This is a genomic window from Exiguobacterium sp. SL-10, from assembly GCF_004337025.1.
Classification (GTDB): domain Bacteria; phylum Bacillota; class Bacilli; order Exiguobacteriales; family Exiguobacteriaceae; genus Exiguobacterium.
The window spans coordinates 1-56079 of sequence record NZ_SJUP01000005.1 but is presented as its reverse complement, the minus strand read 5'-3'; the positions used below and the strand labels follow the sequence as shown (position 1 = coordinate 56079).

62 protein-coding genes (1 of these 62 only partly in view) are annotated in these 56079 nt (G+C 53.4%); 37 read left to right on the top strand and 25 right to left on the bottom strand.

Annotated features, from left to right (window positions below):
- The 4 genes in view from mtnA to EVJ33_RS07350 are tightly spaced (at most 17 nt apart) and all read left to right on the top strand, a layout consistent with a single transcriptional unit that may run on beyond the window.
- Positions 1–587 carry the 3' portion of an S-methyl-5-thioribose-1-phosphate isomerase gene (gene mtnA, locus EVJ33_RS07365; protein WP_131435864.1) on the top strand. 448 nt of this gene lie to the left of the window's left edge, so 587 of the gene's 1035 nt are visible here — the last part of the coding sequence; its start codon lies off the left edge, out of view; the stop codon is at positions 585–587.
- Positions 580–1638: a sugar ABC transporter substrate-binding protein gene (locus tag EVJ33_RS07360; RefSeq protein WP_131435862.1), complete on the top strand. Its 1059-nt coding sequence runs from the start codon at positions 580–582 to the stop codon at positions 1636–1638. Before mtnA ends, EVJ33_RS07360 begins: the two co-directional genes overlap by 8 nt.
- A gap of 17 nt (positions 1639–1655) precedes the next feature.
- Positions 1656–3029: a sugar ABC transporter ATP-binding protein gene (locus tag EVJ33_RS07355; RefSeq protein WP_131435860.1), complete on the top strand. Its 1374-nt coding sequence runs from the start codon at positions 1656–1658 to the stop codon at positions 3027–3029.
- Position 3030: 1 nt separating this feature from the next.
- Positions 3031–4032 carry an ABC transporter permease gene (locus tag EVJ33_RS07350; protein ID WP_131435858.1) on the top strand — a complete coding sequence of 334 codons (1002 nt, stop codon included), beginning with the start codon at positions 3031–3033 and terminating at the stop codon, positions 4030–4032.
- A gap of 9 nt (positions 4033–4041) precedes the next feature.
- Here the strand turns inward: EVJ33_RS07350 and EVJ33_RS07345 are convergent, their stop codons facing one another.
- Positions 4042–4527 carry a GNAT family N-acetyltransferase gene (locus tag EVJ33_RS07345; RefSeq protein WP_131435856.1) on the bottom strand — a complete coding sequence of 162 codons (486 nt, stop codon included), beginning with the start codon at positions 4525–4527 and terminating at the stop codon, positions 4042–4044.
- A 79-nt stretch (positions 4528–4606) separates the two neighbouring features.
- On the opposite strand from EVJ33_RS07345, the gene EVJ33_RS07340 reads away from it, so the two are divergent.
- Positions 4607–4987: a VOC family protein gene (locus EVJ33_RS07340; protein ID WP_131435854.1), complete on the top strand. Its 381-nt coding sequence runs from the start codon at positions 4607–4609 to the stop codon at positions 4985–4987.
- 28 nt (positions 4988–5015) lie between these two features.
- On the opposite strand, the gene EVJ33_RS07335 is transcribed toward EVJ33_RS07340, so the two are convergent.
- Entirely contained in the window at positions 5016–5321 is a 306-nt protein-coding gene (locus EVJ33_RS07335; protein ID WP_131435852.1) for a winged helix-turn-helix transcriptional regulator, read from the bottom strand.
- Positions 5322–5438: 117 nt separating this feature from the next.
- Here EVJ33_RS07335 and EVJ33_RS07330 point away from each other — a divergent pair, with 117 nt between their 5' ends.
- From EVJ33_RS07330 to EVJ33_RS07320, 3 genes are read left to right on the top strand one after another with little or no spacing between them, the layout of a single operon-like run.
- A complete protein-coding gene (locus tag EVJ33_RS07330) occupies positions 5439–5936 on the top strand; it encodes a lactoylglutathione lyase family protein (protein ID WP_131435850.1) in 498 nt (165 codons plus the stop codon).
- Positions 5933–6913: a zinc-binding dehydrogenase gene (locus EVJ33_RS07325; protein ID WP_131435848.1), complete on the top strand. Its 981-nt coding sequence runs from the start codon at positions 5933–5935 to the stop codon at positions 6911–6913. The genes EVJ33_RS07330 and EVJ33_RS07325 overlap by 4 nt, the downstream gene beginning before the upstream one ends.
- Positions 6914–6963: 50 nt before the next feature.
- Entirely contained in the window at positions 6964–8022 is a 1059-nt protein-coding gene (locus EVJ33_RS07320; RefSeq protein WP_131435846.1) for a threonine aldolase family protein, read from the top strand.
- 57 nt (positions 8023–8079) lie between these two features.
- On the opposite strand, the gene EVJ33_RS07315 is transcribed toward EVJ33_RS07320, so the two are convergent.
- Positions 8080–9258 carry a TsoY family (seleno)protein gene (locus EVJ33_RS07315; protein ID WP_131435844.1) on the bottom strand — a complete coding sequence of 393 codons (1179 nt, stop codon included), beginning with the start codon at positions 9256–9258 and terminating at the stop codon, positions 8080–8082.
- 332 nt (positions 9259–9590) lie between these two features.
- On the opposite strand from EVJ33_RS07315, the gene EVJ33_RS07310 reads away from it, so the two are divergent.
- The 5 genes from EVJ33_RS07310 (at position 9591) to EVJ33_RS07290 (ending at position 13514) form a co-directional block, all read left to right on the top strand.
- Positions 9591–10784: an NAD(P)/FAD-dependent oxidoreductase gene (locus tag EVJ33_RS07310; protein ID WP_131435842.1), complete on the top strand. Its 1194-nt coding sequence runs from the start codon at positions 9591–9593 to the stop codon at positions 10782–10784.
- A gap of 17 nt (positions 10785–10801) precedes the next feature.
- Positions 10802–11356, top strand: coding sequence for a hypothetical protein (locus tag EVJ33_RS07305; RefSeq protein ID WP_131435840.1), 555 nt, complete (start codon positions 10802–10804; stop codon positions 11354–11356).
- Between the two features lie 118 nt (positions 11357–11474).
- A complete protein-coding gene (locus EVJ33_RS07300; protein WP_161566910.1) occupies positions 11475–12500 on the top strand; it encodes a sensor histidine kinase in 1026 nt (341 codons plus the stop codon).
- Entirely contained in the window at positions 12487–13128 is a 642-nt protein-coding gene (locus EVJ33_RS07295) for a response regulator (RefSeq protein ID WP_236634564.1), read from the top strand. The genes EVJ33_RS07300 and EVJ33_RS07295 overlap by 14 nt, the downstream gene beginning before the upstream one ends.
- Before the next feature lie 14 nt (positions 13129–13142).
- Positions 13143–13514: a YidH family protein gene (locus EVJ33_RS07290; protein ID WP_131435836.1), complete on the top strand. Its 372-nt coding sequence runs from the start codon at positions 13143–13145 to the stop codon at positions 13512–13514.
- Positions 13515–13559: 45 nt separating this feature from the next.
- Here the strand turns inward: EVJ33_RS07290 and EVJ33_RS07285 are convergent, their stop codons facing one another.
- The 5 genes from EVJ33_RS07285 to EVJ33_RS07265 form a co-directional block, all read right to left on the bottom strand.
- Positions 13560–14060: an SRPBCC family protein gene (locus EVJ33_RS07285; RefSeq protein ID WP_131435834.1), complete on the bottom strand. Its 501-nt coding sequence runs from the start codon at positions 14058–14060 to the stop codon at positions 13560–13562.
- Positions 14061–14138: 78 nt separating this feature from the next.
- Entirely contained in the window at positions 14139–16433 is a 2295-nt protein-coding gene (gshAB, locus tag EVJ33_RS07280) for a bifunctional glutamate--cysteine ligase GshA/glutathione synthetase GshB (protein WP_131435832.1), read from the bottom strand.
- On the bottom strand, positions 16417–17745 hold the full coding sequence (locus tag EVJ33_RS07275; RefSeq protein ID WP_131435830.1) for an MATE family efflux transporter: 1329 nt from the start codon (positions 17743–17745) through the stop codon (positions 16417–16419). The genes gshAB and EVJ33_RS07275 overlap by 17 nt, the downstream gene beginning before the upstream one ends.
- 133 nt (positions 17746–17878) lie before the next feature.
- Entirely contained in the window at positions 17879–18355 is a 477-nt protein-coding gene (locus EVJ33_RS07270; RefSeq protein ID WP_131435828.1) for a hypothetical protein, read from the bottom strand.
- Positions 18352–18561 carry a helix-turn-helix transcriptional regulator gene (locus tag EVJ33_RS07265; protein WP_131435826.1) on the bottom strand — a complete coding sequence of 70 codons (210 nt, stop codon included), beginning with the start codon at positions 18559–18561 and terminating at the stop codon, positions 18352–18354. Before EVJ33_RS07265 ends, EVJ33_RS07270 begins: the two co-directional genes overlap by 4 nt.
- Positions 18562–18680: 119 nt before the next feature.
- Between EVJ33_RS07265 and EVJ33_RS07260 the strand changes: the two genes are divergently transcribed.
- Positions 18681–19613: a ring-cleaving dioxygenase gene (locus EVJ33_RS07260; protein ID WP_131435824.1), complete on the top strand. Its 933-nt coding sequence runs from the start codon at positions 18681–18683 to the stop codon at positions 19611–19613.
- Positions 19614–19634: 21 nt separating this feature from the next.
- Here EVJ33_RS07260 and EVJ33_RS07255 read toward each other — a convergent pair whose 3' ends face one another.
- Positions 19635–20075 carry an RrF2 family transcriptional regulator gene (locus EVJ33_RS07255; protein ID WP_131435822.1) on the bottom strand — a complete coding sequence of 147 codons (441 nt, stop codon included), beginning with the start codon at positions 20073–20075 and terminating at the stop codon, positions 19635–19637.
- 190 nt (positions 20076–20265) lie between these two features.
- Here EVJ33_RS07255 and EVJ33_RS07250 point away from each other — a divergent pair, with 190 nt between their 5' ends.
- Positions 20266–21366, top strand: a complete 1101-nt coding sequence (locus EVJ33_RS07250) for a globin domain-containing protein (RefSeq protein ID WP_131435820.1) — start codon at positions 20266–20268, stop codon at positions 21364–21366.
- A 61-nt stretch (positions 21367–21427) separates the two neighbouring features.
- Here EVJ33_RS07250 and EVJ33_RS07245 read toward each other — a convergent pair whose 3' ends face one another.
- Genes EVJ33_RS07245 through EVJ33_RS07220 form a run of 6 tightly spaced genes read right to left on the bottom strand, consistent with a single transcriptional unit; the run spans position 21428 to position 25021 of the window.
- The gene (locus tag EVJ33_RS07245; protein ID WP_131435819.1) at positions 21428–21976 is read right to left on the bottom strand and encodes a hypothetical protein; all 549 of its coding nucleotides are present in this window, start codon (positions 21974–21976) and stop codon (positions 21428–21430) included.
- 22 nt (positions 21977–21998) lie between these two features.
- Entirely contained in the window at positions 21999–22511 is a 513-nt protein-coding gene (locus EVJ33_RS07240) for a hypothetical protein (RefSeq protein ID WP_131435817.1), read from the bottom strand.
- Between the two features lie 59 nt (positions 22512–22570).
- Entirely contained in the window at positions 22571–22984 is a 414-nt protein-coding gene (locus EVJ33_RS07235; protein ID WP_021066039.1) for a DUF350 domain-containing protein, read from the bottom strand.
- Complete coding sequence (locus tag EVJ33_RS07230; RefSeq protein ID WP_131435815.1) at positions 22981–24204, bottom strand: glutathionylspermidine synthase family protein; 1224 nt, start codon at positions 24202–24204, stop codon at positions 22981–22983. Before EVJ33_RS07230 ends, EVJ33_RS07235 begins: the two co-directional genes overlap by 4 nt.
- Positions 24201–24566 (bottom strand): hypothetical protein, encoded by a 366-nt coding sequence (locus EVJ33_RS07225; protein WP_021066041.1) that lies wholly within the window; start codon positions 24564–24566, stop codon positions 24201–24203. The genes EVJ33_RS07230 and EVJ33_RS07225 overlap by 4 nt, the downstream gene beginning before the upstream one ends.
- On the bottom strand, positions 24563–25021 hold the full coding sequence (locus EVJ33_RS07220; protein ID WP_021066042.1) for a hypothetical protein: 459 nt from the start codon (positions 25019–25021) through the stop codon (positions 24563–24565). Before EVJ33_RS07220 ends, EVJ33_RS07225 begins: the two co-directional genes overlap by 4 nt.
- Positions 25022–25124: 103 nt before the next feature.
- Between EVJ33_RS07220 and EVJ33_RS07215 the strand changes: the two genes are divergently transcribed.
- The 5 genes from EVJ33_RS07215 to amyS all read left to right on the top strand — a co-directional run bounded on the left by EVJ33_RS07215 (position 25125) and on the right by amyS (position 29972).
- Complete coding sequence (locus EVJ33_RS07215; protein ID WP_131435813.1) at positions 25125–26156, top strand: ion channel; 1032 nt, start codon at positions 25125–25127, stop codon at positions 26154–26156.
- Positions 26156–27283: a YfbR-like 5'-deoxynucleotidase gene (locus tag EVJ33_RS07210; protein ID WP_131435811.1), complete on the top strand. Its 1128-nt coding sequence runs from the start codon at positions 26156–26158 to the stop codon at positions 27281–27283. The genes EVJ33_RS07215 and EVJ33_RS07210 overlap by 1 nt, the downstream gene beginning before the upstream one ends.
- A 115-nt stretch (positions 27284–27398) precedes the next feature.
- Positions 27399–27731, top strand: a complete 333-nt coding sequence (locus EVJ33_RS07205) for a PadR family transcriptional regulator (protein ID WP_131435809.1) — start codon at positions 27399–27401, stop codon at positions 27729–27731.
- Positions 27728–28255 carry a DUF2812 domain-containing protein gene (locus EVJ33_RS07200; protein WP_131435807.1) on the top strand — a complete coding sequence of 176 codons (528 nt, stop codon included), beginning with the start codon at positions 27728–27730 and terminating at the stop codon, positions 28253–28255. The genes EVJ33_RS07205 and EVJ33_RS07200 overlap by 4 nt, the downstream gene beginning before the upstream one ends.
- 172 nt (positions 28256–28427) lie before the next feature.
- Positions 28428–29972, top strand: coding sequence for an alpha-amylase (amyS, locus tag EVJ33_RS07195; protein WP_131435805.1), 1545 nt, complete (start codon positions 28428–28430; stop codon positions 29970–29972).
- 56 nt (positions 29973–30028) lie between these two features.
- On the opposite strand, the gene EVJ33_RS07190 is transcribed toward amyS, so the two are convergent.
- Positions 30029–30859: a lipoate--protein ligase family protein gene (locus tag EVJ33_RS07190; RefSeq protein WP_131435803.1), complete on the bottom strand. Its 831-nt coding sequence runs from the start codon at positions 30857–30859 to the stop codon at positions 30029–30031.
- Positions 30860–30877: 18 nt separating this feature from the next.
- Positions 30878–31777, bottom strand: a complete 900-nt coding sequence (lipA, locus tag EVJ33_RS07185; protein WP_330857566.1) for a lipoyl synthase — start codon at positions 31775–31777, stop codon at positions 30878–30880.
- Between the two features lie 326 nt (positions 31778–32103).
- On the opposite strand from lipA, the gene EVJ33_RS07180 reads away from it, so the two are divergent.
- Entirely contained in the window at positions 32104–34053 is a 1950-nt protein-coding gene (locus EVJ33_RS07180; protein ID WP_131435799.1) for a glycoside hydrolase family 3 protein, read from the top strand.
- 146 nt (positions 34054–34199) lie between these two features.
- On the opposite strand, the gene EVJ33_RS07175 is transcribed toward EVJ33_RS07180, so the two are convergent.
- From EVJ33_RS07175 to EVJ33_RS07155, 5 genes are all read right to left on the bottom strand, one after another.
- A complete protein-coding gene (locus EVJ33_RS07175; RefSeq protein WP_131435798.1) occupies positions 34200–35276 on the bottom strand; it encodes an RNA-guided endonuclease InsQ/TnpB family protein in 1077 nt (358 codons plus the stop codon).
- A gap of 4 nt (positions 35277–35280) precedes the next feature.
- Positions 35281–35679: an IS200/IS605 family transposase gene (tnpA, locus tag EVJ33_RS07170; RefSeq protein ID WP_114167358.1), complete on the bottom strand. Its 399-nt coding sequence runs from the start codon at positions 35677–35679 to the stop codon at positions 35281–35283.
- A 198-nt stretch (positions 35680–35877) separates the two neighbouring features.
- Complete coding sequence (locus tag EVJ33_RS07165) at positions 35878–36225, bottom strand: hypothetical protein (protein ID WP_131435796.1); 348 nt, start codon at positions 36223–36225, stop codon at positions 35878–35880.
- Positions 36225–37070, bottom strand: a complete 846-nt coding sequence (locus tag EVJ33_RS07160) for a DegV family protein (RefSeq protein WP_131435794.1) — start codon at positions 37068–37070, stop codon at positions 36225–36227. Before EVJ33_RS07160 ends, EVJ33_RS07165 begins: the two co-directional genes overlap by 1 nt.
- Before the next feature lie 4 nt (positions 37071–37074).
- The gene (locus EVJ33_RS07155) at positions 37075–37923 is read right to left on the bottom strand and encodes a lipoate--protein ligase family protein (RefSeq protein ID WP_131435792.1); all 849 of its coding nucleotides are present in this window, start codon (positions 37921–37923) and stop codon (positions 37075–37077) included.
- Between the two features lie 100 nt (positions 37924–38023).
- Here EVJ33_RS07155 and EVJ33_RS07150 point away from each other — a divergent pair, with 100 nt between their 5' ends.
- Both EVJ33_RS07150 and EVJ33_RS07145 read left to right on the top strand, forming a co-directional pair.
- Positions 38024–39319, top strand: a complete 1296-nt coding sequence (locus EVJ33_RS07150; protein ID WP_131435790.1) for an HD domain-containing protein — start codon at positions 38024–38026, stop codon at positions 39317–39319.
- Between the two features lie 23 nt (positions 39320–39342).
- Positions 39343–40929, top strand: coding sequence for a Na/Pi cotransporter family protein (locus EVJ33_RS07145; RefSeq protein WP_131435788.1), 1587 nt, complete (start codon positions 39343–39345; stop codon positions 40927–40929).
- Positions 40930–40971: 42 nt separating this feature from the next.
- Here EVJ33_RS07145 and EVJ33_RS07140 read toward each other — a convergent pair whose 3' ends face one another.
- Complete coding sequence (locus EVJ33_RS07140; RefSeq protein ID WP_131435786.1) at positions 40972–41160, bottom strand: 2-hydroxymuconate tautomerase; 189 nt, start codon at positions 41158–41160, stop codon at positions 40972–40974.
- Positions 41161–41324: 164 nt separating this feature from the next.
- On the opposite strand from EVJ33_RS07140, the gene ypfJ reads away from it, so the two are divergent.
- The 9 genes from ypfJ to EVJ33_RS07095 all read left to right on the top strand — a co-directional run bounded on the left by ypfJ (position 41325) and on the right by EVJ33_RS07095 (position 49687).
- Entirely contained in the window at positions 41325–42179 is an 855-nt protein-coding gene (ypfJ, locus tag EVJ33_RS07135) for a KPN_02809 family neutral zinc metallopeptidase (RefSeq protein WP_131435784.1), read from the top strand.
- A 108-nt stretch (positions 42180–42287) separates the two neighbouring features.
- Positions 42288–43136 carry a MurR/RpiR family transcriptional regulator gene (locus EVJ33_RS07130; protein ID WP_131435782.1) on the top strand — a complete coding sequence of 283 codons (849 nt, stop codon included), beginning with the start codon at positions 42288–42290 and terminating at the stop codon, positions 43134–43136.
- A gap of 47 nt (positions 43137–43183) precedes the next feature.
- Entirely contained in the window at positions 43184–43588 is a 405-nt protein-coding gene (locus EVJ33_RS07125) for a GNAT family N-acetyltransferase (protein WP_236634563.1), read from the top strand.
- A 138-nt stretch (positions 43589–43726) separates the two neighbouring features.
- Positions 43727–44620, top strand: a complete 894-nt coding sequence (gene murQ, locus EVJ33_RS07120; protein ID WP_131435778.1) for an N-acetylmuramic acid 6-phosphate etherase — start codon at positions 43727–43729, stop codon at positions 44618–44620.
- Between the two features lie 12 nt (positions 44621–44632).
- A complete protein-coding gene (locus EVJ33_RS07115; protein WP_131435776.1) occupies positions 44633–46006 on the top strand; it encodes a PTS transporter subunit EIIC in 1374 nt (457 codons plus the stop codon).
- Positions 46007–46060: 54 nt separating this feature from the next.
- Positions 46061–47113 (top strand): DUF871 domain-containing protein, encoded by a 1053-nt coding sequence (locus EVJ33_RS07110; RefSeq protein WP_131435774.1) that lies wholly within the window; start codon positions 46061–46063, stop codon positions 47111–47113.
- Positions 47114–47170: 57 nt separating this feature from the next.
- On the top strand, positions 47171–47674 hold the full coding sequence (locus EVJ33_RS07105) for a YwhD family protein (protein WP_131435772.1): 504 nt from the start codon (positions 47171–47173) through the stop codon (positions 47672–47674).
- Between the two features lie 157 nt (positions 47675–47831).
- Complete coding sequence (locus EVJ33_RS07100) at positions 47832–49094, top strand: dicarboxylate/amino acid:cation symporter (RefSeq protein WP_131435770.1); 1263 nt, start codon at positions 47832–47834, stop codon at positions 49092–49094.
- Positions 49095–49153: 59 nt separating this feature from the next.
- Positions 49154–49687, top strand: coding sequence for a TVP38/TMEM64 family protein (locus EVJ33_RS07095; protein WP_131435768.1), 534 nt, complete (start codon positions 49154–49156; stop codon positions 49685–49687).
- Here EVJ33_RS07095 and cls read toward each other — a convergent pair.
- Entirely contained in the window at positions 49663–51192 is a 1530-nt protein-coding gene (cls, locus tag EVJ33_RS07090; RefSeq protein WP_131435766.1) for a cardiolipin synthase, read from the bottom strand. The genes EVJ33_RS07095 and cls overlap by 25 nt on opposite strands.
- A gap of 132 nt (positions 51193–51324) precedes the next feature.
- Between cls and EVJ33_RS15425 the strand changes: the two genes are divergently transcribed.
- On the top strand, positions 51325–51468 hold the full coding sequence (locus tag EVJ33_RS15425) for a hypothetical protein (protein ID WP_161566909.1): 144 nt from the start codon (positions 51325–51327) through the stop codon (positions 51466–51468).
- A 38-nt stretch (positions 51469–51506) separates the two neighbouring features.
- On the opposite strand, the gene EVJ33_RS07085 is transcribed toward EVJ33_RS15425, so the two are convergent.
- Positions 51507–52427, bottom strand: coding sequence for an EAL domain-containing protein (locus tag EVJ33_RS07085; protein WP_201739676.1), 921 nt, complete (start codon positions 52425–52427; stop codon positions 51507–51509).
- Between the two features lie 204 nt (positions 52428–52631).
- On the opposite strand from EVJ33_RS07085, the gene speE reads away from it, so the two are divergent.
- The 4 genes from speE (at position 52632) to EVJ33_RS07065 (ending at position 55864) form a co-directional block, all read left to right on the top strand.
- The gene (gene speE, locus EVJ33_RS07080) at positions 52632–53471 is read left to right on the top strand and encodes a polyamine aminopropyltransferase (RefSeq protein WP_131435764.1); all 840 of its coding nucleotides are present in this window, start codon (positions 52632–52634) and stop codon (positions 53469–53471) included.
- A complete protein-coding gene (gene speB, locus EVJ33_RS07075; RefSeq protein ID WP_131435762.1) occupies positions 53468–54349 on the top strand; it encodes an agmatinase in 882 nt (293 codons plus the stop codon). The genes speE and speB overlap by 4 nt, the downstream gene beginning before the upstream one ends.
- Positions 54350–54351: 2 nt before the next feature.
- A complete protein-coding gene (locus tag EVJ33_RS07070; RefSeq protein ID WP_131435761.1) occupies positions 54352–54720 on the top strand; it encodes a Na-translocating system protein MpsC family protein in 369 nt (122 codons plus the stop codon).
- 193 nt (positions 54721–54913) lie between these two features.
- Entirely contained in the window at positions 54914–55864 is a 951-nt protein-coding gene (locus tag EVJ33_RS07065; protein ID WP_131435759.1) for a sodium-dependent bicarbonate transport family permease, read from the top strand.
- Positions 55865–56079 lie beyond the last annotated feature (215 nt).

Below are 56079 nucleotides of genomic sequence, written 5' to 3'. Positions count from 1 at the left end.
TGTTGACGATCTGTAACGCCGGTGCAATCGCGACATCGCGTTACGGCACGGCGCTCGCGCCATTTTATGTCGGGAAAGAACGCGGTGTATCCTTCAACGTCTTCGCCTGTGAGACACGACCGCTCCTTCAAGGGGCACGCCTCACGGTCTGGGAGCTCGATCGTGCTGATATCGACGTGACGCTCATCACCGACAATATGGCGGCTTGGACGATTCAGTCAAAACGAGTCGACGCCATCATCGTCGGAGCTGACCGGATCACACGGACGGGTCACGTCGCCAATAAGATTGGAACGTTGCAGCTCGCCGTTCTCGCCAAGCATTACGGCATTCCGTTCTACGTCGCGGCGCCGCATTCGACGTTCGATTTGACGGCAGACGATACGATTGAAATCGAGGAGCGGAACCCGTTAGAAGTCACCCACATCGGCGGTCAACCGACGGCACCTGTCGGCATCACCGTCTTCAATCCGGCGTTCGACGTCACCACGCCAGACCTCATCACTGGACTCATCACCGAGGCGGGTGTGTTCGAGCCGACAGAGGCCGCCATCACACAACATGTAGGAGGAACGATCCATGTCTAAAAAAATCTTGATTTTATTATTCACATTCGTCTTGGCGCTCGTCGGTTGCACAAACGAGCAAGCGGCCACATCGAAGCCGGCCGAGAAGACGCCGGAGACGAAACCTGTCTCAGCTTCGAACGGGACGTTGCCGAAAGACATCGATGTCGCCCTCATTATGCAGATGTCGATTGGGACGTTCTCGTCACAGTATATCGATGGGGTGACGGAACAAGTCGAATCGTTCGGCGGCAACGTGAAAGTGTACAACGCCGACAACGATCTGTCGAAGATGGCGAGCTACGTCGATACGGCGACAACACAAGGGGTCGATGTCATCTTGATTGACCATGGCCGCGCCGATGCGCTGAAAGAACCGGTCCAACGCGCACTCGACAAAGGGATTAAAGTCGTCGCGTTCGACAACGATTTGACGAACGAAGGGGTGACGGTCATCGACCAAGACGACTATTCGCTCGCTTGGCGTTCGCTCAAGGCACTCGCCGAAGATTTGGACGGTGAAGGAAACATCGTCACGATTTGGGTCGGTGGCTTCACACCGATGGAACGACGCCACACGATTTATGATGCGTTCTTGAAACGTTACCCGGGCATCACGGAAGTCGCCAAGTTCGGTTCGGCGACGAACAATACGGCGCTCGACACACAGAGCCAGATGGAAGCGATTTTGAAGAAGTATCCGGAAGGCGAAATCGATGCCGTGTTCGCCATGTGGGATGAGTTCGCCAAAGGGGCGAGCCGTGCCATCAAACAAGCGGGACGTGATGAAATCGCCGTCTATGGAATCGATTTGAGTGATGAAGACCTTCAGCTCATGCAAGAGGACGGCAGCCCGTGGAAAGTGACGGCGGCGACCGATCCGGCTGAAATTGGACGGATCCAAGTTCGTTACGCGTATCAAAAATTAGCCGGTGAAGAGACGCCGTCGATTCATTCGGTCGACCCGTACCTCGTCGACCGTGACGTCTTGCCGGACGAGAAAGTGACGATGGACGACCTCGGCCAATACGTCCCGAACTGGGGCGCATCCGACGCGGCCTGGTCGGACTGAATGAAAGGGACGGACTGATGTTACGGCTTGAACGCGTCACGAAACGCTACGGTGACGTCACGGTACTCGACGATGTCACCTTCACCCTTCGACGTGGTGAGGTGCACGGTTTGCTCGGGTTGAACGGGGCCGGAAAGAGCACGCTCGTGAAGCTGTTGAGTGGCGCCATCATCCCGACGTCCGGGACGGTCGAGCTCGACGAAGCGGCAATCACACTCACACCGGCCGAGGCGATTCGCCTTGGGGTCATCACGGTGTCACAAGAAGTCGATGACGCCCTTTATCTTGATTTACCTGTCTATGAGAACGTCGTCCCGTGGCAGACGATCGAACGGATTCGTCCTCGCGAACTAAAACGGCGAGCAATCACCTACTTGGAACGCGTCGGACTAGAGATTGACGTGACCGAACCGGTCGGCCGTTTCCCGCTCAGTGTCAAACAACGTATCTTGATTGCCCGGGCGCTCGCGAGTGATGCGACCTACCTCTTGCTCGACGAACCGACGGCCGCCTTGTCGACGGATGATGCGGCGTCACTACTCGCGCTATTGCAGTCGCTCGCAGAGGAAGGCGTCGGTATTCTTCTCATCACCCACCGTTCGGACGAATTGTCACGCGTCACCACGACTTCGACATTCCTCCGAGATGGTCGCATCGCCTACGAAGGTCCGTTTCAGCCGTTGTCTGACGAGGACATCCACGCCTATCTCAGTGGGGCCGGTATGACGACCGCAGTGGCAAAGGCGACACCGGGAACGGACGAACGAATCCGGGCGGAGCTCACACTCCCGACATTCGGGACCGAGTTGTCACTCACCGCATATAAAGGCGAAGTCGTCGGGATCGGCGGCGTCACCGGGAGCGGGAAGACGGAGTTGATCGAGGCGCTGTTCGGTCTCTCCGGTGTCAAGCAACGCATCACATTGGACGGGAAACCGCTCAACATTCGCGAACCGCATCAGGCGGTCCGATCCGGATTCGCCCTCGTACCGGAAGAACGCCGAAAACAGGGACTTTTCCTTGACGATTCGATTGAACGGAACGTCCTCGCGATTGAAGGGAAGGCGAACGCGGTCACGCGCGTCTTGGCCTCGCTGCGAGTGAAATACGACCAGGTCGGGCAACCGGTCCGGGAGCTGAGCGGGGGGAATCAACAAAAAATCGTCCTCAGCAAGTGGCTCCTCGAGGACCGCGATGTTTATTTGCTCGACGAACCGACGAAAGGCGTCGACGTGACGGCGAAACGCGATATTTATGAACTCGTCACCCGTCTTGCCAAAGACGGGAAGACGGTCATCTTCACCTCGAGTGAACCGAATGAATTAGAATTGATCGCCAACCGGACGCTTTGGCTCGACCGCGGCCGTTGGCAACAGAAAGGAGGCGTCTAACATGGCCCAACTCGTCATCAAGCAACGCACGAAACGTTTCAACGGCATCGGTCAATACGGGACATTGTTCGCGATTCTCGCACTCATCGCCGTCTTCGGTGTGACGAACGACCAGTTTTTGACGTATGCGAACTTCAGCGACATCATCAAGTCCGTATCAATCGTCTCGCTGCTCGCCCTCGGGGTGACGTTCTCGCTCATCGTCGGCGGATTCGACTTATCGGTCGGATCGACGGCGAGCCTCGCAACGATTGGGGCGGCGTCGAGTCTCGTGTTACATAGTCAAGAACTGCTCGTCGCCTTGCTCGTCCCACTTGCACTCGGTGTGCTCGTCGGGTTGTTGAACGCGCTCGTGACGATCAAGTTCCGCTTACCGGACTTGCTCGCGACGCTCGCCATCATGTACGTCATCAATGGGGTCCAGTTGACGTACACGAGAGGGTTCTCGATTTACGACAACATGCCGATTGAGGGAGGGACGGCGCCAGGACGTTTTATCCCGTCGTTCCTGTTCATCGGCCAAGGGTCGATCGGACCAATCCCGTTCGTCGCCATCTTGATGATTCTCTTCTTCGCCGGGGCCCATCTGTTTTTGACGTATTCGAAGACGGGTCGCGAGTTTTATTACGTCGGCTCGAACGTCGAGGCGGCCCGCCGTTCCGGCATCGCCGTCACGCGCATCAAGTTGTACGCCTACGTGTTGAGCGGCTTGTTCGCAGCCATCGGCGGCATCATTTTGGCGTCACGCATCGGTACGGGACAAGTATCGGCCGGTGCACCGCTGTTGATGGACGCCGTCGCGGCCGCCTATATTGGCTACGCCGTCTTCGGTACCGGACGACCGAACGTCGTCGGCACGTTGATCGGTGCCATCTTGATTGGCATTTTATTGAACGGACTGACGATGTGGGACGTGCCGTATTACGCACAAGACATCGTCAAAGGCGCGATTTTGATTGCGGCGCTCGGCTTGTCATACATCCAAAAGAAACAGCTCACATAGGAAAAGTCCTCAGAACGGTTGGTTCTGAGGACTTTCTTGACGTTCCATCTGGATAAAGGTGAACGTGCTCCCGTTCGTCGATTGTTGAAACGAACCGGTCTGTTTGAAACCGCACGTCTCATAGACACGGATCGCCCGCACGTTGAAGGCGGCGACGGACAAAGTGATACGACGAGGCGAGTACGTCGCTTTGACGAAGTCGAGAATCGATGTGACGAACGTTCGTCCGCTCCCGTTCCCGGTCAAATCGGGTTTCATGCCGAGGCCAATATCGACCGTTTCAGCATCCGTTTGCACGACGCTCACGAACCCGACGAGTTCACCGTTGGACGTGATGGCGAACACCAACTGTCCGCGCTGTTCGACGTCTAAAAATTCGGCCAAATCGTCCTGATCGGCCTCCATGTCATAAAACGCATACTCGCCTTCGTAATGCCACGTATAGGCGATCGTTTCCGCCTGTAGTTGGGTCAGGACAGCGAATTGATGGGTCATTTGATTTGCCTCGATTCAAGAATAGGATGGAGTGCTACACTCATTATAGTACGACCAATTTTGGAAATGAGGTGACCACATGGGAATCAAGTTAGACATGATTGGAATTGTCGTCGAAGACATGAAACGGGCGCTCGACTTTTACCGTTTGCTCGGCCTGTCGATCCCGGAAGCGATGGATGAGGAAGCGCACGTCGAGGTCGATGACGGCGGTGTCCGGCTCGCCTTCGACACGGTCGAAGTGGCGGAGTCGGTGTATGGGGAATGGAAGCCGGCGACGGGACACCGGGTCGAACTCGCCTTCTTGTGCGACAGTCGGGATGAGTTGGATGCGCGCTATGAAGCGATCGTTGGGCACGGCTATGCCTCACACCGCGAACCATGGGATGCGTTTTGGGGACAACGTTACGCTATCGTCATCGACCCGGACGGAAACCTGATCAGTCTATTCGCAGCATGACAAAACCCGCGCCGGATTCGTCGCGGGTTTATTCGTCGCGTGTCTCGCCCCAAGAGCAGAGCGCCTTCATCGCTGGTTGCAGGCTGAATGCCTCCTCGGTGAGCGAGTATTCGACGTGAAGCTGTTTCTCGGTCGAATAGTCGATGCGGCGGACCATGCCAAGTTGTTCGAGTTCACGGAGTTGGTCGGTCAACACTTTACGGCTGACGTTAGGGATGGCGCGCTGAATCTCCGAGAAGCGGCGCGGGCCGTTCTCGAGCGTACAGTACACTTGAGGCCGCCATTTACCGCCGATGATGTCGAGCGCCTTATTGACGGGGAACGGGGTCGTCATGTTCAATTCGCCTCGCTTTCGGGTAGTTACTTGAATGTGCGTACTTTTTTTATTGCTTCGATGAAGGTATCGTATCGTTATCCAACAAATTGAGCAAACAAAAAGGAGCGGATGACAGTGACTTATCCACGTACATTCTCACATATCGGACTATCGGTCCCGAGTGTGACGGAAGCAGTTAAATTTTATGAGGACGTGATGGGCTGGTATACGATTATGCAACCATCAGACGTCATCGAGGACGACTCGCCGATCGGTGTCATGTGCACCGACGTGTTCGGACCGGGCTGGGGCAACTTCAGAATCGCCCACATGTCGACCGGCGATAAGATTGGGATCGAGCTGTTCGAGTTCCCGAACAATGAGAAGCCGGAGAACAATTTCGAGTTTTGGAAGACGGGCATTTTCCACTATTGTGTCCAAGACCCGGACATCGAAGGACTCGTCGAGAAAATTGTTGCCCATGGCGGCAAACAACGGATGCCGATTCGCGAATATTACCCGGGCGATAAGCCGTACCGGATGGTGTACTGTGAAGACCCGTTCGGAAATCTCGTCGAAATCTACTCACATTCGTATGAACTGACGTATTCGGAAGGAGCGTATGGAGCATGAAAGCTTGGCTACTCGATCAACCTGGATTAGAACATCTACACATCGGTGAGGTGGAGCGACCGACACCGGATGCGGGCGAACTGCTCATCAAAGTCGAAGCGGTCGCCTTGAACCCGGTCGACTATAAAGTCGGCACGAACGGCAACCCGAACTGGTCGTATCCACATATTCTTGGCGTCGACCTCGTCGGGGAAGTCGTCGAAGTCGGTTCGAGCATCGCCAACATCATTACCGGTTCACGTGTCGCCGTCCATACGAGCCTCGGGAACAACGGCGGCTTCGCCGAATATGCGGTCGTCGATGCACGCGCCTGTGCCGTCGTGCCACCGGACGTGAGCGACGAGGCCGCAGCGGCCATCTTGTGTGCCGGGATGACGGCATATGAGGCCATCATGCAGAAATTGAACACGCGCGACAAAGAGACGATTCTCGTCCATGCCGGAGCAGGCGGAGTTGGTGGTTACGCGATTCAGCTCGCGAAGAAACTCGGTCTCAAAGTGTTCACGACGGCATCGCCGGACAACTTTGACTGGGTCACATCGCTCGGTGCCGATGTCGCCATCGACTACAACGTCGAGGACGTGACAGAGAAAATCATGGAACTGACAGACGGTCGTGGGGTCGACTTGATTTTGAACACGGTCGGACGCGACGTGGCGACGGCCGATCTCGACCGGCTCGCATTTAGCGGGCAGCTCGCTTATATCGCTGGTCCACCTGATATGTCGAATATGAAAGGGTTCACGCTGTCTCCCTCGATTCATGAAGTCGCCCTCGGTGCGGCCCATGCGAGTGAGGACGAACGAGCCATCCGCAACTTGTCTTATATGGCAGAAGAATTGATGAAGCTGCTCGAAGCGGGTGAGTTGAACGATCTCGTCACGGACGTGTTGCCGTTCGAACGGTTGAAAGATGGGCTTGAACAGCTCCAAACACGAAAAGTACGCGGGAAATTGATTGTCCGTATGCGCGACTAAAATGACGGCCTCCTGTCTTCGGATAGGGGGCTTCTTGTGGAGGGGATGACATGGATTTACAGACATCGTATCAACAGACGTCACGCCAACTGAGTGGGCACGGAAAACGGAACGTCGGCGTCTTGAAGCAGGCGTTGGAAGCAATCGATGCAAATCAATCGAGCGACCACTACGGAACGGGCGAGGTCATCGAGCGATTCGAGCAAAAACTGAGTAAAGACTTAGGAATGGAAGACGCGATCTTCTTTCCGAGCGGCACGATGGCGCAACAGATCGCCTTACGCATTTGGGCAGACGAGACCGGCAATCGAAGCGTCGCCTATCATCCGCTCTGTCACTTGGAGATTCACGAACAGGACGGGTTGAAGGAATTGCATCACCTTGAACCGATCTTGATTGGAGACGACAAGCGATTGATGACGTTCGACGAAGTGAAGGCGTTACCGGACGTCGCCTGTCTCTTGATCGAGTTGCCGCAACGCGAGCTCGGCGGTTACTTGCCGCCCTTCGCTGAACTTGAAGCGATCAGTCGTCATTGCCGGGAGCGAGGGATTCGCTTGCATCTTGACGGAGCGCGTTTGTTCGAGACGCTCCCGTACTATGAGAAGACGGCCGAAGAAGTGTGTGCTTTGTTCGATAGCGTCTACGTCTCGTTTTATAAAGGAATCGGCGGGATTGCTGGCGCCATCCTGGCCGGACCAAAACCGTTCTGTGCCGAGGCGAGAATATGGAAACGTCGTTACGGTGGCGACTTGATCGGCTTATATCCATACATCATTCCGGCCGACTATTACTATGAGCTCCGGAAGGGGCGGATGGGGATGTATGTTGAGCAGGCGAAGGACCTGGCCCATCGATTCAATGCACTCGACGGGGTATGGACGACGCCCGAGATACCGGTGACAAATATGTTTCATCTTCATATGAACGGCGATATCGAAACCGTCTCGAATCGGATTGAACGCATCCAAGTCGAGACCGGGATTGGCATCACAGGCTATCTCATCCCGCATGATGGTCATTGTTCGACCGAAATCAGTATCGGGGATGCGTATGGAGAGATTGAGCCGTCATGGCTTGACGAACTGTTTCGAATATTTCACCCTTAAATGGAAAAGCGCCCTCTCACGTGACGAATGTCTGGCGAGAGGGCGCTTTTCGATTGGTTACGCGGCTTCGAGTTTTGATTTGCTCGATTGAGACGCCAAATGTTTCATCGATAGTTTGATAAGCCATTGGATGGTCTTCACTTGAATGAAGGCGAGCGGGGACAACACTACATAATGGGCCAGACTATGTGCCGTGAGTAATTCGTTTTGAACGAGCCCCCAGTGGACGAAAAACATCCCGAGAACGACATAGGCGACACCTGGACAGATGAGACCGAAACTTGCCGCGCCATCCGGTTGTTCCGTGAAATAGTCGAGACGACGTAATGCGCTGAACCCGATCAAGCCGACAGCCGTGCTCGCCATGAACAGTACGCCCAACACGACGAAGAGTAAGGGAGCATTGACATCTGTCTCGAGTAAGCGATGGGATATCATCGAATAGATTCGGACGAATGTGATTCCAGTGAGCGTGAAAATCGGGATGAGAAGCCAGACGGTCGGTGCACTTGATTTAGCAAGTCCCTTTGACAATATCGCTCGTAAGCTCATGCCTCCGAAAAAGAAAAGGATTCCTCCGACGAGCGTCAAAAAGAAGAGGGACGTGACTGCCGCGGTGACAGAAACCCATGGTATCGTTGACATGGCGGCAGGACTGGCCAAACCGACGGCAATCATGATGAAAGCGAACGCACCTAAAAATTGACCGAACTGATTGAGGTTGTCGACGGGAAATTTGCCGTTGACCAATATGTGCGAGATATATTGGGTGTAACGGACGAGCGCATACACGCCAATCCCTAAAAATGCAACCAAAGCGAACGGGAACAGAAGTTGCACGTTGGCCCATAGTCCGGGGATGAACAGGGCTCCAAGAATGAACAAGACGTTCACACTCATTGCGTACGTCAGCGGTTCGGCCATGACGGCTACTTCACCGGGAGTCCCTTTAAGTGTTTGGTAAGCGGACGTGCGCTTAAATGCGTTGAACGAACGAACGTTCAAAATGAGCAGACGGAAGTGGTTCGCAGCGAGCGCTAAGATGATGATGGAAACCATAACAACGAGCATTTGTGCCATCCCACCTGCTTCAAACGTGGTTCGCAAATGATCAAAGTGAGGTAGCGGTGAATCAGGATGGGGAATTAAAAACATGAAATACATAAAAAATGAGACGGCCAGCCCGCCGTTTCCTAGGGCAGATAAAAAGTAGAGCGGATGATAGTGTTGTTTCATCGTGAAAGAATCCTCCTAAAAAAATCAGATAACCACTTTATACCCCCTTAGGTATGTGAGGTCAATACATCCTGCATGATATGAGGGGATTCCCCTATCGGTCGGTCCATCGAATGCAGCGACTCGACACAGTGATTAAAGTCACGGATTGCGGCGTTATGACAAGTGTCGAAAAGGAGGGAAAACGTATGAAATAGCAGGGATTCGACTAAAAATGAGGGACTTCCCCTATATCAGTTGTATGCGCTTTCAACTATGCTGAAGACGTGAGGTAGTTCACGAAATTGACATATCCTAGCACATCAATCGGGAGACGAAAGGGGATTTACTTTATGCGTACACATTATCGAGTCATTATCGTTGGAGCCGGTACCGGAGGGATTAGTGTCGCTGCTCGTTTACTACGTGATAAACATCATTTGGCAGATGAAATTTTGCTAATCGACCCTGAGGAGAAGCATTATTATCAACCGCTCTGGACACTTGTCGGGGCGGGTGCCGCAAAAAAAGAAGAATCAGAACGAGAGATGGAAACACTTATCCCGAGTGGTGCAAAATGGCTTCAGGACAAGGTGATTGGCTTTAACCCTGAAGCCAATCAAGTTGAGACGGCGAGTCATGGGATGATGGAATACGACTACTTGATCGTCGCTTCTGGCATTGAAATCGATTGGGGTCGAATCAAGGGGTTAGAAGCGGCGCTCGGCACGAAACAAGTATGTAGCAACTACTCGTATCAGCACGTCGATTACACGTGGGATACCCTTAGGGGTTTTGAAGGCGGAACAGCACTGTTCACACACCCCGCCTCGCCTGTAAAGTGTGGGGGTGCACCGCAAAAAATCATGTATTTGGCAGAAGATTATTTCGTGAAGACCGGCGTTCGCGATAACAGTAAAATCGTCTTTGGGTCGGCCAATCCAGCCATTTTTGATGTCGCCAAGTATCGGTCCGCGCTCGAAAAAGTACTTGAGCGAAAACGGATTGACACACATTTCCGCGTTAATCTAATTGAGATCAAAGCAGATGAAAAGACTGCGGTGTTCGAACATTTAGATAGCGGAGAAACGTTCGATCTCCACTATGATATGATTCACGTCACACCACCGATGCAAGCCCCGGCGGTCATTCGAAACAGTAAGCTCGCCGATGCGGGCGGGTGGGTCGATGTCGACATGTATACGCTTCAGCATAAACAATATAAAAACATCTTCGGACTCGGAGATTGCACGAATTTGCCGACATCGAAGACGGGGGCCGCCATTCGGAAGCAGGCACCAGTCGTCGCTAAAAATGTGAGCGATCTCATGTATGGACAAGTCGCGGTCGCTTCATATGATGGCTATTCGTCTTGCCCGATTGTCACAGGATACAACAAGCTCATTTTGGCTGAATTTGATTATGAAAAGGTCCCACAAGAGTCGATGCCGTTCAATCAGGCGAAAGAGCGCCATAGCATGTATATTTTGAAAAAAGATTTTCTTCCGATTATGTATTGGAACGGGATGTTGAAAGGGACGATGTGAGGAAGGGGGAGAAGACGATGGAACATACAACAATGAACAAATCGTTAGAAACGGCATTGACCCGTCCGGATGTCGAGCAAGCGCTCGTCTCCCTCGTCGAACGGTTGCCAGAGATTGAAAAGTCGCTGCGACGCCTCGAAGACGCCGTCGACTTTGGCAAGGCGACGATGAACGATCAACACGTGAAAGACAAGCTTGATTCCCTTCTCGACTCATCCAATTTGCAAATCGAGACGCTCGAGGCGGCGGTCAAACTGGCTGAGAAACTACCGATGTTGCTCCAGATGACGAACCAACTTGAACAAGTGCTCGCTTTCGCCCAAGACGTCTATAGTGACGAACAGACACGCGAACTGATTGGACAACGAGTCGATGAATATGTGTCGCCCGTAAAAGAAAAGGCGGTTGCGACGCGTACGCTACTCACTGAAATACGAGACCGGGCCGAACGGGACGATCGTCAAATCACCTTGTTCTCGCTCATCCGTTGGTTGAAAGAGCCATCGGTCCAACATGGGCTAAAGTATATGCAAGCGACAGTGGAAGTGTTGTCTGAACAAACGAAAAAATAACAACTTCCTCCGGACGTGACTCGATTACGTCCGGTTTTTGTATTCACATTAGTTGGCATCTTTTACCCATGGGGGTATGATGAGGGGAGATGGTACGATACGGAAAGGAGGAATCGAATTGGCGTTACAAGACTTTGAGGGGCAGATTTTGAACGTCTTAAAAGATGGTGTTATCGTGATGGATCACGAACGGAAAATTATCACGATGAACGATGCGGCCGAACAGTTGACTGGATGGCGGCTAGGCGAACCTGTCCCGTATTGCTCATTCTGTCAACAGCGTAAAGTCGAACGAGGCGAAGAACGATGTTATTTGATTCAACATGAGCGCTCTCCGTACTTCACCTCAGAGATGCCGACTTATTCAGGAAAGATGGTCGATGTCGAGATGAATACGGCACGCATATTGAATGACCCGGTGTCGGGCTCGACGTATTATTTGCTCGTCCTGCGTGACTTTACAGAACGAAAGCGCCGTGAAGCCCATGCGCTTCGTGAACAGATGGTACGCGAACTCATTCAAGCGCGGGAAGAAGAACATGAACGGCTCGCTCAAGAGCTTCATGACGGGGTCGGCCAGTCCCTTTTCAGTATCGCTCTTGCCCTCGGCGCCCTTCAATCCGATGTAAAAGACGTAGAAAAGAAAGAATATATCGAGTCGGTGCTCGCCGAAGTCAGTCGGTTGATCGACAATGTGAAAGGTTATTCGAAACGCTTACGTCCTATCGAGCTCGATCAATTCGGACTCGGTTCAGCATTGAGCGTATTAGTTGATAGTTTTGCCACGCAATATCCGCTCGTCGTGTTTCATACGGATATCCGCTTGTCGTTCCGATATGACCGTGTCATCGAGATCAATATATATCGTATTATCCAGGAAGCTCTCGTCAACAGTATGAAGTATGCTCATCCGAATACAATCGATTTCCGAATCGTTGAACGAAATGGTGGCATTGATTTATCACTGAAAGATGACGGGGGCGGATTCGATCCACAAAAAGTTGTGAAAGGGCTGGGCCTTCGGCACATGGAAGAGCGGGCGAAAACGATCCATGGGACGTTCACACTTCAATCGATTCCGGGACAAGGTACTGACATTTCAGTGTCTGTGCCGCTAGAGCGGGGGCGCTATGACACCGATTAAAGTATTGATTGTCGACGACCACGAACTCGTCCGACGTGGTCTGAAGTTAATGTTTCGCCCCTATGAAGAGATTGATGTCGTCGGTGAGGCAGTCGATGGAACGACTGCCATTCAAGAAGCGATTCGTACGATGCCTGATGTGGTGCTGCTCGATATCACGATGCCGAACGGCCTCGACGGCTTTATGACAACGACAGCGCTAGCGGAAGAAGTGCCGGGCGTCAAAGTCATCTTACTCACGATGCATGATGAGGAGCTATACATCAAACGAGCCCTTGAACTCGATGTCCTCGGCTATCTATCCAAAAATAGTGATCCGGGTCAGCTTGTCGATGGCATCAAGCAAGTGATGGAAGGGAAGCGTTACTATGCGACCTCGCTGTCGGAAGCATTTATCGAGAAAGTAGTGTCGCAAAAGAAAGAGTCGGTCCTGACGCGGCGCGAGTCGGAAATTGTACGTTTGACGACGCTCGGTTACGGCAATATCGAGATTGGAGAGAAACTTGGAATCAGTCCAAAAACGGTCGAGAACCATAAAAGCCGTGTCATGCATAAACTGCAAATCAAACATCGACATGAGCTCGTGCAATTCGCACTGAAAAATAGATTGGTTGACTACGATGGCTAGAAAGAAGGGAAGTTATGAAACTAGATTTAGAGAAGACGGTCGATTCGCAGTACATTCAGCAACACCTCGCCAATGAGCGGACGTTCCTCGCCTGGATTCGGACGGCAATCACGGTCATCGGGATCGGTTTTCTCGTGACGAATTTCCACTATTATCGGAGCGAGAACTTGAGCGGGACCGAGCACCAATTGATCACAGCCATCGGCATCTTGTCGATCATCTTCGGAATCGCGACCATCCTCGTCGGAACCCGGTCGTATTTGAAGAAAGTGCATACGATCAACTCCCAACAGTTCAAATCGGCAAAGATGAGCCTTGTCGCGCTCGCGATCGGGATGGTGTTCATTTTCACGTTGATCTTGATTGTCAGCTACTTCTTATTTTAACGACAAACAAGCACCGTCCCTCTCTCCGAGGCACGGTGCTTGTTGTTAGCGCGAGATGATGGCGTCGAGCCGTTCGAGTTGCGAAGAGAAACCTTCGACGGCGCCCATCTCGACGACGCGCTGGAGCGACTCGTTGTCTGTGAACTCGGAGCGGCTGATGAGCAGCGTGCCGTTCGGGATATCAACGAATTCATTCGTGATCGTCATGACGGGAAGTTCGGGATTGATGTGGCCGTCCGCGTCCGAGAACGCATCTGTGTAGACGATTTTTCGATGTGGGTCGATTTCGAGGAACGTCGATTTTCCCCATGACTCCATGCCGTAGTAATCACCTTGCTCTTTGTCGACACATGTCATTTTATAGTGCCACGTCCCACCCGGTTCGAATTCGAACGTGCGAATTTCCGTTGCCCATCCGGCCGGCCCCCACCACGTTTCAAGATGGGCTGGCGTCGAGAACGCCTCGAATACGAGCTCACGCGGTGCGCTGAAGCTTCGTTCGACGATCAACGAGTTGCCTTCGATCTTAGATTTCACTTTTTCCATTGGAAAGACCCCTTTCTCGAGAAAGAAGATTACGCATATCTAATCAATGTAATCTCTATTCCCGGTTCACGAGGCGTTTCAACCTTTTTCATCAAACAGTAAGTCGAGCACGGTCTCACCGATCGGCCGTTCCTTGCCTTCATACGGGAAGGAGTGGATATGGATGGCCGGATTAAAGTTCAACTCGATGATGCCGTAGTCGATGTCCCCATCCAGCGAGGGGATCATCATATCGACGCCGCAAATCGTCGCGCCGATCGCTTTTGCCGAATCGACCGCAATCTGTTTATAGGAGTCGGCGATCCGGTCCGTATAGTCGATGCTGTCACCGCCCGTGCTGATGTTCGAGTTCTCACGCAAGAAGATGCGCTCACCCTCGGCGAGGACACTGTCTGGCGTCTTGCCTTGCGGGCGTAAGAACGCCACGACGATATCATCGAGGTCGATTTTCTCGAGCGGTGTCTTATAGCCTTTGCCACGGAGCGGGTCCTCGTTTTTCTTAGCGACGAGCTCCCGAATCGTCGACACACCGTCTCCGGTCACGTTCGCCGGGACGCGGTGGAGAATACCGGCGACCTCGTCACCGATGACGAGGAACCGATACTCTTTCCCGGGTAGGAACGTCTCGAGAAGGACGACTTCGTCAAACGTACGAGCGTGACGGAACGCCTCGAGTGCCTCGTCGAACGTCGTCCCGTCCTTGAAGATGTGGATGCCAATCCCGAAGTTCGTCGATTTCGGCTTCAAGACGATCGGTTCGTTCGTGAATGTAGGCCAAGCGTTCTGTAAATCGGCTTCAGTGCGGAGTTCGACCCCGCTCGGTACGCGGATACCATGTTCAGCGAGCACGTGTTTCGTCACCGTCTTATTCTCCATCATGAGGACGGATACGTAGTTGTCTTTCGATGTCTTCGTCGCTTGTTTGACGTACTCGGTCTGGTTACCATTTCGGATGCGGATGAACTGATCATCCCGGTCGATCACGTCGACGGCATAGCCGCGTTTCAAGGCCGCCTTTATCAAAATCTGCGTCGACAGCTCCATATCCGTGTAGCCGTGCATCCGGAATCGGTTGGCGTACGCGTTTTGATAGAACACCTCGGCTTGCCGGAGCGACCAGTCCGTATAGCCGTCTGTCATCATGGCGGAGGTGAGGAGTGACGCATACGTCGCCTCGACACGGTCAATCCGATCTCGGACAGAGGCGAAGACGTCCTCGAATCCGAGTGTGTACTGTTCATTGAACGCTTCGACTTCACTGAGCAAATCGCGTGCATACGTCTGGAGCGCCACCGCCTCGCCGTCCCGCATGAGTGTAAGCGTCGGGGATAACCCTTCTTTCGCCACGCGTTGCTGGTTGTAAAACGCCTCGGCCTGCCAGTCCGCAAATCGTGTCTCGTCTCTCAACGTCAAGTAGAGCAAGAAGACGTGCAGGAACTTCAAATCGGACAGGGCGATACCGGTCTTCTCGAACGGATTAAGGTCAATGTTGCGAATCTCGATATAGTCGATGCCATTCGCCTCGAGACGTTCCAGGTCATTGCCGCCCTGTGACGTCTTCAGCCGAATCGGAGAGTAGAGCTCATTCGGGTTGGCAATATCGCTTTGGGCGATGAAGCGGCGCACGCTAGCGGTGTAGTCCGAGAGCGTTGAATAGTCTGGATAGAGCGGCTCGACGTTCGTATAGCCGCAGTCACTATTCCGGTACGACAACGCCGTCGTATTTGAATACACATCTTCGCTGAGCGCCTGCATTTGACTGACGCAGCGTTCTTCATAGCTCGTATGGACAGCTGGTGTCCCGCCTAACAGATAGACGATGAGCCAACGCGTCCGTAAATAGTTGCGGACGAGTTTTAAATACAGGTCGTTCTTGAAACGATCGTAGCGTTCTGGTGACCCTTCATAGAGGGAGGCGAGCAAATCGTCTGCGAACGAGAAGTTGAAATGGATACCCGAGATGAGCTGTTTCTTCGCCCCGTATTTTTGGAGCAGATGCTCCCGATAGCGACCGGCCTCAAGGCCTGAACTTCCAAAATCGGCGAGCGGGATGACCCCGCCGTCGGGTAGCGCGCACGGCATCGATTGCGGCCAGAGTCGTTCGTCACCAATATTCAGTGCCGTGATGTCGTACAGCGTCTGTAAGAAGTCGTGGGCTGCTTCCACGGTCGGAAACGTCGGCGTGATCAGTTCAATCTGACTTTCTGAGAAGTCAGTCGTGATATATGGATGCGTCGCCTTGTCTCCAAGTGCTGTCGGATGCTTCGTGACGGCGAGCGTTCCTTCAGGGGTCACGCGGAGCATCTCACGCTCGATGGCGAAACGTCCGCTCGTGAGAAGTTGCTTGGATAATTGCTTAAATTGCTTCGGCAAGGGAAGTCACTTCCTTTTTCAATAGTCGGACATAGAGGGCAGAGACGAGCCCTTTGATGATGCTCGAGAGGGCGATACTCCACCAGATGGCATCGATACCGAGATAGGGCTCGAGGGCAAGCGCGAGCGGAATGCGGACGACGGTGAAGACGATTGAAATCGTCGCTGGGATTTTCGGCAGTCCGAGCCCCGAGAAATAACCGTTCCCGATCATCTCGAAGGAGGCGAAGATGAGCGAGATTCCGATGATTCGTAAATAACTCGCGCCGATTTCAATCGTTCTCGGGTCATCGACGAACAGCCCGATCAGGACGTCCGGTACGAATAAAAACACGAGGGTGATCAGCCCGGTATACAAGACACCGAGTCGTGTCGTTACCCGGTACCCTTCATGGACCCGGTCCACTTTGCGGGCACCGAGATTTTGCCCCGTGTAACTCGCGATAGCACCGTTCAATCCACCGATCATCATATAGGCGATCGATTCGATTTGAAGTCCGATCCGTTGTGCCGCGATTGCTTCGGTCCCATATGAACCGATCATGCGGGCGAGGAAAATGCTGATGATCGTGAACAAGACGCGTTGGGTCGCCATCGGGAAGCCGAGGCGAAGAATTTCTCTATAGTCTGTGCGATTCGGTTCGACCGTCTCCTCCCAATCGAACAAGACGCGGGCCCGGTGCCAGAAGAAGCCGAACATGACGACGTTCGCGACGAGCGTAGCGAGACCGGCACCGACGACACCGAGTCCGAGCGGATAGATGAAGAGCGGTGAGAGAATCATATTGAGCGTGACCCCGGTCGCATTAATGCGCATCGCTGTCGTCGTGTTGCCATAGGCGCTGAATAGCCGGGCGAACAGCAAGTTGAAGAACGAGAAGACAAGCATCGGGGCGCTGACGAGCAAGTAGCTGTACGCCAACCGTTCGACGTCAGGGGCGTTCATATTCAAAAAGCTGATCAATGTCTGACCGAACATGATTAGGAGAACGACGAACGACAGTCCGAGGCCGAGGTTCATCCGCCTCCCGGCCCGGACGTAGCGCTGAATCAATGCTTGGTCCCGCCGTCCGACGGCTTGCGACACTTTGATGCCGGCGCCGACGACGATGAGTGATTGAATCGCCTGACCGAGCATGATATAAAAACTGGCTGCGCCGATGCTTGCGACGGCGTCGCTACCGAGCGCGCCGACCCAGAACATATCGACGAGACTATAGGTGAACTGTAAAAGCGAACTACCGACGAGCGGGAGGGCGAGCGCCACAATGACGCGTTGAACCTGTCCAGTCGTCAAATCGATGGTTTTCACGATGAAAGACCCCTTCAACACATTTAGTATATAACCATTTAGTTATATATAAGCACGACGGGATTGAATTGGCAATCGTGGGGAGCGACTCGACGAAAAATCGACACAAAAAAAGGAATTCGAGGTGAATTCCTTACTGGGTGTAGGCACGAATCCATGTCGTCATATAGACGAGTGTCGAGATAATGAGTGTCGAGGCGAGTGCGTAAATCGGATAGGTCGGGAAAGCATCTTGGAACAATGGATAGAACAAAAACGTCATCATCATGATGGGCACAGATATTCCGAAAGAAGTGTAAGCATTTTTTGTTGATTTTTTCGTAATGAATCGTTCACGCTCATCTGTTTCTTCAAATTCGGTCATTCGGATGGACCATTGCCAAAATGACAGACTATGATCAGATCTCGTTTTGTAAGAGTAGATTGACCAGATTACACCGAATACGATAAGAGCAATCCAAGGTAAGGCATTCATTTCGAAAACAAGCGTACCTTCGTTTTGATAACTCGACATGGCTTGGTATACTCCTGCAGTAAACGAGCCAATAGACATGGCCATCAATACATACAAGATGATGCTTGAAAGGGATTGAACTATGACACGCTTCATTCTATTTCCTCCTCAATCTTAAAAATGGATTCGACCGGTTCCTCGAATACGCGCGCGATTTGCATCGCCAGCAGAAGCGATGGGGTGTAACTCCCTTTTTCGAGCGAGATGATCGTCTGTCTCGTCACACCGACTTTGGCCGCCAAGTCACCTTGGGTCAGTTGATGCCGGGCCCGCAACTCTTTGACGCGATTGATTAATGGCATGCCGCCACCTCATTTCTTGTTTCTACTTATAGTGTAAAGTAAACTTTACTTAATGTAAAGAAGACTTTACTTATTTGGAGGTGGTACAATGGAATTAATAGTGAAAGGGGAGAAGTCGGATGAAGGCGATTGTAGGACAGCATCACGTGTCGGCGATGACTGGGGACGCAAAGAAGAACTTGCGATTCTATACGGAAGTACTCGGGATGCGGCTCGTCAAAAAGACGGTCAACCAAGACGATCCATCGATGTATCACTTGTTTTACGCAGATGAATCGGGGACGCCGGGGACGGATTTGACGTTCTTCGAGCTCCCGTTTCTCGGACAGACGTATCGAGGAAGCAGCAGCATCTCACGGACGGCGCTTCAGGTGCCGGAAGGGTCACTCCCGTATTGGCGCGAGCGTTTCGAATCGTTCAACGTGCTGCATGATGAGGTCGAGGAGGTATTAGGTCGTCCGACGCTCTACTTCGAGGATGAGGAAGGACAGCGGCTCTGTCTCGTCGAGGGCGGGTCAGGGACGCCGTGGAAAAACGGACCGGTGCCGGCAGACGTTGCCGTCTTCGGTCTCGGGTTCAGTGAGTGGACGGTACGACGGATCGAAAAGACGGAGCGGGTACTGACGGACGTGCTCGGTTATCGGTTCGCGTCCGAGTTCGAACGGAACGGTCAACCGGTTCGTGTGTTCGAGACGGGAGACGGAGGTGTGTCGACAGAGATTCATCTCGTCGACCGTCACGATTTACCGTCGGAGCGGCCAGGACGAGGCAGTGTCCACCACGTCGCGATCCGCGTCGAGGATGATGACGAGATGAAACATTGGGTCGAGCGGCTCGATTCATTCGGCATCAGTCATTCGGGGCTAATCGACCGTTATTATTTCAAATCGATTTACTTCCGCGAGCCGAGCGGGATCTTAATGGAACTCGCGACGGATGGACCTGGTTTTGCGACCGACGAACCGGTCGAGACGCTCGGGGAACGTTTGGCGTTGCCGCCGTTTCTTGAGCCACGGCGAGCCGAGATTGAGGCCAAATTGAAGCCGCTGTAACAGACAAACCCGACGGACAATTCAGTCCGTCGGGTTTTGTATGCCTAGCAAAAGGGCCAGTTCGTTCGTCCGATTGGCGACAAGGTCGGCAATCGTATAGCGGTCGAGCACGTGCAGGAACGCCAGCATCGCCTCGTTCAAGACAGTTCGCAAATCACACGCGGGGGCAATGACACATCGGCCTTCTCCGAAACACTCGACGAGCTCGAACGGTTCCATCGTCCGGACGACGTCGCCGACGTTAATGTCTTCCATCGGGCGGGCGAGTCGGAAGCCGCCACCACGCCCGCGCACGGACTCGAGATAGCCGTGTTTGCCGAGCTCATAGACGACCTTCATGACGTGATTCTTTGAAATCTGATATTGGTCTGCCACTTCTTGAATCGTCACAAGACGATGCGAGAACGTGGCACTATACATAAGTGTTCGGAGTGCGTAGTCGCACGTTTGCGTGAGCCGCATGTTGTTTCACCTCTTCATTTGTTCATTGTACAAGACATCTCACGAAAGCGCGACGATGGAAGATGTGAAAAAAGCGTGGCGGATTCAAGGCAGAAATTTGAACTTGAAGATAAACAAGTATTTTATATATTGATTTTAAAGTGACTTACCTCACATAATGAACATGAACTTTCAAAAAGGGGGAAATATTATGTTAGATCAACAAACGATGGATATCGTCAAAGCAACCGCACCGGTCTTGAAAGACCACGGTGTCGCCATCACGAGTCACTTCTATAAACGCATGTTCGAGAACAATCCGGAAGTCCGCCACTTCTTCAACCATACGAACCAAAAACGCGGGCGTCAGCCAGAGGCGCTCGCCAACGCTGTCTACGCGGCAGCCGTCCATATTGAACGTCTCGAAGCGATTCTTCCGGCCATCCAACCGGCGCTTCATAAACATAAGAGCTTGAACATCCGTCCGGAACATTATCCAATCGTCGGCGAGAACTTACTCGGCGCGATTCAAGACGTGCTCGGTGAAGCGGCGACGCCAGACATCATTGACGCATGGGCGAAAGCATATGGTGTCATCGCCGACGTCTTCATCTCGCTCGAGAAACAAATGTATGCCGATGCGCCATGGATTGGTTTCAAACCGTTCACGGTCGCTGAAGTGATCGAAGACACGCCGGAAGTGAAACGATTCCATATCAAAGCGAACGATGGCGTCGTCGGGACGGCCATCCCAGGTCAATACATCTCGGTCCAAGCACACATCGCTGGGGAAGACATCTTGCACCACCGTCAATATAGCGTCGTCGAGACGACTGAAGACGGCTACTGGATTGCTCCGAAGGCGGAAGGACTCGTCTCGAACTGGCTCCATGAGCAGACGGTCGGTACGGAAATTCCAGTGAGTGCCCCGGCTGGCGAATTCGTGCTTGAAGACACGGACCGCCCGCTCACACTTGTCGCAGGCGGAATCGGTATCACGCCGCTCTTCAACATGGCGAAGGCGGCACTCGGTCAAGGTCGTTCGGTCACGTTGCTCCATGCTGTCCGCAGCACGAACCTCCGTCCGCTCGGTGAAGAGCTCGATGAACTCGTGAACGTTGGTCTTCACCTCATCACGCACGTCGATGACGTATCAGGTTGCATGAGTGCGACACAACTCGAAGCACTCGATGTCGAGGGACACGACGTCTACACGTGTGGGCCGGCCGCGATGATGGAGACGGTCGTCCAAACGATTCCACAAGCCCGTTACGAGTTCTTTGGTCCATCGGCCGTACTCGCCAAAGCATAAGAAAAGACGACCGCGAAAGCAGTCGTCACACTACCGCAGACCGGTCATCGATTTGCGGTTTTTATAATTGTTCAGAATGAAGCACATTTTTTTCGTGGTCGAGCGTTTCGAGTGTCCAGTCGCCACGTAGCGTTTTCTCTAGAGTGATTAAGTAAGTCCTGACATACCCTTCGTCTTGAGGGTCGTTGACCGTGTAGATTTTGCTCCAACCTGAAGCCTGTAACCGCAAGTAGACGACGTCTTCGGGTTGTTCATTCAACCGAATCCCAATGTATTCGTCTGTTCCGTTGCCGAGATGAGCCCAGTCGAATGGTGTTTCTTCAATTGTGTCACGAGTTGAGCTGCTAAACTCTCCATTCATTTTCATGATCCCTAGACCGAGGATTGTGCCGTCTGCGTTCGTGAAGAGAGTGACGGTTGAATCTTCCAATTTGTGATATTCATAAGCATACCACCCTTGGGTAGTCATCTGGTCGTTCAATTCTTGTTGCGCTTGGTCAGATGCTTGTTTTCGCTGTTCGTCGTTATAAGACCGGACACCGGCCGTGACTGAAATGGCGATGATGATGATCATACCTGTTAGGAATAATGCGAGTCCACGTTTTGACATTTTGCCTCTCCTTGTTCAGTTTTCAGAAATCGATCGAGTCAATGACTTGCTCATTTTGGTCTAACGTTTGAAGGGTCCAGTCGGATGTTGGTCTATTGCGCAACTCGATAATGTGTGTGGCAGCATAGTCATCTTCTTCGGGACGGTTGAGGACGTGTTGTTCTTGTATGCGTTCTCCGATGATACGAAGGTAGGCCACATTCTGAGGCTGTTTGTTCAAGCGAATCCCTATATAGTGATTGGAGTCGTCACTCGAATAGATGTAGTCAAACGGAGACATATCCAGGATCTCGACGGTTCCATAGCCGTAGCCGTCGACACTCATGTCAGCGAGCCCGAGCAACGTCTCGTCTTCGTTTGTGAAGAGGGCGAGTGTCGCATCATCAGTTTTGAGATAGTCGTATGCCTGGAACTCATTGTCTGCTAAGTAGCTTTTTAGTTGGAATCGTTCATAAACATAACTGCCGATTCCGGAAAAGACGACAACGACCGTGATACAAATGAGCAAAGCCCAAGTTAGTCTGCGTGTAGACATTTCGTTCCTCCTCTACAAGTACAGCCCATGCCTCAATCCTGAGCGCATGGGCTGTTTGATTAGTACGTCAAGCTCGCGGCAACGATGATGCCGACGACGAGTGAGGCGGAGAAGAGGCTGATCCCGATGGCGAGGTTGCCGTTCTCGACTTCTTTCTCTAAGTTCACGCCTGGCGTCAGGACGTATTCAAACGTCCAGAAAGCGAGCACTTGAGCGAGAATCCCGACGAGTCCCCAGATGAAGGCGTCGAGTAAGTTGACGCTGTTCGCCCACACCGTGTAGATGACGATGGCGAGACCGATCGCTTTCCCCCAAAGTTTCAAGGCGACGGCGACGTTACCTTCTTTAATCAATTTGCGTTCCGAATACTTCGTCGTGAGGGCAAAGACGACGAGTCCAGCTAAAATGAGGCCAAACCCTGTACCGAGGTGAGCGAGGAAGCTCAAGATGGAATCGAGCGTGATGAACGTCATAAGTTATTCTCCTTTGTTGTGCCAATGGCTAAGTAGTAGGACTGGTTGTTCGTGATCATACTGCCGGCGCGGACGCCGAGGGCGGACGGCTGGCCGTTCAAGCAAAAGCAGCCGACCATGTAGTGTGTCTCGAGTGGGCCGTTGACCGTGTTCGTCAGACGAGTCGGCAGCTCGACGAACTGTTGATACACCGCCGTCTCGTCCGCGTATGTCTGGAGCGTCTCTTTATGGAAGGGGACACCGGCTTGGTCATAGAGGATGACCGAGTCGCCTTCCCGTCCGAAGGCGGGCTTTTGCACGTATGCGCTGTGGCCGATAAACGGCTCGGCCTCGAGATACGTCGGTAAAAAGTACGTCTCGATGATGAATCGCTCCGCTTCGTCGAAATATGTATTGGCCTCATACAGTTCCCAAATGAGCGCTTGGACGCCTTTAGACTGCATGAGAAACGCCGAGAGCGGATTGATTAACGAGACGTGTTTGGCTGCGTTCAAATCGAGCAGGCGGATGCCGATCAAATCACCATTGGGTGCCTGGTCATCGACCAAATGTTCGATCGGGTACGTCTGACGATATAACACGTCGACTTTTTCCCCGGACGGTGTGAAGACGCCGTCCGTATCGACGAGCAATTGGTCGAGCGGGACGAATTCGGACGGTAAATCGAGCGTCTCTTGAAGGAAACGCGTCGTCCATTTGTCCTCGATGTTGTCATCATGGGCCGTAAAGACGATTTTTGGTGTCCCGTCCCGGCCGAGTCGTTGCCACGCCGCGATGACGGCTTTTCGAAGTTCGGTCTTAAGCTCGTCGGTCGACGCCGCGTTCGGGTCATCGAGTCCAAACTCTGTCGTCACATAGCCGTTCACGTCGAACAGTTCTTTGATGAACGTCGGCGTGTCAGCGTTGAATTCCATTAGTTTGATGGTGCCGTCTTTGACGATCCAGTCATAGCGGCCGATAATCGTCTCTTGCGGCAGCGCCTTGTCCCGAAGGAACGGTAGGCTCGCCTCGGGATAGCCGAGCAGGCGGAGCGTATCGTCCGGGAGCGTGCGCAGCAGGCGATTCGTCTTACGGAAAATCGCATCGACGTCACGCGTGGCTTCCCGAATTTGTCTCACCGTGTCATCGGACAGGGCGAGACAGTCGTAAAGGGCGTATTCCTCGTCGTTCAAGTCAGGCCAAAAGAAAGGGATTTGGCCAAACAATGCGTCTCGCTTCATCCCCCGAAGCCGCCTTTTGAGCCGCTACCGAGTCCCGAGTTAGAGCCTGAGTTTGATTTGTTCGGAGTGATGCTGCTGGCGCCACCGTTCGAACGATAATTTTTATAGGCCGAGGAATTCTTCAATGCACTCTTTGAGTTGAACAGGCTGCCGAGTAAGAAAAAGCTCCCGAAGTGAGGGGAGCGATCATCGTCACAGTAATATGACTCCGTCTCATCATCCCAGTCCCAATCGTCGCACTCGTAGCCGGTCGGTTCTTCCGGTAACGTCGCTTGTTCTGTTTCGTCGGTACCACAAGCCGCGAGCGATGCGGTCAAGACAGCAGCCGACAGACCGCTCAAGATTTTTTTGCTTGTCTTCATGTTGATTCCTCCAATGTATAACCTGTAGGGGTGACGTAAATGACATAGACGCCGCGATCTTCGTCCGTCTCGGCTGAGTCGCGCTCATATTCTTTGCCGGCGACGTATAAATACTGACTGCCGAGCATGGCGAGGGCGTCGAGATGGCGGTCGACGTAATACGCCTCGAGCATCGGGTTGTCGAACCGGTCGTCGAGCGTCCGGATCTCCACTTTGATGTCGGTCGTCTCGTGCTTATCGACAGGTCCTTCCGTGTAGCGGTCGACGTAAATCAAGAAGTATTGCTCGCCTTCGAGCGCCGATGAGCGCTGCTTGTAAGTCATGCCGTCCTTAACGAAAAATTCGCATTCGCGGCGGGCGAGTACTTCATCGAGGCCGAGCGATGTATAATGGTAGAGTGGCTCGAATGAAAGTTCATTTTTATAAAGTCGATATTCCAAAACGATTGAGTTCATGACGTCGTCCTTTCTTTTTTCTTTCTATACGGAACCGAACGCAAAGTGGTTTCGTAAATCAAGTAAGTTGTCTCTAGTATATAGGAAAAGGAGGGGTTTTTCTGTGCATATCTTTTTTCGTGTCTGGCGCGGATTATCGAAATTATCGTTTTTGAACGTCGTCTTGGCATCGCTCGTCATCATCTTGACCGGTACCGTCCTCGGTCAACGACTGGAACCCGAGACGTTCCCTTCGATGTTCGACTCGTTTTGGTGGACGATGACGACACTCACGACCGTCGGCTACGGCGACTTTTTCCCGACTTCGGTCGCGGGGCGTTGGCTCGGGATTTTCTTATTCCTATTCGGGATTGGGATTATCGGGGCATTGATTGGAAAACTCGTTGAAGTCGGTGCGACGTTTCAACGGTTAAAACGGGAGGGGAAGTTAGTGTATCGAGGAGAAGGGCATTACGTCTATATCGGCTGGTCGCCAAAGACGAAAAAAGCGATTGATGAGGTGCTCATTTATGAGCCGAAGGCAGAAATCGTCTTAATCGACCAATTGAAAGAAGAACCATACGATCACGACAACGTTCACTACGTCTATGGCGATGCGTCGGACGAGGCGGTCCTGTTACAAGCTAATATTTTGAAGGCACGTCGGATTGCTATTTTCGCCGATGCGCGTATCACGGAGACGCTCCTTGCCGACGGAAAATCATTGCTCATCGCATCCGCGGTCGAGGCACTATCGTCTGAGCGCGGCGTCGATTTGCATACGGTCGTCGAGGTATGCGAGGAACGAAACATCTCGAAATTCAAACATGTCCGGATTGACGACTTCATTCTCGCGAACGACTCCGTGTCGCTCCTCATGGCGAAAGCGACGCTCCAACCGGGAACGACATCGATTTTCCGTCAGCTGCTCAGTAAACAGTCGGGTGGCAACATTCAGGCGCTCGCGCCGAAGCCAGAATGGACGACGGTGCGGGACGCTGCCGAGAGCTTGATGCACCAAGGCGTCACGTTAATTGCCGTCAACGACCGGCTCGATTACGCGACGGCGCTCGACTCACCGCTTGAATCGAACGACATGCTCTATATCGTCTGTCACGACGATTCTTGGGAGCGACTGAACCAAGGAGGAATTTGATGCATAACGGAACGTTTATCCGCAAGATGACACGCATGCAAAACGTGCAACGCTGGGACGAGTATGCGCCGCATTATCATGACAACGCGGCGAGCCACAGTTTCCGTGTCGCCGTCTTCAGCTTGATCGCGGCGTACTACGAAGAGAATAAGGGACAAAACGTCAATTTGCTAGATGTGCTCGGCAAGGCGCTGTTCCATGATATGAACGAAGTGCAAACCGGTCCGATCATGCACCGGACGAAAAAAGAGCCGACGCTCAAAGAACATATCGAACGGATGGAGCGGACGGCGAGTCTTGGGCTCGTCGACTTGTTGTCGCAGTCGCTGCGTCCGCATTTCTATCGATTCCTCGTCGAGGCGGAGGACGACTCGTTCGAAGGGCGGCTCGTCGATGGGATCGACTCGTTCGACGCGATGCTGTTCGTCCGCCGGGAAGTCGGACACGGCTCGCCCCATTTCGTCGCGAAGCTTGAAGAGATGAAAGCGGCCCTGCGCGATCATCCGCTCGAATCGGTCCGCTGGCTCTACGAGCAAGTCGAGGCGGACACGGACGTGGCGACGTTCATCGAGAACGTCATGCGGATGGACAGTGTCAGACGTTGGAAAGGCCGGTTCAATACGATTGACGACAACGATGCCATCCACGGGTTCCGAGCGGCCGGACTCGGGCTGTTTAGCGGCTTGCTCGAACGTGAGAAGTATGACGTCGACGTCGATGTCGCCGAACTGACGGCCCGCCTTCTCTGTCACGACCTCGTCGAAGGGGTGACCGGAGACGTGCTCGGTCCGGTGAAACATTCGACCGCCGAGACCGGTGCGGCCTTCGAGGCATATGAACGGGCTGAGAGCGAAGCGCTCTTGTCGCTCCTCCCGGACTATATGCAACCGGCGTTCCGCCGCTATATGGCCGATTCAAAAGATGATACGTATGAGGGCATGCTCGTCGATATGATGGACAAACTCGATGCGCTCATCAAGATGAACATGGAGCGGAAGATGAACGGGGCCGAGTATGAGGTCACGTATCGGGAGCAACTCCGAAAAGTGCAGATGCGCTACGAGAACCCGAGCATGTTGTTCTTCTTGGCATATATCCTGCACGATTTAGATTATGTCACTAGTTAACGAGGTCGCAGACGAATTGTCTGCGGCTTTTTTTAATATCATTCATTGACATATATCATTCAACGATATATATTTAGGGTAAGATATATCAATGAATGATATAGGAGGTGGCGGGATGCCGCGTAACGACACCATTGAACTCGGAGAATTGACCGACAGCATGTTCTACATTCTCCTCGCCTTGACCGAGGCGCGTCATGGCTACTTGATTATGCAGTTCGTCGAGGAGTTGACGAACGGACGGATCAAGATTGGCCCGGCGTCAATGTACACCATCATCAAAAAGCTCGTGAACGCGGAACTCATCGAACCGCTCGACGGGGACGGGAAGAAGAAGAGTTATGTGATCACGAAACAAGGTCGCGCACTCGTGAACGAGGACTTGAAACGCCGGCAAGCGATTGTTGATGACGCACGCTTCATTTTGGAAGGGGAGGGACACCGATGAAACGAAAATACATGTCGAGTTGGGGATTGGCGTTCGCAGAAGAGCGGGAGATGAAAAAGCTGGAGCAGATGGCAGCTCGCGGCTGGCATTTAGAGAAGTTCGCTCCGCTCGGCTATACGCTCGTCGAAGGAGAGCCGATGGACGTGCGCTATAGTCTCGATTACTGCAAACGGCCGGACGAGGATTACTTCGATCTGTTCGCTGCGAGCGGATGGGAGCACGTGACGTCGACCGGCGATGAGATCCATGTGTTCAAAGGGCGTCCAGAAGCCACACCGATTTATACGGATCGCCAAACGACCGAAGCGAAATACGGGCAAATCGAGCGGACGATGGGTCGGGGGGCGCTCATCTGTCTACTGCTATCGCTCGGATTCGTATTCATGTTGCAGTTAGATTGGCCGCAGACCGCGGAAGCCATCATCTTGGTTCTACAGACGCTGGTCGCCATCGGTCTCGTCTTTACCGGACTCCCTTATCTAGGATACCTCGTAAAACGAAAGCGGCTGGAACGAAATGACTGACTAGGCGGATGGCACAAGCCATCCGTTTTTGTTTTGGTCGACTGAACTATTCAAGAAAAAAATAGTTAGGCGCAGAGAACCGTTTTGTTGAAATCCTCTATTCAAGCAAAAAGGAATCAGGCATGATGATTAATGAAAGCGCTTGCATTCATTTTGAAGAGGAGGAACGGGCATGGGTAAAAGACGGAAAGGGTTGGCGGTGACGGCTAGTGTCACCGCAATTGCACTACTCGCCGGGCAACCGGTCGCACAGGCGGCGACGCCGCAAAATGGCACGATGATGCAGTACTTTGAATGGTACGTTCCGAACGACGGGCTGCATTGGAATCGGTTATCGAACGATTCACAGCACTTGAAAGACATTGGGGTGACGACGGTTTGGATCCCACCAGCGTACAAAGGCACCTCCCAAAACGATGTCGGATACGGGGCGTACGATTTATATGACCTCGGTGAGTTCAATCAAAAAGGCACGACCCGGACGAAGTACGGCACGAAAGCCCAGCTCCAGACCGCCATCTCGAACTTGCGTGGCAAAGGCATCGGCGTATATGGCGACGTCGTCATGAATCATAAGGGCGGGGCCGACTACACGGAAAGCGTCCAAGCGATCGAGGTCAATCCGTCGAACCGGAACCAAGAGACGTCTGGGGAGTACGCCATCTCGGCCTGGACCGGGTTCAACTTCGCGGGGCGCAACAATACATACTCGCCGTTCAAATGGCGGTGGTACCACTTCGATGGGACCGATTGGGATCAGTCACGCAGCTTGAGTCGTATTTATAAATTCAAGAGCACCGGCAAGGCGTGGGACACGGATGTGTCGAACGAGAACGGCAACTATGACTACCTCATGTACGCGGATGTCGATTTCGAGCATCCCGAGGTTCGTCAAGAGATGAAGAACTGGGGTAAATGGTACGCTGACTCGCTCGGGCTAGACGGCTTCCGGTTGGATGCGGTCAAGCATATCAGCCATTCGTATTTGAAGGAGTGGGTGACGAGCGTGCGCCAGACGACCGGGAAAGAGATGTTCACGGTCGCCGAATACTGGAAGAACGACCTCGGTGCCATCAACGACTATCTATATAAGACGGGCTATACGCATTCTGTCTTCGATGTGCCTCTTCATTACAACTTCCAAGCGGCCGGTAACGGCGGTGGCTTCTATGACATGCGCAACATCTTGAAAGGAACTGTCACCGAGCAACACCCGTCGCTGTCCGTGACGATTGTCGATAACCACGATTCACAGCCGGGGCAGTCGCTCGAGTCGACGGTCGCCAACTGGTTCAAACCACTCGCCTACGCGACCATCATGACGCGCGGACAAGGGTATCCGGCCCTCTTCTACGGGGACTATTACGGCACGAAAGGGACGACGAACCGTGAGATCCCGAACATGTCGGGCACGCTCCAACCGATTTTGAAAGCCCGGAAAGACTTCGCCTACGGGACGCAACACGATTATCTTGACCATCAAGACGTCATCGGCTGGACACGTGAAGGGGTGACCGACCGTGCCAAGTCAGGTCTCGCGACGATTCTTTCGGATGGCCCGGGCGGCTCGAAATGGATGTACGTCGGGAAGCAGAACGCTGGGGAGGTATGGAAGGACATGACGAACAACAACACCCGTCTCGTCACGATTAACGCCGACGGCTGGGGACAATTCTTCGTCAACGGCGGCTCGGTCTCGATCTATACGCAACAGTAATGAAAACACCCGGTTGAAGTGAGGTGATCCTCTCTTCAACCGGGTGTTTTGTTGATTCAACGTTTCCAGACCCAGTCGTCACTCTCGTATTTGGTGACGAGCTGACGAATCTCTTCTTGCTGGTCCTCGGTGAACGTCAGCGGTTCGAACGTCAAATCGAACGCGTCGCGGAATCCGTCTGTGAACGCCGCGGCGACCTCGTCGAAGGCGACCGCTCGGCCGAGCGTCTCGTTCAAGGAGACGGCCTTGTCCCCAAAGCGCGCCTTCGCCTCCGCCTTTTCATCGGCCTCGAGATTGAAGCAGTCGAACAGGACGTCGTCATCGATTGACAACGGGATCGACCCGTGCTGCAAAACGGCGCCTTGGTGGCGCACTTGGGCGCTCCCGGCGATCTTCTTGCCGTTGACGGCGAGCTCGTAATACGAAGCGGCGTCGAAGCAGACGGCCGACTTCGGCTTCCGGAGCGCTTCGCGGTCGGCCTCGGTCAATGGTACCGAGAACTCGGCCGGGACGCCGAGCGCGTGGTAGCCGCGGCGCACCCCTTCGGTCAGGAGGCGATAGCTCTCGATGACGTTCGTCGGCAAAGAGGGCATCGTCTCAGGGAGAATGACGCTATACGTCAGTTCGTCTGCATGCAGAACGGCTCGTCCCCCGGTCAAACGACGGACGACGGGAATGCCGTTCGCGGTGAGCGCGTCGCGGTCGAGGTCGCGCGTCGCCCGTTGGAAGCGCCCGACGCTGATGGCGTGCGGGGTCCAAGCGTAAAAGCGGAGTGTCGGTTTTACGTCACCGCGCGCGACCCAGCCGGCGATGGCCTCATCGATGGCCATGTTCTCGGCCGGGGACAGCGGGGCGGTATGAAGCAAATGCCATGTCGTTCCAATCATAAACGTCTCTTCTTTCTCTTAGTCGATTGGCAACATCGTATGACGACGCGCCTTGTGGACTTGTTCGTCCGCGTGATATGAAGAACGTACGAGCGGTCCGGCCTCGCAGTGCGAGAACCCTTTAGACAAGGCAATCTCTTTTAGCTCGGCGAACTCATCTGGATGGTAGTAGCGCTCGACGTCGAGGTGCTTCTTCGTCGGCTGTAAATATTGACCGAGCGTAAGAATATCGACATGATGGGCCCGGAGATCGTCCATCGCCTCAATCAACTCTTCGCGCGTCTCGCCGAGCCCGACCATGATCGACGACTTCGTCGGGATGTCCGGGTTCAGCTCTTTCGACCGTTTTAAAAACTCAAGCGTCCGATCGTACGTCGCTTTCGCCCGAACTCTCGGCGTCAAGCGGCGGACCGTCTCCAAGTTATGGTTCATGATGTCCGGGCCGGCATCGATCAGCGTCTGGAGCGCCGAGAAGTCACCCATCATATCGGACGGGAGCACTTCGATCGACGTCTCCGGATTCATGGAACGGACGGCGCGGACCGTCTCGGCGAATACGGTCGCCCCGTAGTCGCTCAAGTCGTCGCGGGCGACGGCCGTGATGACGACGTGCTTCAAGTTCATGAGGCGGACCGACTCGGCGACGCGTTTCGGTTCTTCCCAGTCGAGTTCATTCGGCTTGCCCGTCGTGACCGCGCAGAAGCGGCAGGCGCGGGTGCAGATGCTCCCGAGAATCATGAACGTTGCGGTGCGGCGGACGGCCCAGCATTCATGGATGTTCGGACATTTTGCTTCCTCACAGACCGTATGTAGATTTTTCTCGCGCATCATGTTTTTGAGACCGGTATATGTCTCGTTCGTGTTCAGTTTAATCTTTAACCACTCCGGCTTTCGTTTCAGTTCCCCTCGTGCCAAGATGATTTCCCCCTTTTTGAAAGTTAACCCCTAACAAAAAGAGTTTACCAAAGATGAGGACGAATTCGAACCAGCGAAATTATTGGCTTTGCCAATACAGTTTGGTTGTGTGTCAAAACAGAATATATATTTCAAAATGGTTACGCTTTCATGTGAAGTGTTGTTTCCCATTTTTTGAATTGTTATACTGACGTTGACCACCTGAATAAGGACCATATGTGACTGATACGATCAGGCATGGGGTGAACGAGCGTTGGTGAGGCAACGCTTCTTCCTCCATGCCTTTTTGTTTGGGGGTCGGGGAAACTTTCAAAAAAGGAGTGGGGAACATGAACAAAGCACTGAACTGGACGGCGACACTGGGGCTAACGACAGCATTACTCGTCTCATCGGTCCCGATGGCGAACGCGGTCGTGGCAGAGAAGACGCCGGCACCGTCGATTGAACAGCGTGTCGATACGAAGCTCGAATCGATGACGCTTGAACAGAAGCTCGGTCAAATGATCATGCCAGACTTCCGATTATGGAACGGGGCAAACCATACGGCTCTCGCACCAGACGTGGCGCGTGTCATCGATCGGTTTGATCTCGGGGGTGTCATCTTGTTCGCGGAAAACGTGACCGAGACCGAACAGACGACGAAACTCGTCCACGACCTCCAAGAAGTCATCAAACAAGATGAAAGCAACGATATTCCATTGTTCATCACGATCGACCAAGAGGGTGGGATTGTGACACGGCTCGGGACAGGTACGAACTTGCCGGGAAACATGGCGCTCGGGGCGACCCGGAGCAGCCAGTACGCCTATGACGCGGGGAATATCATCGGTTCGGAGTTGAACGCGCTCGGGGTGAACGTCAACTTCGGGCCGGTATTGGACGTCAACAACAACCCGGCCAACCCGGTTATCGGCGTGCGCTCGTTCTCGAGCGACCCGGAACTCGTCGGCGAGCTCGGCTCGGCGATGACGCAAGGCATTCAAGACCAGGGCGTCGCCGCGACGGCGAAACACTTCCCGGGTCATGGTGACACGGCGGTCGACTCGCATTACGGACTCCCGATCGTCGACAAATCGCTCGAAGACTTGCGAGGCCTCGAGTTATTGCCGTTCAAACGGGCCATCACTGAAGGCATCGACATGATTATGACGGCACACATCGGCATGCCACAAATCGAGGATGAGGTCGTCAACTCACCACGCGGCACGTTCCCGCTCCCGGCGACGTTGTCAGACGATGTCATCACCGGCGTCTTGCGTGAAGAGATGGGCTATGAAGGCATCGTCGTCACGGACGCGTTGAACATGCAAGCGATCGCCGACAACTTCACAGAAGCGGAAGCGGTCATCAAGACGTTCGAGGCGGGTGTCGATATCGCCCTCATGCCGACGATCTTACGGTCGAACGCGGACGTCGTGAAACTCGAGACGATCTTTGACGATGTCATCGCGGCCGTCGAAGACGGACGCCTGTCAGAAGACAAGATTGATGCAGCGGTCGAGCGCATTTTGACGCTCAAAGCGAAACGTGGTATTTGGGACGAGTCGGTCGACACGACGACGCTCGAGGCGAAGCTCGCCGAGGCGAATGCGGTCGTCGGCAGTGCCGAGCATAAAGCGAAAGAACGTGAGATCGCCGAGGCGGCGGTCACGCTCGTGAAAAACGACGACAAGACGCTTCCGTTCAAACCGAAAAAAGGCGAGACGGTCCTCGTCTTGTCACCGGCGAAAGACCAGACGGACAGCATGATCAAGACGATCAAGTCGCTCGAGAAAAATGCCGGCAACATGAAAGACGTGAACGTCATCGCCGCGAACTATACGGCATCGACGAAGCACTTGGATCAAAACCCGGCATTGAAAGAAAAACTCGACGCGGCCGACTATATCATCGTCGGCTCGAACGTCAACAACAGCGCCAAGCTGAAATCGACGTCGGCTGATAACTACGTACCGGCCGAAGTGTTCCGTTACGCGAACGAGACGGGCAAGAAGTCAGTCTTGCTAAGCCTGCGTAACCCGTACGATGTGGCCGTTCAACCGGACGCACCGGCCCAGCTCCTCATCTACGGGTTCAAAGGTGATCCGAATGGACCGGACTCAGAGGCAGGCAATGCCAAATCGGCAGGACCGAACCTCCCGGCCGGCATTCGCGCCATCTTCGGTGAAGTGAAACCGACGGGCAAACTCCCAGTCGACGTACCGACGTTCGAGAACGGCGCGTTCGGTGACGACTTGCACCTCGAGTTTGGTGACGGATTCCACAACTGGACCAATTGACACTCCCACGGCTAAAGCCGCAAGCCCATCCCTTCAGGATGGGTGGGATTCTGAAGTGCCCGTGCGGACGCAGGCCATTTCTGTTTTGTCCGAGCCTTCAGATGAGGGTGTGCCATCACCCTTCCTGAGACAGACCCTATAGGTTCTCAGGCTGGTTGACTGTCACCATCAACCACAGGTGCGTAGCGGATGTTCATCGCACCGACTAAATCTCTATGCTTGTTGAATCCGCATGAACACGAATATGTTCGATCTTTCGCTTTATTTCGGCTTCCGCAAGAAGGACATGTCTGAGATGTGTATGCAGGGTTGACATATTCGACCTTGATTCCTTCTAACTTCGCCTTGTATTCGATGAATGTTGCTAAGCGATAGAACGACCATGTATGCAGGTTCTTATTGTTTTTACGGCTTGTTCTTGCCGTCTGCCGGATATTCGCCAATCTCTCTAAGCGAATGACAGAAACGTTGTTCTCTTTTGCGAAATCGACGACCTCACGGCTCACCTTGTGATCCTTGTCTTTCATCCAGCGCTGTTCTTTGTTGTCCAGTTTCTTGATCGCCTTCAGTTTCTTCTTTTGACCGAGCTCCTTCCGCTTCGCCCGGAACTTGCGCTTCATATACTTGTTCTCGCGCCCGTTCCCGAAGAACCGCGCCTTTTCGCAATCGGTCGATGCGACGGCAGGGACTTTCAGACCGAGGTCCACCCCGAGCACCTTCGTTCCTGTTTTTTCTGTCGTGCGAATCGTGACGGCGATCTGGGCGATCCACTTGGTCGACTTCTTCGTGATGCGGAGCGTGCCGAGCTTGTTGGCGAGGAGCGTGGCAGTACGGTTTTCCGGGTCGACCATATCGGCGCGGATGACCGTCTTCTTCACGTTCCCGTCGATGATGATCGGGAGGGAGACCGACTCGAAGTCGAACGAGTAGTTCTGGTTGTTCCAGGTGCAGTACGGTTTCTTCAAGACGGGGATGACCTGGAAGTCCTTCTTCTTTGCCCTCTTGAAGATGCTCTTCGCGTCCTGGATGGCCTGGTTCTTGACGGCGCTCGGCAGGTCCGCCGTGACATGTTTGCTCGTCAGTTTTAAGCTTTCCCGGGCCTGCACCATGGCCGCGACGAGCTGGTTCGCCGTGCGGATGTAGGTGTCCATCATCCGCTCCAAGATGGCCTGTTGCGCTTTCGTCGGATGGAGTTTGATGTTCACGGTCAATGTCTGCGACACGGTCTCATCCCCTTGTCTTTTGTTCCTCGACATAACGTTTGATGGTCTCGCTGGAGACGTTTCCCGCCGTCGACACGAAGAAGGATCTCGTCCAGAGGCTCGTGAGATGTGTGAGGTGCGGGAACTCCTCCCTGAGCCGCTTCGACGAGACGCCTTTGATGCGCGCCATGATGTCGGACGGGCTGATGGATGGCAATGCGGATAAGAATAGATGCGTGTGGTCCCGGTCGCACTCGATGGCGAGGAGGTGGATGTCGAGCCCTTCACAGACATCGTGGACGATCTCTTTGAACCGTCGCTCGAACAGGTCGTCATCGAACAGTTTTCGGCGATACCTCGGGCAGAACACGAAATGATAATGGAGCATCGACACGGTGCTGTTGGTTCTTCGATAGTTATTCATACGTTTATCGTATCACTTTGTATATTTAAGCGATACATTTTCTCGGGATAAGGTCACACGTGTTGATCTCTGAAATTCCGACTAGCGAAACTCCGAAATCAAGCTCACGTTCATCCCACCACTGAAGCAGTGGGCTTTCTCGTTCGCAAATTCTGTAAACAAAAACCGCGAGCGCCCCATAAGGGTGCTCGCGGTTTTTCATTTGAATAACGTATCAAGGATGGCGTAGTTGACGGTTTCGAACTCGCGGTCGCGGAGACCGTGTCCTTGTTCCAAGTTAAAACTGTAAACGACATGCATGACACCATCGCGTCGTTTGACAAAAAAGTCGTACATGACGTCCGGTTCATCATTGAACGTGACATGGAACATGGTACCGAATTGAGTGATACTGGCATGCGATGAATAAGACGAATCAGACAGTGCATGATGTTCCTGCAAATAGTGTTGAAGAAATTGTCGTTTATGGGCTTCATCGATGTGAAACAACGTATATGCTCCAATCAGCAGGAGTAATCCCGTCGTGAGCCAAACGCGTCGTTTCATCACGCCTCAAAATAACCGACGACAAGAAGGCCAGGACCGGTGTGCGCTCCGATGGCCGATCCGACGATCGTCTTCGTGACGCTTGCTGGGTTCACGTGCTGCCGAAGCAACGCCTCGAACTGGTCGGCTTTGACCGGGTCATCGCCGTGACCGATGAAGACGTGCCCACCCTCGACGAGTGGCTTCGATTCGGTCATCCACTCCGCGATGCGGCGCATCACTTTTTTATGTCCGCGAACCTTTTCGATTGGGACGAGTTTGCCGTCTTCGACCGTGAGGAGCGGTAAAATGGTCAACAAGTCACCGATGAACGCGCTCGCTTTCGAGACGCGACCGCCGCGCATCAAATATTCGAGCGATTCGACCGTGAACAAATGACGGATTTTGCCGACAAGTGACGTCGCGTAGGCGACCGTCTCTTCATACGAGTGGTCTTGGCCATACTCGGCGACCGTCTTGACGAACAACCCTTGTCCGACCGAGGCGGCGCGCGTATCAAGAATATGGAACGTGCTGTTCGGGTATTCTTCTTTAAGTAGGTTTCCGACCATGACGGCCGTCTGATAGGTGCCTGAAAGCTCACCAGAGAAAGCGAGATACAGGAATGGGATCTCCGATTCGAGATGTTGGCGGAAGCATTGTTCAATCCGGGTCGCCTCGATTTGGAACGTCTTCGGCGTTTTCCCGGCACGCATCGCATCGTATACATCTTTCGGTTGGATCGTTTCCCCGTCTAAAAATTCCTCGTTGTCGATGACGACACCGAGCGGTAACAGTTCGAGACCGTACTCGACGACCTGGTCTTGAGTCAAATCGGCGCCGGTGTCAGTTATGATTTTAAACATGCATTCACTCCTCTGCTAGTTGGTGTTCAATGTCACGGATCGGTTCGTTGCGCTTCCACATCCGGTCGAGCTGGGTCGCGAGCGTCGCTTGTTCGTCCGCATCGAGTGTGCCCGGAATGAGTCGGCTCACTCCGTTCAGGACGGTATAGGCGCGTCGCAGCACGTCATCGACCGTGAGCGGGATTCCAAGCAAGTCCTCGAGCGACGCCATCGTCTCAGGGACGATTTCGGGATAAGTGAACCGTGTCGCTTCGCCTTGGATGGCTTGCGTATAAAAATCGCGGATGAGCGCGGCGCGGTCGCTGCCGCTCTTGCGGACGCTCAAGTAGATTTGGACGGCGACGCCGCCACGGACGCGTCGCTGTGAGATACCAGCGAATTTTTTCCCGTCAATCGATAAATCGAAGCTACCCGGGCAGTAGGAGCCGACGATTTCGCCAGGCACGATGTCGGTCGTCACGTCTTGGAACATGAGTTGAATGAGTGACGTCATCGCCTCGTAGCCGCTATCAATTTGAATCCCGTCTCTCTCGGGTAAAATCAAAGATAAGTTCAACACGTCTTCATCCAAGACGACGGCCAGTCCTCCTGAATTACGGACGACAGGGCGAAATCCGTGTTCGTGTAGCAAACGGATGCCGTCTGCCAAGTGGGGCAGACGAGCGTCTTGAATCCCGAGCACGACCGTGTTGAGATGAACCCAGGCTCTGAGGACGGCACCTGACGTCGCGGTCGACGCACAGAGCGTATCGTCCGTCGCGAACGATTGCTCGGCTTGAAACGCGGGACCGAGCGATGACTGATCGATGACACGATAGGTCGGTTGTTGCAATAATGGATGGGTCATATACATATTTCCTTTTCACTAAATAATTTCCTCCCCATTATAGCATGGGAGGAACCACGCGTTAGAAGTCGAATCCAATCAATAATGAAATGTAGGGGGCAACGTCATGTATACGTCACGAGGTCAATTGTCAGGCTCGAAAGTATTTAAAGATCCGGTTCATCGCTATATATACGTCTATGATCATCTCGTCTGGGAATTGATCAACACGAAAGAGTTTCAACGGTTGCGGCGCATCAAACAGCTCGGGACGTCGTTTTTGACGTTCCATGGCGCCGAGCATACGCGGTTCCATCATTCACTCGGCGTGTATGAAATCGCTCGGCAGCTGATCGATCAGTTCCATGAGTATCCGGAGTGGGACGATCGCAACCGTGAGTTGTTGCTGGCGGCGGCACTCCTGCACGATGTCGGGCACGGCCCGTTCTCACACGCTTTCGAGCACGTCTTCGCCGTCCGTCACGAGGTGTGGACCGAACGAATCATCCTCGGTGACACGGAAGTGAACAAAGTGCTGTCGGAGATGGGTGTCGGTTTCCCGGAAGAAGTCGCGGCCATCATCAATAAGACGCATCCGAACCGGCTGCTCGTCAACATTCTCAGTTCGCAACTCGATGTCGACCGGATGGACTACCTGCTACGCGACGCCCATTTCGCCGGCGTCAGTTACGGGAAGTTTGATCTTGAGCGGATGCTACGGGTGTTGCGTCCAGACGAAGACCAAGTCGTCGTCAAGCAGTCGGGGATGCATACGATTGAAGACTATATCATGCGACGCTATCAGATGTATTGGCAAGTATATTTACATCCGGCGACACGATCGAGTGACTTGTTGCTTAAAGCCGTGCTCGAACGGGCGCAAGAACTGTACGAGTCGGGCTACGTTTTCGAGATGATTCCGAAGCACTTCTTGCCGATCTTCAATCATGAGGACATGTCGCTCGAACACTACTTAAAGCTCGATGAGACGATCGTCTATTTCTATTTCCAAGAATGGATGGATGAGTCCGATCCGATTTTGGCCGACCTCGCGAGCCGCTTCGTCAACCGACGTCTGTTGAAATATAAGAACTTCCCGGAAGCGAACCGTGTCCGTTATATGGACCGTCTTCGTTCGACGATGGAGTCGATTGGCTTGCCGACCCGCTACTATTTGCTCGAGGACCAGCTCAGCCAATTGCCATACGATTTGTATAAAGGGCATGGGAAATATGAAGGCATTTACCTCAAAATGAATGATGGCGATCGCCGAGAAATTTCGGAAGTGTCGATGCTCGTCCAATCGATTTTGAACTCACGACAGTCTGACGAGAAAATCTATTATCCGGAGGACGTACTGCTCAACTTAAAAAATTATGCGTCAGAAAAGACGTGGATGTTGTCAACGTTACGGGGCGATTGAATCGTTGAAAAGGAAGTGACACCATGGGGATCGGGACATTGGTCGGTGGGGTCGGCATCTTCCTACTCGGGATGATGCTGTTGACGGATACGTTAAAAAACATGGCCGGGGAAAAGCTCCGGCAACGCTTGAACCTGTTGGCAGAGGGACCGTTGTCAGGTGCGTTTCTCGGGGCCACAATGACGGCACTCTTCCAGTCATCGACCGTGACGACGCTCATGACGATCAGTTTCGTCAGCGCTGGTCTGTTGACGTTCACCCAAGCACTCACGCTCGTCATCGGGGCGAATGCCGGTAGCGCGACGACCGGATGGATTGTGGCGCTCTTAGGTTATAACGTCGACATCCGTGAACTATTGCTTCCGCTCATCGGAGTCGGCATGGCGCTTCGGTTAATCGGACGGCGCGTCAAACGCATCGGCATGCTCATGGTCGGACTCGGACTCATTTTCGTCGGCATCGGAACGCTCCAGGAGGCGATGCGCGAAGTCGTTACGTTCTCGTTCACTGGATGGGATACGGACACACCACTCCACCAGCTGGCGCTCCTCGGCACAGGCCTATTGATGACCGTCCTGTTGCAATCTTCGAGCATCGGTCTCGTCTTGACGATGACGGCGCTCGCGACCGATACGGTGACGCTCGCCCAAGCCTGTCTGCTCGTCTTAGGACAAAGTGCCGGGACGAGTCTCGTCGTCGCGCTCGGGTCAATCGGGGGCTGGAAGTCGGCTCGTCGCATCGTGTTGGCGCACGTGCTCGTCCATGGTTCAATTTTACTCATCGGCTGGCTGACCTTCCCGCTCTTGTTCGGCGTCGTGAACGGCGTGGCCGACCGTCTCAATTGGAACGAACTGTTGCGACTCGCTTTGTTTCACACGTCGTTCCATCTGCTCGGCGTGTTCACGTTCTTACCGTTCCATGAGGCGTTTAGCCGCCGATTACTCAAATGGGTCCCGAGCCGGGCGGAGAAGCTGACTCGTTTTTTGAACCCGAATATGGCCCGCATCCCGACGGTCGCACTCGAGGCGGCCCGGCGCTCGTTAATCGAGATTGAGCGCTATCTCGGCAAAGAGACGCGACTGTTGCTCGCGGAAGGACGGAAGCGCGATGATGAACTGCAACTCGTCGAGAAGACGCTCGGGGACGTCCGTGTCTTTTTGAGCATGGTTCAATTGGAAGAAGGGCAAGGACGCAACGACTACGGACAACATGTGTCACTGCTTCATACGATTGACCATTTGGAGCGGTGGCTGTTCGTCATGCGAGAAGTCGACCCGGTCGACGCCCTCCGTGATACGGACTTCCTGGTCGCGCGCCAACTCGTCTTACATGAACTCGACATGGTGGAGACGCTCAACCATCACACGCCCCCGGAAGAGTCGCGGCAGTGGAAGCTCGCCTCGAAACAGCTCGCCGAATATCGCAAGGCGCACCGGGCCGAATTACTCGAGGAGACAGCGGCCAATCAGCTCGAGATGAACCAGACGATTCAAAAAGTGCAGGCCCTCCTATGGCTCGACCGAATCGGCTATCACATTTGGCGGGCGACGCGTCATCTCATTAAACCGACCGTCCCGAGCGAGCGGTTTGAAGTGAATTTGGAAGACTGAAAAAACGACCGCCCCTCCGAGATGGAAGGGCGGTCGTGTCGGTTACTTTTTATCCGCGTGCATGACGCCGGCTTGGCCGTAGTGCGTCGTATCCATCTCTTCGATGAAGACGGTGATGTTTTCTTTCGGTGCGTTCGTCGTCTCAGAGACGGCGTCCGTCACTTTTTCGATCAACGCGCGTTTTTGTTCGACCGTGCGGCCTGGGAGCATCTTGACAGTTACGTATGGCATAACATTTCCTCCTTTTAGTTCGTTCTCTTTCATTTTAATGAAAGACGGACAGACTGGGAAGAATAAAGTCGAATCCGCACACGTGGTCATATAAATTTGCAGGTGCGAAATATGTGAAAACGGGGTAAGGAACAAGACAGACTAGTCGTAGGAGGAACAGGTGCATGAAATGGAAGGGCAGACAAGCAAGTCGAAACGTCGAAGATCGACGGGGGCAACGTGTCGGAGGGAAAGGGATCGCAGGGATTGGCGGGGGCTTCGGTCTCATCTTGGTCATCGTCTTCACATTGCTCAACGGGGGCAATCCGGCAGACATCGTCAACAATATCGGGATTGGCGAGCCACAATCGTCCGAGACGTATGAAGGCTCGGCGCGGGAAGAAGAGATGGCGGACTTCGTGTCGGTCGTGCTAAGAGATACCGAAGAAGTGTGGACTGATATTTTTGCGGAAAACGGATTGACGTATCGGGAGCCGACGCTCGTCATCTATAAAGATCAAGTCGAATCGGCTTGCGGTATCGCTGGATCAGCGGTCGGACCGTTCTACTGTCCGGGTGACCAAAAACTATACATCGATTTAAGTTTCTATGATGACTTGAGTCAACAGTTCAACGCACCGGGTGACTTCGCGATGGCGTACGTTGTCGCCCACGAGGTCGGTCACCACGTCCAGACGTTGCTCGGCACGACGGACGAGATCATGCCGCTCCGAAACGAGATGAGTGAGACGCAGTTCAACAAATATTTGGTCCGCTTCGAACTTCAGGCCGATTATTATGCAGGCGTCTGGGCCTACCATGCCCAAGGGATGGATTATCTTGAGGCCGGCGACGTCGAAGAGGCGATGAACGCGGCGCACCAAATCGGGGATGACACGCTTCAAAAACAGGCACGCGGCTATGTGACACCGGACTCGTTCACCCACGGGACGTCTGAGCAGCGGAAACGCTGGTTCGACAAAGGGTTCCAAAACGGGACGATTCAAGGCGGCGATACGTTCAATTCGAACAACTTATAATGATGCGGTCAGGCTTCGGCTTGGCCTTTTTTCATATCCAAGTTGGCTTGTGAAGAAAGAATCCGCTATCATGGAAACAGAAACTAGAAGTAGGAAGGGGATGACCCGATGGAATCCTTACTCAAAAAAATCGAACTCGCTAAAAGTGAGATGACGTCTGTGGAGAAGAAAATCGCAGACTATATTTTGACCCACTCGACGCTCGTTCCGAACATGACGACGAAAGAGCTCGCTCAAAAGACGGACGTATCAGAAGCGAGTATCGTCCGCTTCGCCCGCGTCGTCGGCATCGACAGCTTTAAGGCGTTCAAGCTCGCCCTCGTCAAAGATTTGGCAATTACCGAGACGACGCTCACTGACTTCAACGTGTTGCAACACAAAGACACACCATATGACTCGTTCCAAAAAGTCATCCACGTGAACAAGATGGCGATTGAGGCGTGCGCCGAGGCGATGGACAAACGCGAGCTCGAGCATGCGATCGATACGTTCGCCCGGGCCACGCGGGTCGTGTTTTATGGGGTCGGGGGCTCGTCGACGGCGGCGTACGACGCCCAATACAAGTTCACGAAGCTCGGTTATGCGGCGCAGACGTCGCAAGATTTCCATTACATGTTGTCCCTTATCCCGCACCTCGGACCGACTGACGTATTCGTCGCCATCAGCACCTCGGGACGGACGAAAGACGTGCTCGAACTCGTCCGCTTCGCCAAGAAGAAAGGGGTACCGGTCGTCGCCATCACGGACCTCGATAAATCTCCGCTCTATCGAGAGGCGGACGTCCGACTATGCACGCCGAGCGTCGAACGTGATTTCCGCATCGCGAGCATCGCGTCAAGGATGACGCAGTTGACAATCATCGACACGCTTTATATGGGTCTGTTGCACCGAAAAGGCGAGGGATTGATTGACCGCTATGCTGAAGCGCGTGATGAGATGGTGAAATTGCGCCGATGATTCATCCTTACGAGAGGAGTAGGCGCGAGGATGTCGGAGAATTCCTCTTGCGGCAACGGGTGTTCGCGAGCTTGAACAGGCAGACCCCGGAAGCGTTTCGAGATGAGAATTTGACCGACTTTGAAGCGGATGGGACAGTCAGTCTCGTCTTTGAAGAGCGGGGCATCGTCGCGGTCGCTGATCTATTGAAGCAACATCCGGTCGACGGGTCGCTTTGGCTCGGGCTGTTTATCGTCGATGAGCGGTTGTATGGCACCGGGATTGCGACGCGTTTGTATGAACAGCTCGAACACGTGTACATGCGTCCGTTCCAGACGGTGTTTCGACTCGGAGTCTTACCTCACAATGAGCGGGCACGCCGCTTTTGGGAACGGCAAGGTTATGTATATGAAAAAGGTTCCGTCACGGCACGGGGCGATTACGTTCATGTGTTGAAAAAAGTCATCAGCTAAAGCGCTCGGTCCAATAGGGCCGAGTTTTTTTGTGAGAATACTCGGCATCACACTTAATGAAATTTAACTTCCTTATTTTTTTAAATAAGTTTGACTTTTAATTTCAAGTTAGTACAATAAAATTAGAGAGAAGAAAGGATGGTGGCGATGTTAGATAAACTGGCTACTGAAAGACGAAATGAACGAACGATGCACTTGGACGAGATGGCGGTCGAGGAGTTCCTCTCCGTGATGAACGAAGAAGATCAATCGGTCCCACACGTCATTAAAGAACAACTGTCGGTTATTGCCGACGTCACGAAATGTGCCATCGCATCCTTCAAACAAGGCGGGCGTTTGATTTATATCGGCGCAGGGACGAGCGGGCGACTCGGCATCTTGGATGCGGCAGAATGTGTGCCGACGTTCGGTGTGTCACCGGACATGGTCGTCGGACTCATCGCCGGGGGAGAGCGGGCTTTAATCAAAGCCGTCGAAGGAGCAGAAGACAGCAAGGATTTGGCAGTCCATGATTTGAAAGCGCTTCACTTGAATGCGTTCGACACCGTCATCGGGATTGCCGCGAGCGGACGGACACCGTACGTCATCGGCGGACTTGATTACGCTCGCGAGGTCGGTGCGACGACGGCTGCGTTATCTTGTAACAAAGGATCAAAAATCAGCGACCACGCCGAATATAAGATCGAAGTCGAGACGGGTCCTGAAGTGTTGACCGGTTCGACGCGCTTGAAAGCAGGGACGGCGCAAAAACTCGTCCTCAACATGATCTCGACGGCGTCGATGATTGGGGTAGGGAAAGTGTATCAAAACTTGATGGTCGACGTGCAACCGACGAACGAGAAGTTGGAAGTACGGGCCAAACGGATGATTGCGGAAGCGACAGGGGTCGACGAACAGACGGCCGCGCGTTATTTCGATTCATCCGGTGGGCACGTCAAGACGGCGATCGTCATGATTTTAGCCGATGTCCCGCATGCGGAGGCAGTCGAGCGATTAGAGCGTGCGAACGGATTTGTCCGTGACGCACTATAAGGGGGATTCGAGATGAAGAAAGAAGAGGTTCTGGCACATGCGATACTCGAGCATGTCGGGGGAAAAGATAACATTCGTCAACTCGCGCACTGTATGACACGTGTGCGCTTGGCGCTCAAAGATCCGACGAAAGCAGATCTCGCCGCTTTGAAACAAATCGATGGTGTCATGGGTGTCATCGATGATGAGACGTTGCAAATCGTCGTTGGTCCGGGGACAGTCAACCGCGTGGCGGACCACCTCAGCCGTGAGACGGGTCTTGCGATTGGGGAAGAGTCGGTCGATGAGAACTTGACGCCGGACGAACGGGCGGCCATCGAACGTCAAAAAGTGAAAGATAAACAGAAGTCGCCGTTCAAGCGCTTCTTGCGTCGCTTAGGGAACATCTTTATCCCGCTCATTCCGGGACTTGTCGCTTCAGGTATCATCAATGGGACTGCCAACTTCGCGAAGAACGCCGGGGTCGACCCGACCGAAACGTGGATGCAAATCCTCTTATTGCTCGGTAGCACGGTCTTCGCCTATCTCGCCATTCTCGTTGGGTGGAACACAGCGAAAGAGTTCGGCGGGACGCCGGTACTCGGTGCCATCGCCGGGGGGATTCTCTTCAACCCGATGCTCGCCGATATCACCATTTATGGGGAACCGCTCGTCGTCGGACGGGGTGGATTGTTCGGGGTCATCTTTGCGGCTTGGCTCATGACGTACATCGAGAAACACGTACGTCGCTTCATGCCGACAGCAGTCGATATCATCTTCACACCGCTTCTCACGGTCCTCGTCGTCGGTTTCACAGCGCTCTATGCGATCATGCCGGTCGCAGGCGTCTTGTCGGACGGGATCATGCAAGGGCTTAACGCTGTGCTCGAAGTCGGCGGACCGGTCGCTGGTGCCGTACTTGCTGGATTCTTCTTGCCGCTCGTCATGGTCGGGTTGCACCACGGACTCACGCCGATTCACTTGGAGTTGCTCAACACGGTCGGGAACACGGCACTCTTACCAATTTTGGCGATGGCTGGGGCTGGACAAGTCGGTGCGGCGCTCGCGATTTTCGTGAAGACGCGCAACCAACGCCTCCGCAACATCATCAAAGGGGCCATCCCGGTCGGATTCCTCGGAATCGGTGAGCCGCTCCTTTACGGGGTCACGCTTCCGCTTGGCCGTCCGTTCTTGACGGCTTGTATGGGAGCCGCGGTCGGCGGTGCCTTCCAAGCGACGATGAAGACGGCAGCGCTCGGAATTGGGGTCTCTGGTCTCTCGCTCACGCCACTCATCGACAACGGCATGTACTTGACGTATATTGGAGGTCTCGTGATTTCGTATACGGCTGGCTTCATCTTCACGTATTTCTTCGGCTTCAAAGAAGAAATGGCAGACGGGATTTAACAACCGAGGCGGCTCTTTGGAGTCGCCTTTTCATTTGACGAGGAGGGTTTTCTGATGAAAGGATTATCGGTTTATTTGAGTGAACCGCTCACACCACAGTTCAAGACATGGGTCGAACGCATGCGAGAGATTGGCTTTGCATCGCTGTTCACGTCACTTCATATTCCGGAGGATGACACGTCAGTGTATACGGAACGGCTTCGTGATCTCGGGGCGCTCGCACGAGAGCTCGATATGGAACTATTCGCCGATATCGCACCGACGTCGCTCGCCGCACTCGGCAAGACGTGGGACGATGCCCACACGCTCACCGAATGGGGCGTGACGGGACTGCGCGTCGATTACGGTGTGACGCCGAAACAAGTCGCCGACTTGTCGACTCGAATGACGGTCGCCTTGAACGCGAGCACGCTGTCTGAAGCGGAACTCATAGAGATGAAGCAACACGGTCTCGTGACGGGCAACGTCGAGGCGTGGCACAACTTCTATCCACGTCCGGAGACGGGGCTTGATCGTGACTGGTTTGATGCCAAGAACGATTGGCTCAAGCGGCAAGGACTGAGCGTCCAGGCATTCATTCCTGGCGACGGGACACTCCGCGGACCGCTGTTCGAACGGCTCCCGACGCTCGAGGATCATCGCCTGTTGTCGACGTTTGCTTGCTACATGGACCTTGTTGATTCGGTCGACCGCATTTTAATCGGCGATCCGGGGCTCGCTGATGAGACGATAGAACAGTTCGTTTCACACGCCGACGAGATGCTTGTCCTTCGGGCCGAAGCGGAGACGACAATCGAGGCCGCCTTTTATCGCGTCCAGACGAATCGAATGGACCCGGCACGTGACGTCGTCCGCTCGGTCGAATCGAGGGGCTATGGCCGTCCGGGGGACCGCTTGCTCGAACCGATGGCAGCAAAACCGCGTCCGCTCGGGACGGTCACAGTCGACAATGCGAAGTATGGGCGTTATGCTGGTGAGCTGCAAGTGACGAAACGCGATTTGGTGGCAGACGAACGGGTCAACGTCCTGGGGCGCGTCATCGAGGCAGACCGGCCGCTCATCCAAACGATTGGACCGGGTACGAAGTTTCGAATCGAGTGGTGCTGACGTTCCGGATTGCCACATTCCCTCGTCTTTGTGTACAGTAGAGAGGGAGGGAATGCCATGAAAGAGATTAATTTTAACATCGTCGCTGACGATTCGACCGATGGCCATGGCGGCTTTGGGGTCGGTTCGCTCAGTTTGAACAATATGTCTCCTGTCATCATCGATGTCGAGGCGGGGACCGCGGTCATCGATATGGGGGCCATGCATGCCAAATCGGCGATCGAAAAACGCATCAAGTTTTTAACGGACCCGGAAGCGGTACCGAACGGGAAACCGTACTGGATCGTCTGGGTCACGGTCGGACGGAAGCCGGAAGGGTTCTATTATGGCGGTGTCGCAGCATGTGACATGTCAATCGACCTCGAGGCGCGGCGTGGCTATAAGCTATTGCCATACCACGTCAATCAGATGGACAAGTCCCTCAAAGGACGCATCCTGATTGACATGATGGACGCACCGTCACGAAGCGTGCTCGCTGCGTTCTTGAAAGAACATCGTCCTGAGATTTGGGAGCAATCTACCGAACTTCAAACCGAACTTGCGCGTCTCGATGCCGAGTGAAAAGATTGGACCGTTTCGGTCTCCAATCTTTTTTGTTTTCGTTCAAGGGAAGATGGGAACATGAATTTGTTATGATGTTGTGATTTTACGGTAATTGTATGAATATTCAGCATTATGCTATACTAAACGCACTGTGCAAAAAAGAAAGGGTGACACGATGAGTGAAACGAAGAAAATTTTAATTGGCCTCGCCTTAGGGGTCGTTGTCGGGCTAGGGCTCGCCGGTTTGTCCGGTAACGTATACGACGTCGTCAATACGTATATCCTTTCCCCAATCGGTACTGTATTTTTAAATTTGATTAAAATGCTAGTCGTCCCGATCGTCTTCTTCTCGATTATTCTCGGCGTCATGGGTCTTGGGGACCCGAAAGAGCTCGGGCGGGTCGGATCGAAGGCGCTCCTCTTCTTCTTGACGACGACAGCGCTCGCCATCATTTTGGCGATGGGTGTCGCTTCGGTCATCAAACCGGGAGAGCGTGGTGATTTCCCGACGACTGGATTGGAATTTGAATCAACATCGACGGAGGAATCGTCAAATATCGTGCAGACATTCGTTAACATGATTCCGACGAACCCAATTCAAGCGCTCGCCGAAGGGAACATGCTTCAAATTATCGTCTTTGCGGCACTCATCGGATTCGCGATGATCGCGCTCGGCGAACGGGCCAAGACGTGGCGCCGTTTCGTCAAACAAGGCGACCGCATCATGATGCACTTGATTCACTTAGTCATGAAGCTCGCCCCATACGGTGCGTTCGCGTTGATTGCCTCGGCAATTGGCGGAATCGGACTCGATGCTGTCAAAGCGATGGCATGGTATATGTTCGCCGTCGTCTTGACGCTATTTTTACACTCGGTCATCGTCTACGGCGGGGCGCTCGTCTTGCTCGGGAAGATGAGTCCGGTCTTCTTCTTTAAAAACTTCTACGAAGCGATCACGCTCGCGTTTTCGACATCGTCTTCGAACGCGACGCTTCCTGTATCGATGGAGCTCGCCCAGACGAAACTCGGCGTGCCACGTTCCATCTCTTCATTCGTCCAGCCGCTCGGCGCGACAGTGAACATGGACGGGACGGCCATCATGCAAGGGGTCGCAACGATTTTCATCGCGCAAGTGTTTGCGGCTGATTTGACGATGACTGAACTGGTGACCGTCGTCATCACGGCGGTACTCGCCTCAATCGGGACGGCGGGCGTACCAGGTGTCGGGCTCATCATGCTCGCGCTCGTCTTGCAGTCGGTCAACTTACCGGTCGAAGGGATTGCCCTGATCATCGGTGTCGACCGGATTCTCGACATGCTCCGGACGTCGGTCAACATTACCGGCGACGCAACATGCGCGGTCGTTGTCTCGAAACTTGAAGAGAAACACCTTCCACCTGTCGATGAAGACGCGTGGGATGAAGTCGAAGCCAAATAAGCAAAAGGCTGACCCGTCAATTGATGGGCCAGCCTTTTCACTTGAAGTGAGGGAAATGTATGGAATGGGCAGCTTTGCCAATCCCGTTGTTTATTGTAATCAGTATCTTGTTAAATGCGCTCATCGCCGTCGCCGGGGTGCTTCCGAGCGCATTTTTGACGGCGCTGAACGTGCAACTGCTAGGGTTCGGACCGGGTGTCACCGTCTCCATCATCGGCGAGGCGGCCGGGGCTGTGCTCAGTTTCATTTTGTATCGCAAGGCGCTTCATCGATATACGTCACCGGACGGGAAGCGGCTGCGGCGTCTCCGTGAGGCGGAAGGCGTCGAGGCTTGGTTCCTCGTCCTCGGTCTCCGGCTGTTGCCGTTCGTGCCGTCCGGTCTCGTCACGCTGTCGGCCGCGTTCAGTCGGATGTCGCTCCCTTCGTTCGCTGTAGCGAGCACCATCGGAAAAGTACCGGCGCTATTCATTGAGGCGCTTGCCGTCACGGCTGTCCTGACCGTGTCGACCGGATGGCAGCTCGTTCTCGTCGCCGTTCTCGCCGTCCTATACGTCGTTTGGCGTTTGTCTCAAAGAAGTGGCGAGAAGATATGACAGAACGCCTCGACGAACCGTTTACCGTTCGATTTCTTACGAAGCATCGACCAATCGACGAGAATCGATTCGTCAAAGTCTTTCAAGAACGCTTGTTGAAGTTCCTTGACTGATGACGTCTCGTACTGGGCAATCGTCATCTCATGATTCAAATACATGCTCCGAAAATCGAAGTTAGCCGTCCCAACGAGCGCAATCTTGCCATCGATGAGGACGGTTTTAGCATGGATAAAATGACGATTGTATTTATAAATCCGGATGTTGCGTTTGATCAGCTGCTCGAAATAATACTCGGTCGCATGGAAACTGAACCATTCGTCTCCTTTTCCGGGGACGACGATTCGGACGTCGATGCCGCGCTTGCCGGCGACTTCTAACAGCGCGAGCATTTCGGGAGGCGGAATCAAGTAAGGGGTCGTCATCCAAATCGATTCTTTCGCCTCCATCAATAGAGCCATGAGCCCGTCTCGAATCGTCACGTCTTTCCCGGGTGATGTGACGAGCAGTTGGGTCGCCCCGTTTCCGTCTTGCGGCTCGTGAATGAAGTATTTCGGAAGATGTTGGGCGTCGGCGAATAAATCCCACGTTTCGCTCTCTTCCTCATGTCCGGCGTATAGCCAGTTCTCGATGAATAAACGCTGAAGTTCTCGCACGAGCGGTCCTTCGACGCGCAGATGGGTGTCACGCCAAAAACCAAGTTTCTTATGCCTACCGAGATATTCATCTCCTACATTCAATCCACCGGTGTAAGCAATCTGTCCGTCGATGACGATTAACTTTTGATGGTTGCGGAAGTTGGCGTTAAAGACGAGGAGCGGGTGAACGACCGGGTCGAACGCCTCGACGTGGACACGCGACTCGCGAAGCGGTTCGAGAAATGCTTCGCTAATCTCTTGACTCCCGAGACCGTCATATAAAAAGCGGACGGTGACGTTCTCGTTAGATCGTTTGATTAAAGCGTCGCGAATCTTCAGTGAGATTTCATCGGTCCGGAACAGATAGTACTGGACATGGATATGATGAGTCGCTTGCTCGATGTCTTGAATTACAGCATCGAATTTTTCCTCGCCGTTCACGAGTAGTTTCGTCGATGTATGACCATCCGCACCGGTCGCCCCGAGCTTCTCGAGTGTTCGTGTGAGCGGAAAACAATCGGATACGTCGTTTGTCGTTTCAATCCGTTCTTCTTCAATTGCTTGCCGGAACAAACGTATTTCGGTCGAGGTTCGTTTGATGCGACGGTGCCGACGTGGTGTTCGACCGAATAGCATCCAGGCGAGGGCGCCGAGGAACGGGAGAAATAAGACGGCGAGCAGCCAAGCAAGTTTGGCCTGAGGTTGCACGTGATCGAACAAAATATGCCAACCGACAATGAGCGGGATGAGAATGGCGGCACCAATTAAAAATGGGATGAGCCCATCAATCGAATAAAGCAAACCAAGAAGGAAGATGCCGAGTACAATCATGATGAGGAGTTGCCAGACGCGTCGTTTCAACCAGTACACCTTCTTTCTTTTCAGTTATCATCTCTAATTTCTTTCCACCGTTTACACGTTCTTAACCTAAAAAACGTTTCAACGTGAAGTGCAGGGGAATTAACCGTACTGTACGACACAACATAAAAGGGGGTGTTCGTGATGAAGAAAAAAGGTACATTGGCCGCGTCGCTATTGGCGACAGGCATCATTCTCGGGGCTTGCGGGGGAGCCGAGGAAGAACCGATGAACAATGAAGACACAGAGATGCAAGAAGACATGGACGAAGAGGAAGACGAGGATTAAAAAAAGGCCTAGAGCGTGTGCTCTAGGCCTTTGTTGCGTCAAAGCGCATAAGGGGACGGCTTCCCAAAGTAATAACCTTGGGCGAGATCGAACCCGAGTTCGCGACAGACGTCCACTTCTTCAGCGCGTTCGATGCCTTCGGCGAGGAGTGTAATCTCCATCGAGCTGGTCAATTGGCGGACATTCTTTAAGAATGCTCTCTTCTCAGCATCCTGGTCACAAAATGAAATATACGATCGATCGATTTTGACGTAGTCCGGCTCAAGGCGCTCTAACATGTCAAGCGTCGAGAACCCGGCACCGACATCGTCGAGAGCCACTTTCATTCCACGTTTCTTATAGGTAGCGAACACATGTTGAAGGTGGGCGACATCTCGAACTTTTTCTGTCTCAACGACTTCAAAGATGAATCGATCCGCATCGAGTCCATACTGGTCGATGATTTCGAACGTGTGTTGTAAGCAGTAATCAGGATTGTAAATCGTAGACGGCAAAAAATTAATGAACGTCTTCTCATGGGGTGCGACAGCGTGGTACGTTGCTTTGATCGCTTCAGCTCGAGCGCGTTGATCAAGTTTTGAATGCAGTCCGTATCGGTTGGCGGCGCGAAATAGTTCTCCCGGTGAGATCTTGCTCTTACTGCGGAGGAGCGCCTCGTAACCGAACCGCTCGCCCGTATCGAGATGGACGATCGGTTGCAAGTGACTTTCGAACTCCCCATGTTGGATAAGCTCGATCGTATCACGATTGGCAATCTGTTCAAGCAAATCGACTGCCGACAGAATTGGCGTTTGCTGCTTCGTGGCAGGGTCGACACAATAGACATCGTCCTCGACTAAAGATAACTTAGTCTTGAGCTCATCAAATGATTCGTATGGATGATGTTGGTCGTTGACGACTAACAAGCCCCGTTCAAAGAACGGGATTGTCGTGGAACAAGCCACGCAAGGAGACCACATAGAATCTCTCCTTTCCAATTAAAAATACATCTATATCCAGTTTATCGGCTAAACCTCACAGAAAACTCACGCGGATGGGCAAATAAATAAAAAAATCGTGCAAAATGCGGACAGTTTTTGTATACTTCCTATCGTATGAATAAGAAGCGCCTCAAAACGCCACTCGCATACGAACAACTTTTTAATCAGAAAGGGGTTCTATCGATGGACCAAAAATTAAAATTATGGTTTACGGAGCACCAGACAGAAGATTACGGGATCACGTTCCGTGTAAACCACGTTTATGAGAGCGAACAAACGGAGTTTCAACGACTAGAAATGGTCGAAACGGACGAGTTCGGAACAATGTTGTTACTTGACGGAATGGTCATGACGACGGATAAGGACGAATTCGTCTATCACGAGATGGTGGCTCACGTCCCACTCTTTACGCACCCAAATCCGAAGCACGTGCTCGTTGTCGGCGGCGGAGACGGCGGCGTCATCCGTGAGATTATGAAACACCCATCAGTCGAAAAAGCAGTTCTCGTCGACATCGACGGGAAAGTCATTGAATATTCAAAGAAATACTTACCAAATATCGCAGGCGAACTCGATAACCCGCGCGTTGAAGTCATCGTCGGCGACGGCTTCATGCATATCGCCGAGTCAGAGAACGAGTACGACGTGATCATGGTCGACTCGACAGAACCGGTCGGCCCAGCGGCCAACTTGTTCACGAAAGGATTCTACGCTGGAATCTCGAGAGCACTCAAAGACGACGGCATCTTCGTCGCGCAGACGGACAACCCATGGTTCACGCCGGAGCTCATCCAGACGGTTCAACGTGACGTGAAAGAGATTTTCCCAATCACGAAGCTTTACACGGCGAACGTACCGACGTATCCGAGTGGCATGTGGACGTTCACAATCGGTTCGAAGCAGTACGACCCGGAACAAGTACCGGCCGAGCGCTTCCATGATATCGAGACGAAGTACTACACGCCGAAGCTACACCATGCGGCATTCGTCCTTCCTAAATTTGTGGAGGACTTGACGAAATGATTAAACGTTTCGATGAAGCCTACTCAGGCAAAGTATTCATTGCGAGCCTGCCAGAAGTCACAGATGCGAAGACGGTGCTTTACGGGATGCCGATGGACTGGACGGTCAGTTTCCGTCCGGGCTCACGTTTCGGTCCGAACCGGATCCGTGAAGTCTCAATCGGACTTGAAGAATACAGTCCGTACCTTGACGGAGACTTGAGTGAAGCCGCCGTCTATGACGCTGGTGATATCCCGCTTCCGTTCGGGAACGCCCAGAAGTCGCTCGACATGATCGAGTCGTTCGTCAAAGACATCATCCAAGCAGGCAAGTTCCCGCTCGGTATGGGTGGGGAACACCTCGTCACGTGGCCGGTCATCAAGGCGATGCACGATGCGTATGGCGACGATTTCGTCATTCTTCACTTCGATGCGCACACGGACCTCCGGGACGAATACGAAGGCGAGCCGTTGTCACACTCGACACCGCTCAAAAAAGCGGCCGAACTCATCGGGCCATCGAACTGTTACTCGTTCGGAATTCGTTCGGGGATGAAAGAAGAGTTCGACTGGGTCAAAGAAGTCGGCTATAACATGTATCAATATGAAGTGATCGAACCGCTCAAACGCGTGTTACCGACACTCGCTGGGAAAAAAGTGTACGTCACGATCGACATCGACGTCCTCGATCCATCGGCGGCACCGGGAACGGGTACGCAAGAGATCGGCGGCATCACGACGAAAGAATTGCTCGAAGCGGTCCATGCCATCGCGAACGCCGACCTCGACATCATTGGTGCCGACCTCGTCGAAGTATCACCAGCTTATGATCAATCGGACATGACGGCCATCGCCGCAGCGAAAATCCTTCGCGAGATGATGATTGGATTCGTGAAGTAACGATGCCGAAAAAAGGTCAGCTCGAAATGGAACTGAGTGCTCGCATCACCCAATGGGAGAAAGAGTATCTCGGGCGTGGCTCTTTGACGTGTAAGGCAGACCTGCTCCGCGACTTGGCCATCGTGACGCTTCAAGGCGTCTTGACCCCAGCCGAGTACGAACTGGCCGCCAAATCGGCCGGTCGTGAGCAATTGAAGAAATACCGTAACAACCTCGTCGAATCAGGCCGGGCTCAGCTCGAGACGATTTTGTATGACGTGCTCGGTCGACGGCTCGTCTCGCTTCATACGGATATCAGCACGAAGACAGGGGAACGCCTCATCGTCTTTCGACTTGATGCACCGTGGGATGCTGGGATTGACAAGCCGTGACGACATTTTTAAACTAGAGTCAGAGACGGTTCAGGATTGGGAAGTGTCCGTGCGATTTTCCCGTCGTCCTGGCCCGGAGCTGATGAACTAAAAACCCGACAGTTGTCGGCTAGACGGAGCGAACGTGTTCGAGCCGTCGGCATGCAGCGCACACCTTTCTTTGGTGTGCGCTTTTGTCGTCTAGGAGGAAAAGATGGAACTATTGACGTTTTTGATGACGAGCGCCCCGGTGCTCCTATTTGTGACAGGTGTGATTGCTGCCCTCGGCAAGTCGAATTTGAAAATTCCTGAGTCGCTCAGTATCACACTCAATTTGTACTTACTGCTCGCCATTGGATTGAAAGGAGGGATGGGACTCGCCTCTGTATCGATGGACGAGTTGGCACTCCCGCTCGCTGTGACGCTCGTGCTCGGTATCGTGCTTCCGCTTGTCGCGTTCGGCCTTGGACTTCTTCTCAAGTTCACGTTTCCGGAACGAATCGCCATGGCAGCCACGTTCGGGTCGGTTTCACTCGTGACGTACGTTGCGGCGACGGCCCAGCTTGAACGTCTCGGTATCAGTTATGAACCGTTCATGACGACACTCGTCGTCGTCCTCGAGATTCCAGGTCTCGTCGTCGCACTGTTGTTGTACAATCAAAGCCGCGTTCTCGGAATTACGGCTGCACCGAGCCAGTCACTCTCCGTCATCCGCGACAGTCTGCTCTCGAAAAGTATCTTACTGCTCCTGGCCGGTCTCGTCGTCGGCCTTGTCACGCCAGATACGTCGGCCTTGACCCCGTTTTTCGTCGATTTGTTCCCGGGTGTGTTGTTGTTATTTTTGCTCAGTCTCGGCGTAAAGGTCGGCCATCAGCTGAAGACGGTACCATCGTATGGGGTGAAATTTTTAGTCGTCGGGATGACGTTCCCACTCGTTGGCGCGACCATCGGCTTTTTCGCGGCCGGTATGGCCGGATTGTCTGACGGGGGAACGATTCTGTTGATGACGCTCGCGGCGAGCGGATCGTACATCGCCGCACCGGCCATGCTCCAAGCATCGGTCCCGGAAGCGGAGCCGTCGTTTTATTTGACGCTCGCTCTCGCCGTCACGTTCCCGTTCAACTTGCTCGTCGGCATCCCATTGTTCATTTCAATCGTCACTTGAAAACAAGCCCTGTCTCATGATGAGACAGGGCTTCAGATTGTTGACTAACAGAATGTTTTCGCTCATCCTCTTGGCGCCTCCGCTTTCCTAGGGGCGAGCAGGGAGCCGCATCGCGACGTTGTCGCTGCTGGGTCTCCCTCCGCTCGCTGATCCCTCAGGAGTCTCCGGCGCCGTCGGATGAGCGCCGTGAGAGGCCGCCCCTGGGTGGCCTCTCG

What these genes read in the sequence shown, in the direction of transcription:
- EVJ33_RS07130 (WP_131435782.1), top strand. Translation starts at nt 42,288, where the DNA reads ATGGAATCCTTACTCAAAAAAATCGAACTCGCTAAAAGTGAGATGACG.
- EVJ33_RS07245 (WP_131435819.1), bottom strand. Translation starts at nt 21,976, where the DNA reads ATGTCAAAACGTGGACTCGCATTATTCCTAACAGGTATGATCATCATC.
- EVJ33_RS07105 (WP_131435772.1), top strand. Translation starts at nt 47,171, where the DNA reads ATGAAAGAGATTAATTTTAACATCGTCGCTGACGATTCGACCGATGGC.
- EVJ33_RS07210 (WP_131435811.1), top strand. Translation starts at nt 26,156, where the DNA reads ATGCATAACGGAACGTTTATCCGCAAGATGACACGCATGCAAAACGTG.
- EVJ33_RS07250 (WP_131435820.1), top strand. Translation starts at nt 20,266, where the DNA reads ATGTTAGATCAACAAACGATGGATATCGTCAAAGCAACCGCACCGGTC.
- EVJ33_RS07255 (WP_131435822.1), bottom strand. Translation starts at nt 20,075, where the DNA reads ATGCGGCTCACGCAAACGTGCGACTACGCACTCCGAACACTTATGTAT.
- EVJ33_RS07070 (WP_131435761.1), top strand. Translation starts at nt 54,352, where the DNA reads ATGCCGAAAAAAGGTCAGCTCGAAATGGAACTGAGTGCTCGCATCACC.
- EVJ33_RS07240 (WP_131435817.1), bottom strand. Translation starts at nt 22,511, where the DNA reads ATGTCTACACGCAGACTAACTTGGGCTTTGCTCATTTGTATCACGGTC.
- EVJ33_RS07200 (WP_131435807.1), top strand. Translation starts at nt 27,728, where the DNA reads ATGAAACGAAAATACATGTCGAGTTGGGGATTGGCGTTCGCAGAAGAG.
- EVJ33_RS07270 (WP_131435828.1), bottom strand. Translation starts at nt 18,355, where the DNA reads ATGAAGCGTGTCATAGTTCAATCCCTTTCAAGCATCATCTTGTATGTA.
- EVJ33_RS07305 (WP_131435840.1), top strand. Translation starts at nt 10,802, where the DNA reads ATGGAACATACAACAATGAACAAATCGTTAGAAACGGCATTGACCCGT.
- EVJ33_RS07190 (WP_131435803.1), bottom strand. Translation starts at nt 30,859, where the DNA reads ATGATTGGAACGACATGGCATTTGCTTCATACCGCCCCGCTGTCCCCG.
- speE (WP_131435764.1), top strand. Translation starts at nt 52,632, where the DNA reads ATGGACCAAAAATTAAAATTATGGTTTACGGAGCACCAGACAGAAGAT.
- EVJ33_RS07360 (WP_131435862.1), top strand. Translation starts at nt 580, where the DNA reads ATGTCTAAAAAAATCTTGATTTTATTATTCACATTCGTCTTGGCGCTC.
- EVJ33_RS07085 (WP_201739676.1), bottom strand. Translation starts at nt 52,427, where the DNA reads ATGTGGTCTCCTTGCGTGGCTTGTTCCACGACAATCCCGTTCTTTGAA.
- EVJ33_RS07265 (WP_131435826.1), bottom strand. Translation starts at nt 18,561, where the DNA reads ATGCCATTAATCAATCGCGTCAAAGAGTTGCGGGCCCGGCATCAACTG.
- EVJ33_RS07095 (WP_131435768.1), top strand. Translation starts at nt 49,154, where the DNA reads ATGGAATGGGCAGCTTTGCCAATCCCGTTGTTTATTGTAATCAGTATC.
- EVJ33_RS07340 (WP_131435854.1), top strand. Translation starts at nt 4,607, where the DNA reads ATGGGAATCAAGTTAGACATGATTGGAATTGTCGTCGAAGACATGAAA.
- EVJ33_RS07145 (WP_131435788.1), top strand. Translation starts at nt 39,343, where the DNA reads ATGGGGATCGGGACATTGGTCGGTGGGGTCGGCATCTTCCTACTCGGG.
- EVJ33_RS07355 (WP_131435860.1), top strand. Translation starts at nt 1,656, where the DNA reads ATGTTACGGCTTGAACGCGTCACGAAACGCTACGGTGACGTCACGGTA.
- EVJ33_RS07160 (WP_131435794.1), bottom strand. Translation starts at nt 37,070, where the DNA reads ATGTTTAAAATCATAACTGACACCGGCGCCGATTTGACTCAAGACCAG.
- EVJ33_RS07285 (WP_131435834.1), bottom strand. Translation starts at nt 14,060, where the DNA reads ATGGAAAAAGTGAAATCTAAGATCGAAGGCAACTCGTTGATCGTCGAA.
- EVJ33_RS07235 (WP_021066039.1), bottom strand. Translation starts at nt 22,984, where the DNA reads ATGACGTTCATCACGCTCGATTCCATCTTGAGCTTCCTCGCTCACCTC.
- EVJ33_RS07350 (WP_131435858.1), top strand. Translation starts at nt 3,031, where the DNA reads ATGGCCCAACTCGTCATCAAGCAACGCACGAAACGTTTCAACGGCATC.
- EVJ33_RS07320 (WP_131435846.1), top strand. Translation starts at nt 6,964, where the DNA reads ATGGATTTACAGACATCGTATCAACAGACGTCACGCCAACTGAGTGGG.
- EVJ33_RS07325 (WP_131435848.1), top strand. Translation starts at nt 5,933, where the DNA reads ATGAAAGCTTGGCTACTCGATCAACCTGGATTAGAACATCTACACATC.
- speB (WP_131435762.1), top strand. Translation starts at nt 53,468, where the DNA reads ATGATTAAACGTTTCGATGAAGCCTACTCAGGCAAAGTATTCATTGCG.
- EVJ33_RS07230 (WP_131435815.1), bottom strand. Translation starts at nt 24,204, where the DNA reads ATGAAGCGAGACGCATTGTTTGGCCAAATCCCTTTCTTTTGGCCTGAC.
- EVJ33_RS07220 (WP_021066042.1), bottom strand. Translation starts at nt 25,021, where the DNA reads ATGAACTCAATCGTTTTGGAATATCGACTTTATAAAAATGAACTTTCA.
- EVJ33_RS07110 (WP_131435774.1), top strand. Translation starts at nt 46,061, where the DNA reads ATGAAAGGATTATCGGTTTATTTGAGTGAACCGCTCACACCACAGTTC.
- amyS (WP_131435805.1), top strand. Translation starts at nt 28,428, where the DNA reads ATGGGTAAAAGACGGAAAGGGTTGGCGGTGACGGCTAGTGTCACCGCA.
- EVJ33_RS07165 (WP_131435796.1), bottom strand. Translation starts at nt 36,225, where the DNA reads ATGAAACGACGCGTTTGGCTCACGACGGGATTACTCCTGCTGATTGGA.
- EVJ33_RS07155 (WP_131435792.1), bottom strand. Translation starts at nt 37,923, where the DNA reads ATGTATATGACCCATCCATTATTGCAACAACCGACCTATCGTGTCATC.
- tnpA (WP_114167358.1), bottom strand. Translation starts at nt 35,679, where the DNA reads ATGAATAACTATCGAAGAACCAACAGCACCGTGTCGATGCTCCATTAT.
- EVJ33_RS07335 (WP_131435852.1), bottom strand. Translation starts at nt 5,321, where the DNA reads ATGACGACCCCGTTCCCCGTCAATAAGGCGCTCGACATCATCGGCGGT.
- EVJ33_RS07345 (WP_131435856.1), bottom strand. Translation starts at nt 4,527, where the DNA reads ATGACCCATCAATTCGCTGTCCTGACCCAACTACAGGCGGAAACGATC.
- EVJ33_RS07100 (WP_131435770.1), top strand. Translation starts at nt 47,832, where the DNA reads ATGAGTGAAACGAAGAAAATTTTAATTGGCCTCGCCTTAGGGGTCGTT.
- murQ (WP_131435778.1), top strand. Translation starts at nt 43,727, where the DNA reads ATGGTGGCGATGTTAGATAAACTGGCTACTGAAAGACGAAATGAACGA.
- EVJ33_RS07290 (WP_131435836.1), top strand. Translation starts at nt 13,143, where the DNA reads ATGAAACTAGATTTAGAGAAGACGGTCGATTCGCAGTACATTCAGCAA.
- EVJ33_RS07205 (WP_131435809.1), top strand. Translation starts at nt 27,399, where the DNA reads ATGCCGCGTAACGACACCATTGAACTCGGAGAATTGACCGACAGCATG.
- ypfJ (WP_131435784.1), top strand. Translation starts at nt 41,325, where the DNA reads ATGAAATGGAAGGGCAGACAAGCAAGTCGAAACGTCGAAGATCGACGG.
- EVJ33_RS07315 (WP_131435844.1), bottom strand. Translation starts at nt 9,258, where the DNA reads ATGAAACAACACTATCATCCGCTCTACTTTTTATCTGCCCTAGGAAAC.
- EVJ33_RS07260 (WP_131435824.1), top strand. Translation starts at nt 18,681, where the DNA reads ATGAAGGCGATTGTAGGACAGCATCACGTGTCGGCGATGACTGGGGAC.
- EVJ33_RS15425 (WP_161566909.1), top strand. Translation starts at nt 51,325, where the DNA reads ATGAAGAAAAAAGGTACATTGGCCGCGTCGCTATTGGCGACAGGCATC.
- EVJ33_RS07140 (WP_131435786.1), bottom strand. Translation starts at nt 41,160, where the DNA reads ATGCCATACGTAACTGTCAAGATGCTCCCAGGCCGCACGGTCGAACAA.
- EVJ33_RS07180 (WP_131435799.1), top strand. Translation starts at nt 32,104, where the DNA reads ATGAACAAAGCACTGAACTGGACGGCGACACTGGGGCTAACGACAGCA.
- EVJ33_RS07310 (WP_131435842.1), top strand. Translation starts at nt 9,591, where the DNA reads ATGCGTACACATTATCGAGTCATTATCGTTGGAGCCGGTACCGGAGGG.
- EVJ33_RS07225 (WP_021066041.1), bottom strand. Translation starts at nt 24,566, where the DNA reads ATGAAGACAAGCAAAAAAATCTTGAGCGGTCTGTCGGCTGCTGTCTTG.
- EVJ33_RS07065 (WP_131435759.1), top strand. Translation starts at nt 54,914, where the DNA reads ATGGAACTATTGACGTTTTTGATGACGAGCGCCCCGGTGCTCCTATTT.
- EVJ33_RS07115 (WP_131435776.1), top strand. Translation starts at nt 44,633, where the DNA reads ATGAAGAAAGAAGAGGTTCTGGCACATGCGATACTCGAGCATGTCGGG.
- EVJ33_RS07150 (WP_131435790.1), top strand. Translation starts at nt 38,024, where the DNA reads ATGTATACGTCACGAGGTCAATTGTCAGGCTCGAAAGTATTTAAAGAT.
- EVJ33_RS07295 (WP_236634564.1), top strand. Translation starts at nt 12,487, where the DNA reads ATGACACCGATTAAAGTATTGATTGTCGACGACCACGAACTCGTCCGA.